52 protein-coding genes (2 of these 52 cut by a window edge) are annotated in these 56827 nt (G+C 68.9%); 28 read left to right on the top strand and 24 right to left on the bottom strand.

The annotated features are described in order from the left end of the window. Both B9N97_RS26805 and putA read left to right on the top strand, forming a co-directional pair. Positions 1-304, top strand: the final stretch of a protein-coding gene (locus B9N97_RS26805) for a metal-dependent hydrolase (protein ID WP_085090893.1). 314 nt of this gene lie to the left of the window's left edge; the window shows 304 of its 618 coding nt (coding positions 315-618); its start codon lies beyond the left edge, outside the window; it ends in the stop codon at positions 302-304. A 373-nt stretch (positions 305-677) separates the two neighbouring features. After that, on the top strand, positions 678-4388 hold the full coding sequence (putA, locus tag B9N97_RS26800; protein ID WP_143266887.1) for a trifunctional transcriptional regulator/proline dehydrogenase/L-glutamate gamma-semialdehyde dehydrogenase: 3711 nt from the start codon (positions 678-680) through the stop codon (positions 4386-4388). On the opposite strand, the gene B9N97_RS26795 is transcribed toward putA, so the two are convergent. Genes B9N97_RS26795 through B9N97_RS26785 form a run of 3 tightly spaced genes read right to left on the bottom strand, consistent with a single transcriptional unit; the run spans position 4333 to position 6663 of the window. Next, on the bottom strand, positions 4333-5388 hold the full coding sequence (locus tag B9N97_RS26795) for a helix-turn-helix domain-containing protein (protein WP_085090891.1): 1056 nt from the start codon (positions 5386-5388) through the stop codon (positions 4333-4335). The genes putA and B9N97_RS26795 overlap by 56 nt on opposite strands. 54 nt (positions 5389-5442) lie before the next feature. After that, complete coding sequence (locus B9N97_RS26790; RefSeq protein WP_085090890.1) at positions 5443-6258, bottom strand: alpha/beta fold hydrolase; 816 nt, start codon at positions 6256-6258, stop codon at positions 5443-5445. Positions 6259-6285: 27 nt separating this feature from the next. Then, complete coding sequence (locus B9N97_RS26785; RefSeq protein WP_085090889.1) at positions 6286-6663, bottom strand: nuclear transport factor 2 family protein; 378 nt, start codon at positions 6661-6663, stop codon at positions 6286-6288. Positions 6664-6894: 231 nt separating this feature from the next. Here B9N97_RS26785 and B9N97_RS26780 point away from each other — a divergent pair, with 231 nt between their 5' ends. The 3 genes from B9N97_RS26780 (at position 6895) to B9N97_RS26770 (ending at position 8866) form a co-directional block, all read left to right on the top strand. Then, positions 6895-8046: an MFS transporter gene (locus B9N97_RS26780; protein ID WP_085090888.1), complete on the top strand. Its 1152-nt coding sequence runs from the start codon at positions 6895-6897 to the stop codon at positions 8044-8046. Between the two features lie 150 nt (positions 8047-8196). Beyond that, a complete protein-coding gene (locus B9N97_RS26775; protein WP_143266886.1) occupies positions 8197-8601 on the top strand; it encodes a hypothetical protein in 405 nt (134 codons plus the stop codon). A gap of 85 nt (positions 8602-8686) precedes the next feature. Continuing rightward, the gene (locus tag B9N97_RS26770) at positions 8687-8866 is read left to right on the top strand and encodes a hypothetical protein (RefSeq protein ID WP_085090886.1); all 180 of its coding nucleotides are present in this window, start codon (positions 8687-8689) and stop codon (positions 8864-8866) included. Positions 8867-8949: 83 nt separating this feature from the next. Here the strand turns inward: B9N97_RS26770 and B9N97_RS26765 are convergent, their stop codons facing one another. Then, on the bottom strand, positions 8950-10248 hold the full coding sequence (locus B9N97_RS26765) for a family 4 glycosyl hydrolase (RefSeq protein WP_085090885.1): 1299 nt from the start codon (positions 10246-10248) through the stop codon (positions 8950-8952). Positions 10249-10455: 207 nt separating this feature from the next. Here B9N97_RS26765 and B9N97_RS26760 point away from each other — a divergent pair, with 207 nt between their 5' ends. From B9N97_RS26760 to B9N97_RS26750, 3 genes are all read left to right on the top strand, one after another. After that, complete coding sequence (locus tag B9N97_RS26760) at positions 10456-11820, top strand: GH1 family beta-glucosidase (RefSeq protein WP_085090884.1); 1365 nt, start codon at positions 10456-10458, stop codon at positions 11818-11820. A 101-nt stretch (positions 11821-11921) separates the two neighbouring features. After that, positions 11922-13745 (top strand): ABC transporter ATP-binding protein/permease, encoded by a 1824-nt coding sequence (locus B9N97_RS26755; RefSeq protein ID WP_244560946.1) that lies wholly within the window; start codon positions 11922-11924, stop codon positions 13743-13745. Between the two features lie 103 nt (positions 13746-13848). Continuing rightward, entirely contained in the window at positions 13849-14556 is a 708-nt protein-coding gene (locus tag B9N97_RS26750; RefSeq protein ID WP_244560945.1) for a Crp/Fnr family transcriptional regulator, read from the top strand. Positions 14557-14578: 22 nt separating this feature from the next. On the opposite strand, the gene B9N97_RS26745 is transcribed toward B9N97_RS26750, so the two are convergent. After that, positions 14579-17206, bottom strand: a complete 2628-nt coding sequence (locus B9N97_RS26745; protein ID WP_143266885.1) for a methyl-accepting chemotaxis protein — start codon at positions 17204-17206, stop codon at positions 14579-14581. A 496-nt stretch (positions 17207-17702) separates the two neighbouring features. Here B9N97_RS26745 and B9N97_RS26740 point away from each other — a divergent pair, with 496 nt between their 5' ends. From B9N97_RS26740 to B9N97_RS35235, 7 genes are all read left to right on the top strand, one after another. Continuing rightward, positions 17703-18059 (top strand): acyl carrier protein, encoded by a 357-nt coding sequence (locus B9N97_RS26740; protein ID WP_280174801.1) that lies wholly within the window; start codon positions 17703-17705, stop codon positions 18057-18059. Further along, positions 18056-19276: an acyl-CoA dehydrogenase family protein gene (locus B9N97_RS26735; protein ID WP_085090879.1), complete on the top strand. Its 1221-nt coding sequence runs from the start codon at positions 18056-18058 to the stop codon at positions 19274-19276. Before B9N97_RS26740 ends, B9N97_RS26735 begins: the two co-directional genes overlap by 4 nt. Continuing rightward, complete coding sequence (locus B9N97_RS26730; protein ID WP_085090878.1) at positions 19273-20199, top strand: amino acid--[acyl-carrier-protein] ligase; 927 nt, start codon at positions 19273-19275, stop codon at positions 20197-20199. The genes B9N97_RS26735 and B9N97_RS26730 overlap by 4 nt, the downstream gene beginning before the upstream one ends. 8 nt (positions 20200-20207) lie before the next feature. Further along, positions 20208-21164 (top strand): DUF1839 family protein, encoded by a 957-nt coding sequence (locus tag B9N97_RS26725; RefSeq protein WP_085090877.1) that lies wholly within the window; start codon positions 20208-20210, stop codon positions 21162-21164. Between the two features lie 246 nt (positions 21165-21410). Further along, the gene (locus B9N97_RS26720; protein WP_244560944.1) at positions 21411-23810 is read left to right on the top strand and encodes a glycoside hydrolase family 2 protein; all 2400 of its coding nucleotides are present in this window, start codon (positions 21411-21413) and stop codon (positions 23808-23810) included. Further along, complete coding sequence (locus tag B9N97_RS26715; protein ID WP_085090875.1) at positions 23807-25597, top strand: alpha/beta hydrolase; 1791 nt, start codon at positions 23807-23809, stop codon at positions 25595-25597. Before B9N97_RS26720 ends, B9N97_RS26715 begins: the two co-directional genes overlap by 4 nt. A gap of 231 nt (positions 25598-25828) precedes the next feature. Further along, positions 25829-26536 (top strand): hypothetical protein, encoded by a 708-nt coding sequence (locus B9N97_RS35235; protein ID WP_208621267.1) that lies wholly within the window; start codon positions 25829-25831, stop codon positions 26534-26536. A gap of 105 nt (positions 26537-26641) precedes the next feature. Here B9N97_RS35235 and B9N97_RS26710 read toward each other — a convergent pair whose 3' ends face one another. Both B9N97_RS26710 and B9N97_RS26705 read right to left on the bottom strand, forming a co-directional pair. Then, entirely contained in the window at positions 26642-27880 is a 1239-nt protein-coding gene (locus B9N97_RS26710; protein WP_085090874.1) for a M20/M25/M40 family metallo-hydrolase, read from the bottom strand. Further along, complete coding sequence (locus B9N97_RS26705; protein ID WP_085090873.1) at positions 27877-29136, bottom strand: allantoate amidohydrolase; 1260 nt, start codon at positions 29134-29136, stop codon at positions 27877-27879. Before B9N97_RS26705 ends, B9N97_RS26710 begins: the two co-directional genes overlap by 4 nt. A 308-nt stretch (positions 29137-29444) precedes the next feature. Between B9N97_RS26705 and B9N97_RS26700 the strand changes: the two genes are divergently transcribed. After that, positions 29445-29756: a hypothetical protein gene (locus B9N97_RS26700; protein ID WP_085090872.1), complete on the top strand. Its 312-nt coding sequence runs from the start codon at positions 29445-29447 to the stop codon at positions 29754-29756. A gap of 42 nt (positions 29757-29798) precedes the next feature. Here B9N97_RS26700 and B9N97_RS26695 read toward each other — a convergent pair whose 3' ends face one another. After that, positions 29799-30008: a hypothetical protein gene (locus B9N97_RS26695; protein WP_085090871.1), complete on the bottom strand. Its 210-nt coding sequence runs from the start codon at positions 30006-30008 to the stop codon at positions 29799-29801. 154 nt (positions 30009-30162) lie between these two features. Further along, the gene (locus B9N97_RS26690; protein WP_085090870.1) at positions 30163-30684 is read right to left on the bottom strand and encodes a BON domain-containing protein; all 522 of its coding nucleotides are present in this window, start codon (positions 30682-30684) and stop codon (positions 30163-30165) included. Positions 30685-30878: 194 nt separating this feature from the next. Between B9N97_RS26690 and B9N97_RS26685 the strand changes: the two genes are divergently transcribed. Next, positions 30879-33452 carry a glucose/quinate/shikimate family membrane-bound PQQ-dependent dehydrogenase gene (locus tag B9N97_RS26685; protein WP_085090869.1) on the top strand — a complete coding sequence of 858 codons (2574 nt, stop codon included), beginning with the start codon at positions 30879-30881 and terminating at the stop codon, positions 33450-33452. 214 nt (positions 33453-33666) lie between these two features. Here B9N97_RS26685 and B9N97_RS26675 read toward each other — a convergent pair whose 3' ends face one another. From B9N97_RS26675 to B9N97_RS26655, 5 genes are all read right to left on the bottom strand, one after another. Next, positions 33667-34545: a 3-hydroxybutyryl-CoA dehydrogenase gene (locus tag B9N97_RS26675; protein WP_085090867.1), complete on the bottom strand. Its 879-nt coding sequence runs from the start codon at positions 34543-34545 to the stop codon at positions 33667-33669. 95 nt (positions 34546-34640) lie between these two features. Continuing rightward, positions 34641-35579: an electron transfer flavoprotein subunit alpha/FixB family protein gene (locus B9N97_RS26670; RefSeq protein WP_085090866.1), complete on the bottom strand. Its 939-nt coding sequence runs from the start codon at positions 35577-35579 to the stop codon at positions 34641-34643. A 16-nt stretch (positions 35580-35595) separates the two neighbouring features. Next, positions 35596-36345: an electron transfer flavoprotein subunit beta/FixA family protein gene (locus B9N97_RS26665; protein ID WP_085090865.1), complete on the bottom strand. Its 750-nt coding sequence runs from the start codon at positions 36343-36345 to the stop codon at positions 35596-35598. A 173-nt stretch (positions 36346-36518) separates the two neighbouring features. Further along, positions 36519-37088 (bottom strand): cob(I)yrinic acid a,c-diamide adenosyltransferase, encoded by a 570-nt coding sequence (locus B9N97_RS26660; RefSeq protein WP_085090864.1) that lies wholly within the window; start codon positions 37086-37088, stop codon positions 36519-36521. 9 nt (positions 37089-37097) lie between these two features. Further along, complete coding sequence (locus B9N97_RS26655) at positions 37098-37292, bottom strand: twin transmembrane helix small protein (RefSeq protein WP_085090863.1); 195 nt, start codon at positions 37290-37292, stop codon at positions 37098-37100. Positions 37293-37437: 145 nt separating this feature from the next. Between B9N97_RS26655 and B9N97_RS26650 the strand changes: the two genes are divergently transcribed. Both B9N97_RS26650 and B9N97_RS26645 read left to right on the top strand, forming a co-directional pair. Next, on the top strand, positions 37438-38895 hold the full coding sequence (locus B9N97_RS26650) for a GH1 family beta-glucosidase (protein WP_085091176.1): 1458 nt from the start codon (positions 37438-37440) through the stop codon (positions 38893-38895). 21 nt (positions 38896-38916) lie between these two features. Further along, positions 38917-39357 carry a hypothetical protein gene (locus B9N97_RS26645; RefSeq protein WP_085090862.1) on the top strand — a complete coding sequence of 147 codons (441 nt, stop codon included), beginning with the start codon at positions 38917-38919 and terminating at the stop codon, positions 39355-39357. Positions 39358-39375: 18 nt separating this feature from the next. Here B9N97_RS26645 and B9N97_RS26640 read toward each other — a convergent pair whose 3' ends face one another. Next, positions 39376-39678 (bottom strand): hypothetical protein, encoded by a 303-nt coding sequence (locus tag B9N97_RS26640; protein WP_085090861.1) that lies wholly within the window; start codon positions 39676-39678, stop codon positions 39376-39378. Between the two features lie 248 nt (positions 39679-39926). Between B9N97_RS26640 and B9N97_RS26635 the strand changes: the two genes are divergently transcribed. Continuing rightward, complete coding sequence (locus tag B9N97_RS26635; RefSeq protein ID WP_085090860.1) at positions 39927-40895, top strand: peptidoglycan-binding domain-containing protein; 969 nt, start codon at positions 39927-39929, stop codon at positions 40893-40895. A 136-nt stretch (positions 40896-41031) separates the two neighbouring features. Here B9N97_RS26635 and B9N97_RS26630 read toward each other — a convergent pair whose 3' ends face one another. The 7 genes from B9N97_RS26630 to B9N97_RS26600 all read right to left on the bottom strand — a co-directional run bounded on the left by B9N97_RS26630 (position 41032) and on the right by B9N97_RS26600 (position 47374). Further along, entirely contained in the window at positions 41032-41262 is a 231-nt protein-coding gene (locus B9N97_RS26630) for a DUF1178 family protein (RefSeq protein ID WP_063635920.1), read from the bottom strand. 83 nt (positions 41263-41345) lie between these two features. Further along, positions 41346-42026, bottom strand: a complete 681-nt coding sequence (locus B9N97_RS26625) for an endonuclease III domain-containing protein (protein ID WP_244560943.1) — start codon at positions 42024-42026, stop codon at positions 41346-41348. An 87-nt stretch (positions 42027-42113) separates the two neighbouring features. Continuing rightward, positions 42114-42890, bottom strand: coding sequence for an ABC transporter ATP-binding protein (locus B9N97_RS26620; protein WP_085091174.1), 777 nt, complete (start codon positions 42888-42890; stop codon positions 42114-42116). Between the two features lie 25 nt (positions 42891-42915). Further along, positions 42916-43692 carry an MlaE family ABC transporter permease gene (locus B9N97_RS26615; protein WP_085090859.1) on the bottom strand — a complete coding sequence of 259 codons (777 nt, stop codon included), beginning with the start codon at positions 43690-43692 and terminating at the stop codon, positions 42916-42918. Positions 43693-44021: 329 nt separating this feature from the next. Beyond that, on the bottom strand, positions 44022-45143 hold the full coding sequence (gene alr / locus B9N97_RS26610) for an alanine racemase (RefSeq protein ID WP_085090858.1): 1122 nt from the start codon (positions 45141-45143) through the stop codon (positions 44022-44024). A gap of 5 nt (positions 45144-45148) precedes the next feature. Further along, a complete protein-coding gene (locus tag B9N97_RS26605; protein ID WP_085090857.1) occupies positions 45149-46654 on the bottom strand; it encodes a replicative DNA helicase in 1506 nt (501 codons plus the stop codon). Positions 46655-46789: 135 nt separating this feature from the next. Continuing rightward, positions 46790-47374: an LOG family protein gene (locus B9N97_RS26600; protein ID WP_085090856.1), complete on the bottom strand. Its 585-nt coding sequence runs from the start codon at positions 47372-47374 to the stop codon at positions 46790-46792. Between the two features lie 145 nt (positions 47375-47519). Between B9N97_RS26600 and B9N97_RS26595 the strand changes: the two genes are divergently transcribed. The 3 genes from B9N97_RS26595 (at position 47520) to B9N97_RS26585 (ending at position 50176) form a co-directional block, all read left to right on the top strand. Then, positions 47520-48005, top strand: coding sequence for a c-type cytochrome (locus tag B9N97_RS26595; RefSeq protein ID WP_085090855.1), 486 nt, complete (start codon positions 47520-47522; stop codon positions 48003-48005). A 3-nt stretch (positions 48006-48008) separates the two neighbouring features. Beyond that, entirely contained in the window at positions 48009-48902 is an 894-nt protein-coding gene (locus tag B9N97_RS26590; protein WP_085090854.1) for a c-type cytochrome, read from the top strand. 167 nt (positions 48903-49069) lie between these two features. Beyond that, the gene (locus B9N97_RS26585; RefSeq protein WP_244560942.1) at positions 49070-50176 is read left to right on the top strand and encodes a LysM peptidoglycan-binding domain-containing protein; all 1107 of its coding nucleotides are present in this window, start codon (positions 49070-49072) and stop codon (positions 50174-50176) included. A 199-nt stretch (positions 50177-50375) separates the two neighbouring features. Here B9N97_RS26585 and B9N97_RS26580 read toward each other — a convergent pair whose 3' ends face one another. After that, positions 50376-50792 (bottom strand): hypothetical protein, encoded by a 417-nt coding sequence (locus tag B9N97_RS26580; RefSeq protein ID WP_085091173.1) that lies wholly within the window; start codon positions 50790-50792, stop codon positions 50376-50378. Between the two features lie 49 nt (positions 50793-50841). Continuing rightward, a complete protein-coding gene (gene corA, locus B9N97_RS26575) occupies positions 50842-51855 on the bottom strand; it encodes a magnesium/cobalt transporter CorA (protein WP_085090852.1) in 1014 nt (337 codons plus the stop codon). Between the two features lie 150 nt (positions 51856-52005). Between corA and B9N97_RS26570 the strand changes: the two genes are divergently transcribed. The 5 genes from B9N97_RS26570 to B9N97_RS26550 all read left to right on the top strand — a co-directional run. Continuing rightward, positions 52006-52515, top strand: coding sequence for a hypothetical protein (locus tag B9N97_RS26570; RefSeq protein WP_085090851.1), 510 nt, complete (start codon positions 52006-52008; stop codon positions 52513-52515). 135 nt (positions 52516-52650) lie between these two features. Beyond that, positions 52651-53562 (top strand): ribose-phosphate diphosphokinase, encoded by a 912-nt coding sequence (gene prs / locus B9N97_RS26565; RefSeq protein ID WP_085090850.1) that lies wholly within the window; start codon positions 52651-52653, stop codon positions 53560-53562. A gap of 161 nt (positions 53563-53723) precedes the next feature. Next, positions 53724-55487 (top strand): methyl-accepting chemotaxis protein, encoded by a 1764-nt coding sequence (locus tag B9N97_RS26560; protein ID WP_244560941.1) that lies wholly within the window; start codon positions 53724-53726, stop codon positions 55485-55487. A 123-nt stretch (positions 55488-55610) separates the two neighbouring features. Further along, positions 55611-56117 (top strand): hypothetical protein, encoded by a 507-nt coding sequence (locus B9N97_RS26555; protein WP_085090848.1) that lies wholly within the window; start codon positions 55611-55613, stop codon positions 56115-56117. Beyond that, on the top strand, positions 56117-56827 hold the start of the coding sequence (locus B9N97_RS26550; RefSeq protein WP_085090847.1) for a bifunctional diguanylate cyclase/phosphodiesterase. The gene runs 2097 nt beyond the window's last position; only the first 711 of its 2808 coding nucleotides appear in the window; it begins with the start codon at positions 56117-56119; its stop codon lies beyond the right edge, outside the window. Before B9N97_RS26555 ends, B9N97_RS26550 begins: the two co-directional genes overlap by 1 nt.

Genomic DNA, 56827 nt, shown 5'->3' with positions numbered 1-56827 from the left:
CGACCTGCTGACCCCGGCCGGACTGCCGCTGCTGTGGCCGATCAAGCGGCGGCGCAATTTCGCGCTGCCGATCCTGAAGACGGGCGGCTTTTCCGAACAATTGGCGGTCACGCTGATGGCCGGCTGGATGATCTCCGGCCTGTTCGCCAACGGCTGGCCGGAGTTCCCGCTGCAGCGGCCCTGGCGCTCCGTCGTCGCCGCGGCCCAGACCTATCTGGGGGAGGGCGGCATGGAGAAGGCCGCACCCCCGATCCCCGTGCGCAAGCCGCCGGAAGCCAGCCGTCCGAAGCCGCTGAAGGGCTGACTCCCGGCTGTTCGGGCGTTCTGTCCATCATCCCATCGAATTTGCGGAATCGTGCCAGACATTTCCCCTGTGCCGTCGGCCAGAGGCCCGCGCTGCCGACTTTTATTCGGTAAAAACGGATGCGCCCGTCACGCGGCCCCGAAAACCGGCCGGATGTTCTGAGATTTTGCCGTAGTGCTCGTAATTGATTCTGCGTGAGTGCCTATAGCCAGAATTTAAATCGGCAAAGTGGCTTAAATACCAGTTGGAAAGGATCCCGGAAAATCGGTTAGCCTGACAGGCATCGGATCGGCCTCCGCAACCCGCCGGACACGGGCTTTCCAAAGCCGCCGCTCCACGCCCCCCGACCAGAGCCAGCCACGCGATGAACCAGATGACCGATCCGAGCGTTGTCCCCGCCACCGAGCCGTCCCTCTCCAGCGGGACCGGCCCCTTCGCCGCCTTCGCCCCCGTCGTTCGTCCGGCGGGGCCGCTGCGTCAGGCGATCACCGCCGCCTATCGCCGGCCGGAGCCGGAGTGCGTGGCATGGCTGGTGGATCAGGCGGCGCTGCCGGCCAAGGTGACCAATGCTGCGGCTGAGACCGCGCGCACGCTGATCGCGGCGCTGCGCGCCAAGCCGCAGGGGCGCGGGGTGGAGGGGCTGATCCATGAATACAGCCTGTCCAGCCAGGAGGGCGTGGCGCTGATGTGTCTGGCGGAGGCGCTGCTGCGCATTCCCGACCGCGCCACCCGCGACGCGCTGATCCGCGACAAGATCGCCGGCGGCGACTGGCGCGCCCATCTCGGCAACAGCCCGTCGCTGTTCGTCAACGCCGCGACCTGGGGGCTGCTGGTCACCGGCAAGGTCACCGGCGTGCTGGGCGGCGAGCAGGCTCTGTCCTCCGCCCTGACCAAGCTGATCCTGCGCGGCGGCGAGCCGCTGATCCGCCGCGGCGTCGATTTCGCCATGCGGATGATGGGCGAGCAGTTCGTCACCGGCCAGACCATCGACGAGGCGCTGTCCAACAGCCGCAAGATGGAGGCGGAGGGCTTCCGCTACTCCTACGACATGCTGGGGGAGGCGGCGACGACCGCCGCCGACGCCGACCGCTATTACGCTGATTACGAGACCGCGATCCACGCCATCGGCAAGGCCTCGGCCGGGCGCGGCATCTATGACGGCCCCGGCATCTCGATCAAGCTGTCGGCCCTGCACCCGCGCTATTCGCGTGCCCAGGCCGGCCGCGTCATGGCGGAACTGCTGCCGCGCGTCACCAAGCTGGCCCGGCTGGCCCGCAGCTACGACATCGGCCTGAACATCGACGCCGAGGAGGCCGACCGGCTGGAGCTGTCGCTCGACCTGCTGGAATCGCTGTGCTTCGATCCGGACCTGAAGGGCTGGAACGGAATCGGTTTCGTCGTCCAGGCCTATGGCAAGCGCTGCCCCTACGTCATCGACTTCATCGTCGATCTGGCCCGGCGCAGCGGCCACCGGCTGATGGTGCGGCTGGTGAAGGGCGCCTATTGGGACAGCGAGATCAAGCGCGCCCAGGTCGACGGGCTGGAGGATTTCCCGGTCTATACCCGCAAGCTGCACACCGACGTGTCCTATGCCGCCTGCGCCCGCCGGCTGCTGTCGGCGCCCGACGCGGTGTTCCCGCAGTTCGCCACCCACAACGCCCAGACGCTGGCCACCATCTATCAGATGGCCGCGCATCTGAACGGCGAGTTCAAGGTCGGCCAGTACGAGTTCCAGTGCCTGCACGGCATGGGCGAGCCGCTCTACAAGGAAGTGGTCGGCCCGCTGAAGCGGCCCTGCCGCATCTATGCCCCGGTCGGCACCCACGAGACGCTGCTGGCCTATCTGGTCCGCCGCCTGCTGGAAAACGGCGCCAACAGCTCCTTCGTCAACCGCATCGCCGACAAGAGCGTGTCGATCGACGATCTGGTCGCCGACCCGGTGGCGCTGGCCGCCGCCGCCCTGCCGGTGGGCGAGAAGAACCCGCTGATCGCCCTGCCCAAGGATCTCTACGGCGCCGAGCGGGCGAACTCGGCCGGTCTCGACCTGTCGAACGAGACGACGCTGGCCGAGCTTTCCGTCGCGATGCGCGACAGCGCCACCGTCGCCTGGACCGCCGCCCCGCTGCTGGCGGATGGCGAGCGCCGGGGTAAGGTGCAGCCGGTGCTGAACCCGGCCGACCACCGCGACGTCGTCGGCCACTGCATCGAGGCCGGCCCGGCCGACATCGCCGACGCCTTCCTGTTCGCCGAGGCCGCCGCCCCGGTCTGGGCCGCCACCCCGCCGGCCCTGCGCGCCGCCTGCCTGTTCCGCGCCGCCGACGAGATGCAAACCCGCATGCCGACCCTGCTAGGCCTGATCATCCGCGAGGCCGGCAAGTCCACCGCCAACGCCATCGCCGAGGTGCGGGAGGCCATCGACTTCCTGCGCTATTATGGCGCCCGGGTCCGCGACGGCTTTGCCAACGACACCCATCGGCCGCTGGGGCCGGTGGTCTGCATCAGCCCGTGGAACTTCCCGCTCGCCATCTTCTCCGGTCAGGTCGCCGCGGCGCTGGCTGCCGGCAATCCGGTGCTGGCCAAGCCGGCGGAGGAAACCCCGCTGATCGCGGCGGAGGCGGTTCGCATCCTCCGCGCCGCCGGCGTGCCCGCCGGTGCGGTGCAGCTTCTGCCCGGCGCGGGCGAGGTCGGCGCCGCCCTGGTCGGCCATGCCGGCACCCGCGCGGTGATGTTCACCGGCTCCACCGATGTGGCCCGCCTGATCCAGCGCCAGCTTGCCGGGCGGCTGTCGCCGGACGGCGCGCCGATCCCGCTGATCGCCGAGACCGGCGGCCAGAACGCCATGATCGTCGACAGCTCCGCCCTGGCGGAGCAGGTGGTCGGCGACGTGATCGCCTCGGCCTTCGACAGCGCCGGCCAGCGCTGCTCGGCCCTGCGCATCCTCTGCCTGCAGGAGGATGTGGCCGACCGCACCCTGACCATGCTGAAGGGCGCGATGCGCGAGCTGCGCCTCGGCAGCCCCGACCGGTTGGCCGTCGACGTCGGCCCGGTCATCACGGCGGAGGCGCGCGACGGCATCACCCGCCACATCGAGGCGATGCGGGCCAAGGGCCGCCGTGTCGAATCGCTGCCGCTGCCGGCGGAGACCGCCGACGGCACCTTCGTCGCGCCGACCATCATCGAGATCGACACCATCGCCGACCTGGAGCGCGAGGTGTTCGGCCCGGTCCTGCATGTGCTTCGCTTCCGCCGCGACGATCTGGACCGGCTGGTCGACGCCATCAACGGCACCGGCTATGGCCTGACCTTCGGCCTGCACACCCGCATCGACGCCACCATCGACCGGGTGACCGGCCGGATCGAGGCCGGCAACCTGTACGTCAACCGCAACACCATCGGCGCGGTGGTCGGCGTACAGCCCTTCGGCGGCCACGGCCTGTCCGGCACCGGCCCGAAGGCCGGCGGCCCGCTGTACCTGTCCCGCCTGCTGTCCGTACGTCCGTCCCTGGACATCGGTCTTAACGGCGACGACGCCGTACGTGCACCGGCCCAGGCATTCGCCGACTGGCTGGCGGGGCAGGGCAGGGCGGGCATCGCCACCGACGTACGGTCCCTGGCGAAGCGCTCCCCCGTCGGCGGCAGTGTCGAACTGGCCGGCCCGGTGGGTGAGCAGAACATCTACAGCCTGATCCCGCGCGGCCGCATCCTGCTGCTGCCGCAGACGGAGGAGGGTTTGTACCGGCTGATGGGCGCGGCGCTCGCCACCGGCAACGAGGTGGTGGTGGACGGCGACGCCCCGGTGACCGCCGGCCTGAAGACCCTGCCGGCCGGGCTTGCCGCCCTTGTCCGGGTGACGGCGAACTGGCTGTCCTCCGGTCCCCTGGCGGGCGCGCTGGTGGAGGGTGACTCCGCCCGCCTGCTGGCCGCCAACCGCCGTATCGCCGAACTGCCCGGCCCCCTTGTCCTGACCCAGGGCGTGCCCACGGGCGGCGAGGGGGTTGAGATCGCCTGGCTGATGAACGAGCGTTCCGTCAGCACCAACACCACCGCCGCCGGCGGCAACGCCAGTCTCGTCGCAATGAGCTGAGAGCGGGGCGAGGGGAAATCCCCCTCTCCCCCCGGGGAGAGGGTCGGGGTGAGGGGGAAGCATTGCGTGGCTCTGGTGGGGAACGGAGAGTACGCGATTCTTGAGAATCGTCGCCGCGCGACCCCCTCACCCTAACCCTCTCCCCGGGGGGAGAGGGGATTTCGGCGAGCCTCTGGCGCAACCTCTCCGCTGTTTCTGCATCGGCCGGAAAGAACGCCTCGATCGCCAGTTCCGACAGCGTGACGTCCACCGCCGTCCCGAAAACGGTCGTCGTGCTGAACAGGCTCAGCAAACCAACGGACGTGTGCAGCCGCAGCGGCACCACCACGTCGGGATGATGCCCAGTCTCGCCACCGCCATCATCCAAAGACGAGGCCGGCGCCGGATAGCCCTGCAACTCGCTGCGCAGAGCCACGAGCACCGGGTCCGCGCTCGCCTCGATCTGGCGGGTCAGGCGGGACAGCACATGCTCCCGCCATTGCGCCCAGTTACCGATGCGGCCGGCCAGCCCGTCGGGATGCAGGCTGAGGCGCAGGACATTGACCGGTCCCGCCAGCAGCTTCGCCGACACCCCCTCCAGCAGCGGCGCCACCGCCCGGTTCGCTGCCAGCAGATGCCAATGCCGGTCCACCGCCAGCGCCGGGAAGGGCTCGTGCCCGGTCAGCACCAGATCCACCGCCCTGCGCGCCGCCTCCATCGCCGGATTGTCCAGGCTGTGTTCGCTGTAGACCGGGGCGAAGCCGGCGGCGACCAGCAGGGCGTTGCGCTCCCGCAGCGGCACGTCCAGCCGTTCGGCCAGATGGATCAGCATGCCGCGGCTGGGCTGCGACCGGCCGGTCTCCAGGAAGCTGACATGGCGGGTGGAGATGTCGGCCTCGCAGGCGAGATCGAGTTGGCTGAGGCCACGCCGCTGCCGCCAGGACCGCAGCAGGGCGCCGACCGGCGGCCCGGCCGGTGCCCTGCCGTTGCGGCCGGTGGTCTGAGAGGTGCCATGGGGCATGGTGAGTGCTCCGAACCCATACGGACTCAATATTTTCGGCTGCCATCGTTGCCGTCATCCGCGGGCGAAGGCCAGCAGTTCCGCGTTGAACCGGTCGCGGTGGGTGATGAACAGGCCGTGCGGCGCCCCCTCATAGAAGGACAGCGTGGCGTTCGGCATCAGCGCCACCGTGCGCTCGGCGAGCGCCAGCGGCGTGGTCACGTCGCGGTCGCCATGGACGACCGGCGTCGGCACGGCGATGGCCGGCAGCTCCGCCCGGAAATCGGCCGAGGTGATGGCGCGGTTGCACGCCAGCAGGGCCAACAGCGAGGATTGCAGCGCCATGCCCACGATCCAGCCCTTCATCTCCGCTGATGTCTCCCCGGTCACGAAGGGGTCGATGTTGTCGCCCAGCCATTTCGGGAAGTCGCGCAGCAGCTGCTCCGTCCGGAACGCCTCGAACATCGCCGGATCGACGCCTTCGGGGTTGTCGTCGGTCCGCGCCATCAGCGGCGTGATGGTGCCCACCATCACCACCCCCTTTACCCGCGCGGCGCCATGCCGGGTCAGGTAGCGCACGATCTCCCCCGTCGCCATCGAATGGCCGACCAGAGTCACCTCCCGCAGATCCAGCCCGTCGATCAGCGTGGCGATGTCGTCCGCCAACCGGTCGAAGCCGTAGCCGGACGGGGACTCGTCGGACTTGCCGTGGCCGCGGCGGTCGAAGGCGATGCAACGGCAGCCCTGCTCGGACAGCGGCGCCATCTGATAGGCCCAGGCGTCGGAGGTCAGCGACCAGCTCGACACGAACAGGATCGGTCGGCTGCTCTCCTTCTTGCCCCAATCGCGGTAGAACAGGCGCACGCCGTCGTCGGTGTGGATGAAGCCCATGATCGATCTCCCGGCAATAGGTCTGGTTCAGGCCGTCGGCATCTGGTCGAGGAAGCCGGTGACGCTGCGCAGCCGTCCGTCCGCCGCCAGCAGGGCAAAATCGGTACCGCGGGCGAGTGGCTCGCCACCTTCCGGCCCCAGCGCCCAGGAGAAGCGCAGCCGGTCATTGTGCCCGTCCACGGCCCCCAGCAGGCTGAAGCGCAGGCCGGGGAACTGCCGCTGCACGGCATCGATCAGGGCGTCCAGCCCGTCATGGCCGCTCACCCCCGCCAGCGGGTCGAGATAGCTGGCATCCTCGCTCCAGCCCTGCGCGATCAGGGCGCGGCGGCGCTGCGGGTCGGTCTCGTTCCAGGCGGCGATGTAGAGGTCGGCGATTGCGGCGGGGGTGTGGGTCGCGTCGGTCATCGTCAGGTCCCTTTCTCGGTTCGTTGTCCTGGCCGCCGGATTGTCCCGGCGAACCCAGAATTGCCCGATGGCGGGAGCTGAATCGATTACGTGGCAGGTAATGCCGTACACGAATGATCCCGCGGCGCGCGCATGCCTGCCATCACCGTCGTACCGCGGTACGCGCGCCGGCGATCCGGCTAAGGTCCAAAACCATCACCTTTGCCGTCACCGTCGCCGTTCGGATCCTCCATGCGTCTCATCTTCCTGCTCGGCCTCGCCGGCTTCGCCAGCGCCTTTTCTCTGCGCACCACCGATCCGATGCTGACGCTGATCGCCGACGACCTCGGCGTCACGGTGCGGCAGGCGGCGCTGCTGGCGTCGGCCTACACGCTTCCCTATGCGTTGATGCAGATCGTGCTGGGACCGGTCGGCGACGCCATCGGCAAGTCGCGGCTGGTCCGGCTGGCCCTGTCGATTCTGACGGTCGGCCTCGTGCTGTCCACCATCGCGCCGAGCTACGGCACAGTGATGGCCGGGCGCGTGCTGGCCGGCGCCTTCGCCGGCGGCATCATCCCGGCCTCCATGGCGCTGATCGGCGACCGCGTGCCCTATGAGGAGCGCCAGATCGCCATCAGCCGCTTTTTGCTGGCTGTGATCCTCGGGCAGATGTCCGGTTCCGCCGTGTCGGGCGCCCTGGCCGAGGCGTTCGGCTGGCGCATGGTGTTCGGCCTGTCCTCCGGGCTGACCGCGCTGATCTGCGTCGCCGCCCTGATCGGGCTGGCGCGGGAGGTGGAGACGCGGTCGCCGCTGTCGGTGGCGGACGCGCAGCGGCGCTATGCCACGGTGCTGACCAACCCGGCGTCGCTGATCGTCTTCGCCACCGTGGCGGCGGAAGGGCTGCTGATCTTCGGCGTCTTCCCCTTCGTGGCGCCGGTGCTGATCGAACATGGCGCGGCCGGCGCCTTCCAGGCCGGGCTGACCATCGCCGCCTTTGCCATCGGCGGCGTCTTCTACAGCGCCGTGGTGCGGCGGCTGATCGCCTCGCTCGGCCAATGGGGCATGATGAAGGCCGGCGGTCTGGCCGCCGGTCTGGCCTATCTGGTCATCGCCTTCCCGGTGCCCTGGCCGGTGGTGAGCCTGTGTTTCCTGGTCGCCGGCTTCGGCTTCTACATGCTGCACAACACCATGCAGACCCAGGCGACGGAGCTGGCGCCGACCGCCCGCGGGTCGGCGCTGGCCCTGTTCGCGTCGAGCTTCTTCATCGGCCAGGGGATCGGCCCGGTTCTGTACGGCTACATCTCCACCCACACCGGCTTCGCGCCGCTGTTCCTCGGCGTCGGCGCGCTGACCGCCGGGCTGGGCTTCGCCTCTGCCCGGCTGATCCGGCGGGGACGGACTTAAAGAGGGGAGATCTGCGTCACACCCTTTCCCATTCCCGGGCAACGCGATTAAATTGCGGGCGTCCACAACCGGGGGCCACTGCCCGTGTTAGAAGCGTGCCTGCCGCCTTACGAGTTCCGGCTGCTTGAAGAGCCGCCCTATGTCATCTGCTTGACCGACATCACCATGGACTTCGAGCAGGAGCAGGTCATCTCGGCAGCGGCTGCTCTGAAGCATCAGGGCGGCGGCAGGTACGAGCTTCTACATGGCATCCACGTTTACGACGCGGTGCTCGACAGGGGATGGATGCATTACAGGCGCGATGAGGCCAGGGGGGTCTATCACCCGGATGTGAAGCACCATGTGCTCGACCTCCTGCACGAGTGCACCCGGATTCTCCTCGACCGATATCGCCCGGCCGTTGTCGTCTGCCGTACCGAAGAGCAACTCCCGCTCGGCGAGTTTCCCCTGCGCTTCCGGAAGACAGTCGATTTCCTGACCAAGCTTGGCTACAGGGCAGGGCCGATCCTACAGGATATTGATCGCCGCTGGAGTTGGGAGCACCGTACCGGGTGACCAACTATGAAATTTCATAGTTGTGCATGTTACATTGTGTATGATCGCCATCAGGCCGGTGCGAGGAGCGCGGGAGGATACGAGTATGGGCATTCCGAAGCGTAAGCCACAGGAGAACGGCAGCGGCGTCGATGGCGAAAGCCTGATGGCTCATCTGGATGCCAACGGTGGTCGCTTGCCCGAACCGATCGCCACTGCGGTGAACAAGTCCTGCCGTGACGCATTCCTTCGCGCCCGCGCTCTCCGTGCAGAGCCGAAGCCGTAACCGCTGGCCCATCTTCCCCGCCGAACGGCCGGTGAGCGACAGCGCTCCCGGCCGTTTTCGTATCGGATCGGCCGACAGGCTCCCTACAAACAAGCCCGGATGTAGGGCCGGTTCGCCTCCCACAGCTCGTCCAGGATGGCGACGGCGGCGGTGCTGGAATTGATGACGGGGTCGATCAGTAGGGCCTGCAGCGCCAGTTCCTTCGACCCGTGCAGCGCCGCCTCCACCGACAATTGCTGCACATTCGCCTGGACCGACAGCAGCTTGACGATGCCGTCGGGCAGGCGGCCGAGTGAGATCGGGTGGATGCCGGCGGCGTCGGCCACCAGCGGCACCTCCACCGCCAGCTCGTCGGGCAGGCCGGGGATGACGCCGCGGTTGATGACGATGCCGCTCTCGATGAAGCGCTTCTGGTTGTGCAACTGCCCGGCGATCACCGCCACCGCCCGCTCGCCCCAGGACGGCTTGGTCCAATCGTCGGGGATCGGCTTGCTGCCGTCGATGACGCCGTCCATCAGGTCGCGCAGGATGACGCGGCCCTCTTCGTCGTGGCGGAAGTCGAACCCATGCTCCCCGGCTTCCCAGCCATAGGGCAGGAACTCGCCGGTGTGGTCGTCGCTGGGGGTGACCCACAGGCCGAAGGCGTGGAACAGGCGGCGCGCCAGCGGGGTGAAGGACGGGTCGTGCGTCGCTTCCCGTTCGCGCAGCAGCGGGTAGAGGTCGCGCCCCGTCGCCTTCTCGCGGATCGCGGTCAGCCATTGGAAATGGTTCAGCCCGGCGCCCCAGACATCGACCTCCTTCTCGGCCATGCCCAGGATCTGGCAGATGAACCAGCGCGCCAGGAAGATGCCGTGGCAGAGCCCCAGCGTCCGTACACTGGTGCAGCGCGACAGGCCCAGGACGATGCGGCTTTCCGGATTCGACAGGTTGATGAACAGCGCGTCGGGGCAGATCGCCTCGACGTCGCGGACGATGTCGACGATCAGCGGCAGGGTGCGCAGTGTGAAGAACAGCCCGCCGGGGCCGCCGTTCTCGCCCAGCGTGTGGCGGATGCCGTGCTTCTTCGGCACCTCGAAATCCAGCTTCCACAGCCGGTTGCGGTCGATGGCGATGGCGCACAGCACGAAGCCGGCGCCCTGCAGGGCCGCCTTGCGGTCGGTGGTCTTCTCGATGACGATGCCGGCGTCGCCGTGGCGGTTCATCACCTCGGCCAGCGCCGCCATGCGGTCGAGCGCTTGCCTGTTGGTGTCGACCAGCGTCAGGGTGCTGCCGGCCAACTCGCGGGTGGAGAACAGGTCCTGGAACAGGCTGAGCCCGAAGGCGGCGCTGCCGGCGCCGATGAAGACGATTTTCGTGGTGTTTGGCCCAATGCAATTCGACATGGGTTTTTCCTCCGTGAGCGGAGCGGCTGACCGCCGTCTTATCGCAACAGGCTACGCCTTTCGGACGGGTCCGCACAGTCCCTGCGTGCAGCCACGCCCTGATGCGCCACCGCGTCGCGCCCATGCCGGCCGCATGCTTGTCCCATGGCGAAGACGGTCCGGCTGCGGCATGCTGGGAAAAACGAACGTCCCCGTGGGAGGATAGCAATGGACAGCTTCAGCCAGCCCGTGTCCCAGGCCGCCGATGCCAGACCGCTGAGTTTCCCGCCCGATTTCCACTGGGGCGCGTCCACCGCCTCCTACCAGATCGAAGGCGCGGTGAATGCCGACGGGCGCGGGACTTGCGTGTGGGACACCTTCACCGCTGATGGACGCATCATGGACGGCAGCAGCGCCGCCGTCGCATGCGACCATTACCACCGCTTTCCGGAGGACATCGCGCTGATGAAGGCGGCGGGCTTCGACAGCTACCGCTTCTCCATCGCCTGGCCGCGCATCCTGCCGACGGGAACCGGGGCGGTGGAGCCTCGCGGCCTCGACTTCTACGACCGGCTGGTCGACGGGCTGCTGGAGGCCGGGATCACGCCGATGGCCTGCCTCTATCATTGGGACCTGCCGCAGCCGCTGGAGGATGCCGGCGGCTGGCAGGGGCGGGAGATCGTCGGTCCCTTCACCGACTATGCCCGCATCGTCACCGCCCGGCTGGCCGACCGGGTCAAGACCTGGATGATGCTGAACGAGCCGAACGTCGTCGCCATCTTCGGCTATGGCGTGGGCGAGCACGCCCCCGGCCACAAGCTGGGCGAACAGGGCATCCTGCGCGCCCTGCACCACCAGAACCTCGCGCAGGGTGCCGCGTTGCGTGCCATCGCGGCGGAGCATTCCGGCCTGACGCTGGGCACCGTCCTGAACCTGCAGCCGAGCGTCCCCGACAGCGACCGGCCGGAGGATGTGGCCGCCGCCGCCCGCTGGGACGCGGTGTGGAACCGGGTGACGCTGGATGGTCTGATGCGCGGGCAGATCCCGGCGCTGCTGGCCGACAAGATGGCGGATTTCGTGCTGCCCGGCGACGAGGAGGCGATCCGCTATCCCATCGACCTGCTGGGCATCAATTACTACTCCCGCATGACGATGAAGCATGAGGAGGGGCGGCCCTTCGACGTCGGCTGGGGCGAGGCGCAGTGCCGGCGCTGGACCGGCATGGCATGGCCGGTGCAGCCGGAGGGGCTGTACGACCTGCTGACCGAACTCCGCACCGGCTACGGCAACCCCGCCGTCTACATCGCGGAGAACGGCTGCGCCTATGACGACGTGGTGACGCCGGACGGCCAGATCCACGATGCCGAGCGGGTGCTGTTCTACCGCGAGCATCTGGAATCGGTGGCGAAGGCGCTGGCCGACGGCTGCAACGTCAAAGGCTATCTGTGCTGGAGCCTGCTGGACAATTTCGAATGGGCCTTCGGCCTGTCGAAGCGGTTCGGCATCGTGCGCGTCGATTACGACACGCTGGAGCGCACGCCGAAGGACAGCTATCGCTTCCTCGCCGAGGTTGTGAGAACGGGGAGGCTTTAACCCTTCTTTCGCCGCTGCCCCTGTACTTTTAGCAATATACGTCCTATTCGTTAGTCATACGGACGGTGAAGGATCGAGGGCGGAAGCCCGGGATGGGCGGCATGACCGACGACACTGACAGCAAGGCGGGCGGCGCCGATACCGGTGCCGGCACGCCCGCCGACGAGGCACCCGGCTTCACCCGCCGTTTCCTGCGGCTTGCGGGCGGCTATTGGTTCGGACGGACCCGCGTGACCGTCTGGGCGCTGACCGTGGCGCTGGTCGTGCTGACCATCGGGCAGGTGTCGATCCCGGTGCTGATCAATCTTTGGAGCGAGCGGCTGTTCGACGCGCTCGAACAGCGCTCCATGGACCGGCTGACGACCATGATCGGCCTCGTCGGGCTGATCATCGTCTACAACATCGTCATCGTCGTGCTGCATCTGCGGGTGAAGCGCCGCCTGCAGATGGGCTGGCGCGACTGGCTGACGCGCAAGCTGCTGGAGGACTGGCTGCGTCGCGGCCGCCACCACCAGATCGCCTATATGCCGGGCGAGCACGACAACCCCGACGGCCGCATCGCCGAGGACATCCGCATCACCGCGGAGGTCGCCATCGACCTGGGCCATTCGCTGACCTACTGCGCGCTGCTGCTGGTCAGCTTCACCAACATCCTGTGGATGCTGTCCGGCACCATCACGGTCACGCTCTTCGGGTCCGAGCTGTCGGTGCCGGGCCATCTGCTGTTTGTGGCGCTGATCTATGCCGTGGTGGGCACCAGCATCGCCATGCTGATCGGCCAGCCGCTGGTCAACGCCGTCAACCGGCGCCAGGGCTACGAGGCCGATTTCCGCTTCGCGCTGGCCCGCATCCGCGAGAACGGCCAGACCATCGCGCTGCTGCACGGGGAATCGGCCGAGCGCGGGCATCTCACCGGCCTGTTCGCCGGGGTGACGCGGGGCTGGGACGGCCAGACCAGGGCGCTCAGCCACATGATGGTGTTCAGCGCCAGCTATTCCGTGCTGTCCGCCGCCTTCCCGATCCTGGTCGCCGCCCCCCGCTACATCACCGGCGCCATCACGCTGGGCGTGCTGATGCAGACGGCGCAGGCCTTCCAGCAGACGGTGGGCGCCCTGTCCTGGCCCATCGACAATCTGCCGCGCGCCGCCGAATGGCGCGCCTCGGTGGAGCGCGTGCTGAACCTGCACGACGCGCTGGTGCGGCTCGACCGCGAGGTCTGCGACGTGCCGGACGGCCATATCCAGGTGGTGCGGGCGGACGAGCACAAGACCCTGACCTTCACCGGTGTCGCCATCGACGAGCCGAACGGCACGCCGGTCGTCCATCCCTTCGACCTGGAGGTGCGGCCGGGCGACCGCGTGCTGATCGGCGGCGACGCCACGGCGACCATCCGCCTGTTCCGCGCCGTGGCCGGCGTCTGGCCCTGGGGCCGCGGGCTGATCACCCTGCCGGCCCACACCCGCGTCTTCTTCATGCCCGAACGCCCCTATCTGCCGCATGCCAGCCTGCGCGCGGTGCTGGCCTATCCCGGCACGGCCTCGTCGGTGGCCGACGACAAGGCGGCGGCGGCGCTGGTCAGCGTCGGGCTGCCCGACCTCGTCGACCGGCTGGACAGCCTCGACCGCTGGGACGAGGTGCTGTCGGTGCCCGAACGCCAGCGCCTGGGCTTCGCCCGGCTGCTGATCCGCCGACCCGACTGGATCTTCCTGGAGGACGCCACCGACAGCCTCGACCCCCCGGCGGAGGAGGAACTGCTGACGCTGATGGAACGCGAACTGCCGAACGCCACCCTGCTGACCATCGGGCACCATGCCGGGCTGGACGCCCACCACGGCCGCAAGCTGGTGCTGGAGCGCACCAACGGCGCCGTCACCCTGCGCGAGGAGGTGCGGGAGGTCCTGCCGGCGACGGAAAGCGCGGCCTGACCCTTTCTTTTCCCGGAACCTTGGAACCCATCCAAAAAGCTGCCACACTGCGCGGCGGACACCGTTCGTACCCACAGCATCGCCGCCCCGTACAACCATGGACATGAGCGTGAAGAAGACCAGCATCAACGCGGCATGGCGGGGGCTGGCGAACTGCCGGGGGTGCGGCATCCGGGAATCGGCGCTGTTCGCCGATCTGACCGAATCCGATTTCAACCTGATCCACCTGCCGATCGACGAGATGACGGTGGCGCCGGGGGCGGCGCTCTACCATGTCGGCGACGAGCCGACGGCGCTCTTCACCGTGCGCGGCGGGCTGGTGAAGCTGGTGCAGTATCTGCCGAACGGCGGCCAGCGCATCGTCCGGCTGCTGCGCACCGGCGACACCGCCGGGCTTGAGGCGGCGCTGGGCGAGCCCTACCGCCACACCGCCATCGCCATCCACCCGGTCCTGACCTGCCGCATCCCCCGGGCCGTGATCCAGCGCCTGTCGGAGGAAACCCAGCACCTGCACCAGCAGCTGATGCGCCGCTGGCATCAGGCGGTGGAGCGGGCCGACGCCTTCCTGGTCGAACTCGGCACCGGCAGCGCCAAGGCGCGGGTCGCCCGGCTGTTCCTGACGCTGGTCGACGACCAGGGCGAATGCGATTTCTTCGGGCGGGAGGATGTCGGCGCCGTGCTGGGCATCACCACCGAGACCGCCAGCCGCGTCGTCGCCGAACTGAAGCGGCAGGGCCTGCTGGACGAGCTGCGGCCCAACCGCTTCCGCTGCGACGTCGAGTCCTTGCGCGAACTGGCGGACGGGCCGTAGCCCGTCCTCGGTAAAACCATCCTCAGGCCGCCCGCATCTCCTCCACCAGCCCGTCGACCTGACCGGCCAGCGTCCGCAGCTGCTCCTGCACGGTGGAGGAGGCCGACAGCACGCGGTTGGCCGACTCCCCGGACTCCCGCGCCGCGTCGGCGACGGAGTCGATGTTGCCGCGCACATGCCGGGTGCCGTCGGCGGCCTCGCCGACATTGCGGGCGATCTCGCGGGTGGCGGCGCTCTGCTGCTCCACCGCGGCGGCGATGGTGGCGGCGATCTCGTTGACCTCGCGGATGGTGCCGGCGATGGAGCGGATGGCGTCCACCGCCTCCTGCGTCACCGACTGCATGGCGGCGATCTGGGCGGAGATGTCCTCCGTCGCCTTGGCGGTCTGGGTGGCGAGGCCCTTCACCTCGCTGGCCACCACGGCGAAGCCCTTGCCGGCCTCGCCCGCCCGCGCGGCCTCGATCGTCGCGTTCAGCGCCAGCAGGTTGGTCTGGCCGGCGATGGACTGGATCAGCCCGACCACCTCGCCGATGCGGCCGGCGGTCTGGGCCAGCCCCTCCACCGTGCGGTCGGTGCGCTCGGCCTCCTCCGCCGCCTTGCGGGCGATCTGGCTGGAGGCATGGACCTGGGTGCCGATCTCCTGGATCGAGGCGGACAGTTCCTCCGTCGCCGCGGCCACCGCCTTGACGTTGCCTTCCGCCTGCTGGGAGCTGCCGGCGGCGGTCGTCGCCTCCCCGGCGGTCAGGTCGGCGCTGCGGGTCATGCGTTCGGCCATGTCCTGCATCTCGCCGGCCGCCTGGGCGACGCGGTCGAGCACGCCGCGCACGCTGCTCTCGAAATTCTCCGCCATCTCGACCATGGCGCGGCGGCGTTCGCCGGCGGCCCGGCTGCGCTCCGCCTCCGCCCGCGCATTGGCGGCGTTCGCCTCGTTGGCGGTGTCGCGGAAGACCATCAGGGCGCGGGTCATGTCGCCGATCTCGTCGGCCCCGGCGGCCGGGATCGGCGCATCCAGCCGGCCCTCGGCGATCTCCCGCATGGATTCCGACAGCGCGCTCAGCCGGGCGACGATGTGGCGGCCCACCACCAGCCAGGCCAGCGCCGCGGCGCCGATCAGGCTGCCGATGGCGAACAGGATCAGCATGTGGCGTCCGGCGGCGATGGTGCCCTCGGTGCCGGCGACCGCCGCCTTCGCCTCGTCGCGCATGGCGGCGATCTCGCGGTCGACGGTGGCGGCGAAGCGCTGGGCCAGTTCCCGGTTCTCGGCCAGCATCCGCTCGGTGTCGGCCGTCGCCGCCAGTTCGGCCCGGCGCAGGGCGATCACCCCTTCCTCGCCGCGGCCGAAGCCGATCAGCGCCTTCACCAGCGCCGCCAGCACCTCGGTGCCGGCGGCATTGTCGCCGGACTGGCCGCGCAGGGTGCCGACGCGCTCATAAAGCGACGAGGACGCGGCGGTGAAGCGCTTCTCCAGAAGGTCCAGGCGGGCGGTGTCGGGGGCCTGCGCCGCCTCGTTCAGCGCGCCGGTCAGGGCGGTGCCGTAGGTCGACAGCTCCAAATTCGTGCGGAAGCGCTCCAGCCCGCTGCCGAGCAGGTCCTGGATGGCGCCCTGCACCTGCGAGCGGATGTCGAAGTTGGCGCGCTTGATGTCGCTCTGCACCTTGCGCAGCGGCGCATTCAGCCCGGCGAGCAGCTGGGCGGCCTGCGTCCTGGCGGCGGTCAGCCGCTCGGCCAGCCGGCGGTCGACCGCCCCGCTGCTGTTTTCCGTGCCGTCCAGGGCGGCGCGGCGCAGGTCGAAGACGTTGTCCTTGCCATAGCCGAACAGGAACAGCGCATCGATCTTGCCGGCGCTGTCGGGGGGCAGGCGATCGCCCAGCGTGCCGAGCGTAGCCGTCACCTGCGACGACGCCTCCAGATAGGATTGCTGAAGCTCGCTGATGGTCTTGGCGTCCTGCGCCGTGCCGGAGCGGTTCATGGCGTCCAGCGCGCCGGCGATGCTGCCGCGCAGGTCGTAGAGCGCGATCATCGACCGCACGGCGTCCGACAGCGTCCCCATGTCGCGGTCGGTGCCGCCGTCCAGCGCCATGCCCTTCTGCTGCAGGGCCTCGCCGGCCCCGTCGACCAGCGGCGCCAGCGTCTTGAGGAAGCCGTCATAGGTCTGGGCCAGCCGGGTGGACGCGGCCTCGCGCCGGTCATGCACGGACAGGCGGCGCGCCACGCCGTCGTTGATGCCGTCCAGCGTGGCGATCAGCGCGTTGCCGGTCTCGCGTACCTCGGTCAGCAGCGGGTCCTGCGGGCGGCGTCCGGCCAGTTCGTCGACCAGCGACAGGAAGCCGCGGGCGCGTTCCTGCGCTTCCTCCCGGATGCGCTCCCGCTCCTCCTGGCTGGCGGCGCCGTCCAGCATGGGGGCGGCCGAGGCGATGGCGCCGCTTTCGCCGGCCAGCCGGGTCGCCAGCTCCATCTCCGGCAGGCTGGTGTCGGCGATCTGCGCCATCGGCCGTTCGACCGCGGAGAAGGACATCAGGCCGACGGCGCTGGCCGCCACCGTCATCGCCGCCATGCCGGCGAAGGACAGCATCAGCTTGGCCCGAACGCCGAGACGGCGCCCGGTTCGGGCTGCGCCGGACTGTGGGATTGCGGGGACGGCAGTGGTCATGGCGTCGGGTTCCCTGAGGACAGGTAAGGGCGGGCAGGAAAGAACGGATATGGTCGCTGCCGGCCGCAAGCCCGCAGTGTGCGCAATCATGGAACTGCAAGTCTTAAGACATGCTTGCGACCATCGGCCACACCGGCCCTTGTATGATTTTCGAGGTGGCGAGCAGCCGTCAATCTCTTTTCCGCTAACCCGAAAAGATAGTCATAGACCTTCCGATATGTGGAAAAGTATCCCTTCGCAGGTGCAGAAATTTCTCCGAAGGGAAAGTCCGTAACCCGTTTCCGAACTGCCAAGCCCAGGCCTATGCGCGTGGATCATGGCCATAGCGGGCAGCACGAAAGGCATCCCGGCCATCGACCGACCCTATCCGTGTGCTTACCCCCACCGGTGAAAATCCGATCACTTGGATAGCGGGACGGCCATACCGATGCCGAGTGGAAGCACCGGGGTGGCGTGGCTAGCTTGGGATCAGCACGTTACCCAAGGGATTTCGAGAATGCCGCAGGATGCCAGCCAGCCTTTCGCCAATCCGTCCTTTGAGGGCTCCCAGACCGTTGGGGCCGCCGGGTTTTCCCCATCCGCAACCGGTGGAACGGACGACGACATGGTCGCCGGCATCCGCTCCGTCCTCGCGGAGTGCGGCGGGCTGGCGGTGGATGCCGGCACCCTCGCCATCGACGACGATCTCTATTCCGCCGGCCTCACCTCGCATGGCTGTGTCGGCCTGATGCTGGGGCTGGAGGAGCAGTTCGACGTCGAGTTTCCGGAAAAGCTCCTGAACCGCCGCACCTTCGAGAGCATCGCCGCGATCCGCGACGCGGTGCGTGGCCTGGTCGACGGGGGCGAGGCGTGAACGCCGCCCCGGCCGCCCTGGCCGAGCGGGCCCAAGCACCGGCTTCGGTCGCCCCCGCTCCGGCCAATGCCGCGGCCCGTGCGCGCGCCGTCGGTGCCGAGATCGCCGCGCGCCATGCCGATGCCGTCGACCGCGACGGCCGCTTCCCCACCGAGGCCTTCGACGCCCTGCGCGAGCAGGGGCTGCTGGGCGTCATGGTCCCGGCGGACCTCGGTGGCAGCGGCGCCTCGCTGTTCGACGTGGCGGCGGCCTGCCATGCGCTGGCCCGTGGCTGCGCCGCCACCGGCATGATCTATGCCATGCACCAGATCCAGGTCGCCTGTCTGGTCAATCACGGCACCAACGACTGGCACCGCGCGCTGATGGCGCGCATCGCCGCCGAACAGCTCCTGCTCGGCTCCGCCACGACGGAGAAGGAGACCGGCGGCGACATCCGCAACAGCGTCTGCGCCGTTCAGGCAGACGGCGACCGCTTCACCCTGGCGAAGAACGCGTCGGTCATCTCCTACGGCGACCAGTCCGACGTGATCCTGGTCACCGCCCGGCGCAACCCCGACGCCCCGTCGTCGGATCAGGCGCTGGTGGTCGTCACCAAGGATGACTACCGGCTGGAGAAGACCTCGGTCTGGGATGCCATGGGCATGCGCGGCACCTGCTCCGACGGCTACCGGCTGGAGGCGGCGGGCGTCATCGACCAGATCCTGCCCTTGCCCTATGCCGACCTGTCGGCCCAGACCATGCTGCCGGTCACCCACATCCTGTGGAGCAGCACCTGGCTCGGCATCGCCGCCGACGCTGTCAGCCGCGCTCGCGCCTTCGTCCGTTCGGAAGCCAAGCGCAAGCCCGGCACCACCCCGGCCTCGGCCGTGCGGCTGGCCGAGGCGACGGCCAAGCTGCAGCAGATGAAGGCCGTCATCCTCGCCGCCATCCGCCAGTACGAGCTGGCCTGCGGCTCGCCGGAGCAACTGACCAGCCTGTCCTTCGCCACGGCGATGAGCACGCTGAAGGTCACCACCTCCGAACTGGTGCGCGAGGTGGTGGAGGCGGCGATCCGCACCTGCGGTCTGGCCGGCTACCGCAACGACACCCCCTACAGCCTGGGTCGCCACCTGCGCGACGCCCATTCCGCCGCGCTCATGATCGGCAACGACCGCATCATGTCGCATGTCGCCACTCAGCTTCTCGTCCAGCGGGACGGGTTGGGGCCCTTCGAATGAACATGGTCGACATCACCGCGGCCCAGGCCGCCTATCGCGACGAGTTGGTGGAATCCGGGCTGCTGATCCCCACGGGCGTGGACGGCCTCTATGGCCGCAGCGGTGTCTTCGAGGATGTGGTGGAGCGTTTCGACGCCCTGGTCACCCGCTGGGGCGGGCAGGACGGGGCGGAGGTCATGCGCTTCCCGCCGGCCCTGAACCGCCAGTATTTCGAGGAAAGCGAGTATCTGAAGAGCTTTCCCCATCTGGCCGGCACCATCCACAGCTTCGGCGGCGACGAGAAGGCGCACCGCACCCTGCTGCGCCGGCTGGAGGAAGGGCAGGACTGGACCGAGGATCAGGTCGCGACCGACGTGGTGATGACGCCGGCCGCCTGCTATCCGGTCTACCCGACCATCGCCCAACGCGGCCCGTTGCCCGGTGACGGCAAGCTGATCGACGTCTTCTCCTACTGCTTCCGGCACGAGCCGTCGATCGATCCCGCCCGCATGCAGCTGTTCCGGATGCGCGAATACATCCGCATCGGCACCCCCGATCAGGTCGTGGAGTTCCGCGAGCTGTGGCTGGAGCGCGGGCGCGAGATGATGGGGTCGCTGGAGGTGCCGCTGGACGTCGATGTCGCCAACGACCCCTTCTTCGGCCGGGCCGGCGCCATGCTGTCGAACAGCCAGCGCGAGCAGAAGCTGAAGTTCGAGCTGCTGATCCCGATCACCAGCCGGGAGAAGCCGACCGCCTGCCTCAGCTTCAACTATCACCAGGACCATTTCGGCCATCTGTGGGACATCCACACCGCCGACGGCGGCGTCGCCCACACCGCCTGCGTCGGTTTCGGCATGGAGCGCGTGGCGCTGGCGCTGTTCCGCCATCACGGCTTCGACACCGCGCAGTGGCCGGCCTCGGTCCGCAAGGTCCTGTGGGGGTAACGGGCAGCATGTGGACTCCGCACCGGCCCGACGGCTACGACCGCCATCCCCTGCACCAGGGTGGCCAGGAAGAACGAATCTGGCCGGAAACCAACTGCTACGTCGATCTGTGGATCGAGGCGCTGCACGCCCGCGGCCTGGAACCGCGGGCGATGCTGGGCTTCACCGTCACCCAGGATTTCGAAGGCGACCAGTTCACCTTCTTCAAGGTGCCGCTGGAGGATCTGGAGACGCTGTACGGCCTGCGCGTGCAGGAGCTGGCGATCTACGACAGCGTCGAAGCCCATGTGGCGGAGCAGTTGAAGCGCAGTCGTGATGGCGGTCTGGTGCTGGTGGAGGTCGACGGCTTCCATTTGCCGGACACCCGCGGCACCTCCTACGGCACCACCCATGTGAAGACGACGGTCGGCATCGTCCGCATCGATCCGGGCGCCCGGACGATGGATTACTTCCACAATGCCGGCTTCTACCGGCTGGAGGGCGCCGATTACGAGGGCGTCGCCGCCGCCGCGGCCGGCCCGCTGTTCCCCTATGTGGAGTTCGTCAAGCCCGGCACGCCGCCGTTGGAGGGCGGGGTGCTGGTCACCGCCTCGCTGGAGCTGCTGCGCCGCCACCTCGCCCGCCGGCCGGCCGGCAATCCGGTGACGGCCTACCGCGCCGCCTTCCCCGAGCATCTCGACCGGCTGCTGAGCCGGCCGATGGAGTATTTCCACCTCTACGCCTTCAACCTGCTGCGCCAGCTCGGCGCCAATTTCGAGCTGCTGGGCGCCCATGTCCGCTGGCTCGACGGCCCGGCCGACGCGGTGGAGGCCTGCCGGTCCATCGCCGAGGGCGCCAAGGCGATGCAGTTCCAGCTCGCCCGCACCGTGGCCCGGCGCAAGGCGCCCGACCTGACCGACAGCTTCGGCCGGCTGGAACGGGGCTACGACACCGTCATGGGCAGTCTGGCCCGCCGATACGAGTGAGCGGCGATGGCCCGTATCCGATCCGTCACCGGACGCCGGCAGACCCTTCTGGATCGGGGATGGACGCTGACCGTCTCGGCGCCCGGCGATAACCTCCCTCTCCCGCCCCGGGAGAGGGAAGGGGCCCATGCGAAGCATGGGAAGGGTGAGGGGTTAGGCACGAAGCCATGCGGTCCGGGACTCTTGAGTCACCCCTCACCCTCCCCACTTCGTGGGTCCCCTCCCTCTCCCGGGACGGGAGAGGGCATGGGAGGGGGCATCCCCGCCCCGGTTCCGGGCACCGCCGCCGAGGCGCTCCAGGCCGCCGGCCTGTGGTCGGCCGACGATCCGGCACCGCTGCATGACAAGGATGTCGTCTACCGCACCCGCATCGATGGCCACGGCCCCCATACCCTGCGCTTCCGCGGCCTCGCCACCATCGCCGAGGTGCGGCTGGACGGCGAACGCATCCTGACCTCCGACAGCATGTATCTGGCCCATGAGGTGCCGGTGACGCTGAACGGCGAGGCGGAGCTGTCGATCCGCTTCCACGCCCTGCATCCGGTGCTGGCGGCCAAGAAGGGCCGCGCCCGCTGGCGCCCGAAACTCGCCGAGCCGGCGGGCTTGCGCTTCGTCCGCACCACGCTCTTGGGCCATATGCCCGGCTGGTGCCCGCCGATCCACGCCGTCGGTCCCTTCCGCCCGGTGGAGCTGGTGGAGGAGACCGGCCCTTGCCGTGTGCTCTCCGCCGACCTGCGCAGCGGCTATGACGGGCGGGACGGCCATCTGTCGCTGCGCCTGACGGTGGAGGGGGCGGCGCCCGGCGCCACCGGATCGGTGCAGGTCGCCGGCCGGACGGCGCCGCTGGTCTTCGACGGCGTCGATGGGTTCAGCGCCGACCTGACCCTGCCGGGCGTCGAGCCCTGGTGGCCGCACACCCATGGCGAGCCGGCCCTGCACGGCGTCACCGCCCGCATCGGATCGGCCGAAGTCGATCTCGGCCGCGTCGGCTTCCGCTCGCTGGAGGTCGACCGTGGGCCGGACGGCACCGGTTTTGCCCTGCTGGTGAACGGCGTCCGCGTGTTCTGCCGCGGCTGCTGCTGGGTGCCGGTCGATCTGGTCGGTCTGTCGTCCGACCGAGCAATCTACGAACCCGAACTGCGTCGGATGCGGGAGGCTGGCGCCAACATGGTCCGCGTCGGCGGCACCATGCTGTATGAGGGCGACGCCTTCTTCGAGCTGTGCGACGAGCTGGGCATCCTGGTCTGGCAGGACGCCATGTTCGCCAATTTCGATTATCCCACCGACCCCGCCTTCCTCGACAGCGTGCGGACGGAGATCGCGCAACTGCTCGACCGCACCCAGGCGTCGCCCTCGCTGGCGGTGCTGTGCGGCGGCAGCGAGATGGAGCAGCAGGCGGCCATGCTCGGCCTGCCCCGCGCTTCCTGGACCCAACCTGCGCTCACCGCCGTGATCGCGGAGGAAGCGGCTGCCCGCCGCCCCGACCTGATCCGCCTCGCCAACTCCCCCAGCGGCGGGGCGCTGCCCTTCATCGCCAATGCCGGGGTGACCCATTATTACGGCGTCGGCGCCTATCTGAAGCCGCTGGAGGATGTCCGGCGGGCCGGTGTGCGCTTCGCCAGCGAATGCCTCGCCTTCGCCAATCTGCCGGAGGACGATCCGCTGGGCGTACCGGCGCTCCACCATCCCCGCTGGAAGGAGCGGGTGCCGCGCGACCCCGGCGCCTCCTGGGACTTCGAGGATGTGCGGGAGCATTACCTTGAGGCGCTCTATGCCGTCGACCCGCGCCGTCTGCGCTACGAGGACCCCGACCGCTACCGCCGCCTGTCGCGCGCGGTGACCGGAGAGGTGATGCAGGCGGTGTTCGACGAGTGGCGGCGCCCCGGATCTAGCTGCGCCGGCGGGCTGGTCTGGCAGTGGCGTGATCCCCAGCCTGGTGGTGGTTGGGGCGCCGGCTGGGGCGTGGTCGCCGCCGACGGCACGCCGAAGCCGGTCTGGCACGCGCTGAAGCGCGCCTTCCGGCCGCTGCGGGTCATCCTGACCGACGAGGGGGTCAACGGTCTGGCGGTGCATCTGGTCAACGACACCGCCCGACCGGTGGAGGCGCTGCTGCGGCTGACCGCGTGGCGAAATGGGGCGGTTCCGGTGCTGAAGGCGGAGCGGCCGGTGACGCTGCCGGCGAGGGAGGCGGTGACGCTGGCCGCCGCCGAGCTGTCCGACCGCTTTTTTGACACGACCTACACCTACAGGTTTGGGCCTATCCCACATGATGTGGTGACGGCGCAATTGCTGTCGGCCGAAAGGGACGTGGAACCGATTGACGAGTCTCATTATTTCCCCAAGGGACGCTCGCTGCCGCGGTCCGACCTCGGCCTGACGGCGGTGGTGGAGGACCGGGGGGGAGATTGGGTGTTGCGGTTGGCCACGGCACGGTTCGCCTGTTCGGTGCATGTGGAGGACGAGCGGTTCCAGGCGGACGACGCCTGGTTCCACCTTCCGCCCGGCGTCGAGCGGGTCGTCCGCCTGCGGCTGCGGGCAGGTTCGGGGGTTGAGGACGGGATGGCATCGGCCGGGCGACCGGTGCCGAACGGCGAGGTCCATGCGCTGAACGCGCTGGCGCCCGTCCGTTACAGGGGGAACGCATGAAGCCGACACCGGTGGTGTTCGATGGTTGTTTCGGATGGCTGCATCCGGCGCAGGGCCTGCGCGGAGTGGTCCTGTGCGGCCCCTACGGCTATGAGGAGCTGTGCGCGCACCGCGCCTGGAAGCGCTTCGCCGAAGGGCTGGCCGCGGCCGGGTTGCCGACATTGCGTTTCGATTATCCCGGATCGGGCGATTCCGCCGGGGACGACAGCGATCCCGACCGGGTGCGCGCCTGGGTGGACGGCGTCAAGGCGGCGGTCCGCCGCCTGCGCGAGGACACCGGCGTCACCGAACTGACCCTGGTCGGCTACCGCATGGGCTCGCTGCTCGCCACGGCGGCGGCGCACGAACTGGATGAGGAGGGGCAGGGCGTCGACACGCTGGCCCTGCTGTCGCCGATCACCTCGGGCCGCAAGGCGCTTCGTGAACTCCAGACCCTGGCGGCCATCGTTCTGCGTCCGGTCTGCAATCCGGAACCGCCGGAACGCGCCTCCTGGCTGAATGTGATCGGCATGCCGGTGACGCCGGAGACGGCGCTGGCGCTGGGCGCCCTCAACCCGTTCGACCGGCCGACGCCGCCGGCGCCGCGCATCCTGATCGCCGACCGCCCGGAGGGCAAGACGCCGGTGAAGCTTGCCGGCCGCTGGCGCGCCATGGGTGCGGTGGCGGAGCCGATGGGCGTCAGCGGCGTGATGGAACTGGTCCAGCAGCCCCAGGGCGCTCAAGCCGCGGCGGTGCTGGAGCCGGTCCTGCGCTGGATCGCCGCCGGCCCGGTCGCGACCGGCGCCACCCCGCCGCCGGACCGGCCGGCCGGCCTGATGATGCCGACCGCGGTCGAACGTCCGGTCTTCTTCGGTTCGGCGCCGGAGCTGTTCGGCGTCTACTGCACCCCGGTCCTGGCCGATCCCGCCGGCAACCGGCCCGCCATCCTGTTCCTGAACAGCGGCGCCACCCACCATGTCGGCTCCGGCCGCGCCACCGTGGTCCAGGCGCGGCGGCTGGCGGCGCGCGGCTATGCCTCGCTCAGGATCGACGCGGCCGGCATCGGCGACAGCCCCGACCGGCCCGGTTTCCAGGACAATCTGCTCTACAACAAGGAGGTGATCGCCGACGTCCGCGCCGCGCTGAACTGGCTTGAGGAGCAGGGGCACGAGCGCGTCGTCGTCATCGGCCTGTGCGCCGGCGGCACGCCCGCCCTGCATGCCGGCCTGGGCGACGACCGCGTGGTCGGGCAGATCGTGCTCAATCCCGGCCGGTTCGAACTGGGCGGCGGCATCGCCGTCATGGACCTGATGCGGACGGTGGCCTTCCGCTCCACCAAGGAATATCTGCTGGAGGCGCTGAAGCCGGCCCGCCTGCGCGCCAGCCTGCGCAAGCCGGCCCGGACGATCGGGCTGGCCAAGCGCCTGACCGGCCGTTTCGTCCGCAAGCTGCTTCTCCGCACCGGCCTGACCCGGCATGCCCTGCGCATGTTCCGCCGCCTGTCGGCGGAAGGCCGGCGGGTGCTGGTGGTCTACAGCAGCGACGACATGACGCTGGCCGAATTCTACCTGCATCTGGGCGAAGGCGGCCGTGCCCTGGACGGCCTGCCCGGCATCGAGGTGGTCTATCTCGACCGCTCCGACCACAGCCTGACGGTGTGGGAGGCGCGCGATCGGCTGGACCGGCTGATCGACCGCCATCTGACCTGCCTGGAAACCGCCGCCCATTCAGATCCCGCCGCCTGCGGCCTGACCAGCTGGAGTCTGGGACTTCCCGGGGGCCTGCCGTCCGGCGAGCGGGTGGGGTAGGGACGGAGGGTATGCTGCGATAAATCGGATTTGTGGCGAGCCAATGCATCTCAGGGGTTGATTGCTTGCCGCCACTGGCTGCCGCCGCGATTGTAGGATATTCTGACCAAGCCGAAAAAGCGAAACCCCAGGAGAGGCGCGGCACGCCTGTCCTGGGGCTCTATCTGTGTCGTGGGCGCGTACCTTCCGGCAGAGGGGCTTCACGACTTACAGGAAAAGAATGGTGTTCAGGTGGAAGAAAGTCAACTCATTTTTGATTACAAAGATAATGTGGTTGATGCATTGGAAGCGACGATATCCAGCGATCGGTTTGCGACTTATCTAAAACCTGCCGGCTTCGACAAACGGTATGCCATACAGCTATATGTCTGGAATTCAAGATTATCTGAGGCGCTACATCTGCCACTTCAAACGGCGGAAGTAACATTGCGCAACTCTGTGAATGAACGTCTTTGTTATTTATACGGTGCAGAGTGGCCGACTAGCGAACGATTCCGTTCGGTGCTGGGCGAAGAGAGCGGCGCGAACTTAGATCGTGTGAGGGGACGTATTGTCAAGGCGAAATATGCCCCAGTGACGGGACGCATCGTGGCCGGTTTGTCGTTCGACTTTTGGGCGTCACTGTTCAAGGGGAAATATGATCGCCCGATCTGGCAAACCGGACTACATGCAACCTTCCCTCTGCTTCCAGCCGGTACGCGGCGTGGCGATGTCGCTGATTTGGTGAACAGGATCCGGTGGCTGCGGAACCGCGTGGCTCACTATGAGCCAATCTTCAAGGAAGACTTGTCATATCTGCATACAATAATCATTCGTCTCATTTCCTTTCGATGCAGCCATACGGCTGACTGGGTACGGCATCACAGCATCTTGCCTGTAGTGATGCGCTCTCGCCCAACCCCTTTACAGCGGGAGTCTGCCTTGGTGTCGGGGAAGTAAAGCTGCCGAGAAGCGGGTTGCTTCCGACAGCAATGCTGATACCCGCGAAATCCCATGGCTTCCGCCCCCGGCTGTTTGGCTCCGATCCCGCCGCAAACCTTCCATTCACCCCAGCAATTCCGCCAGCGACCGCGCCACCACCTGGGTCGCCCGGCGCAGGTCTTCCAGCACCAGCTTCTCGTCGGCGCGGTGGCCGTTGGCCTCCAGCAGGTCGCGCGGGCCGGCGCCGTAGAGAATGGTGGGGATGCCGGCTTCCGAATAGTGGCGGGCGTCGGTGTAGAGCGGGATGCCGTTCTGGCCGACCGGCACGCCCAGCACCTCCTGCGCCTGGGCCACGAACAGCGCCGCCAGACGCGGCGCGTCGCCGACCGAGCGGAAGGGGCGGGCCAGCAGGATGCGGCGGATGGTGACGCGGATGCACTCGCGGCCCGTCGCGGCGCGCTCGATCAGGCTGCGCAGTTCGGCCTCCACCTCCGCCGGGTTCTCCTCCGGGATCATGCGGCGGTCGAGACGGAAGGTGACGCGGTCGGGCACCACGTTGGTGTTGATGCCGCCCTGGATCAGCCCGACGGTCAGCGACGGGTGGGTGATGCCGGCGACATTGGACCGGCGCGTCGCCAGTTCCGGCCGGTGGGCGTAGAGCGCCGCCAGGATGCCGGTCGCCGCCTCCAGCGCGTCATGGCCGGTGTCGGGGCGGGCGGCGTGGGCGGACTTGCCGTCGACCTGCACCTCCAGATGCAGGCAGCCATTGTGCCCGGTCACCACCGAATAGGCGAAGCTGGCCGAGACCGCATAGTCCGGCTTGGAAATCCCCTGGTCGAGCAGCCATTTCGGCCCGATCTCGCCGCCGGCCTCCTCGTCATAGGTCAAATGCAGCTCGACGGTGCCCTGCAGCGGGGCTCCGCTCGCCATCAGCGCCTGCAGGGCGAAGGCGTAGGTGGCGAAGTCCGACTTCGACACCGCCACGCCGCGGCCATACATCACGCCGTCGCGGATCTCCGCGCCATAAGGATCGCTCGACCAGCCCTCGCCGGGCGGCACCACGTCGCCGTGGGCGTTCAGCGCCACGGTGGGGCCATCGCCGAAGCGGTGGCGGATCACCAGATTGATGGCGCTGATCATGCCGTTGGCCCGCACCAGCTCGGCCGGCACCGGGTGGCGCTCCACCGTGAAGCCCATCGCCTCCAGCAGCTCCGCGGCGCGGATGGCGTGGGGGGCACAGTCGCCGGGCGGATTGTCGGACGGCACCTTCACCAGCTCCGCCAGGAAACGGACCTCCTCGTCGAAGCGGGCGTTCACCGCCTCATCCAGCTTGGCGGCGAGGGAGGGGGACAGGTCGGTCATGGCAGGTGGTCCGTCAGGAGTTTTGCGGGCTGGAAATGGTCGACGAAGCGGGCGAGCACGCGGGCGCCGGCCTCGGCGTCGGCGGCGGTGATGCGTTCGGCCGGGTTGTGCGAGATGCCGCGTTCGCAGCGCACGAACAGCATGGCGATGTCGGTCAGCGCCGCAACCGCCATGGCGTCGTGGCCGGCGCCGCTCGGCAGTTCCGGCGCATCCAGCCCTTCGGCGGCTGCCGCGGCGGCGAACTGCGCCATCAGCGCCGGGTGACAGGCGACGGCCGGGCTTTCATGCAGCGTCTCGAAGCCGATGGCGACGCCGCGGGCGTCGGCGATGGCCTCCAGCCGGGCGCGGACGGCGCCGACCCGCTCCAGCCGCAGGGGATCGCGGTCGGCGCGCAGGTCGATGGTGAAGCGGACCTTGCCGGGGATGACGTTGGTGGCGCCGGGCGACGCCTCGATCCGGCCGACGGTGCCGACCAGCCGCTCCTGTCCGGAGCACAGCTGCTCCACCGCCAGGATCATCTCGGCGGCTGCGGCCAACGCGTCGCGGCGCAGGGTCATCGGCACGGTGCCGGCATGGCCGGCCATCCCCTCCACCGTCACCGCCAGCCGGGTGGCGCCGGCGATGGCGGTGACCACGCCGACCGGCCGGCCCAACGCCTCCAGCACCGGCCCCTGCTCGATGTGCAGCTCCACATAGGCCAGCACGGCATGCGGCTCATAGGCGGCGCTCGCCCAGGCTGCGGGTTGAAGCCCGAAGGCGGTCATCGCGTCGGCCAGCCGCGTGCCGGCGGCATCGCGCGTCTCCAGCACCGCCGGGTCGAAGGTGCCGGCGATGGCGCGGCTGCCGATCAGGGTCGATTGGAACCGCGTCCCCTCTTCGTCCCCGAAGCCGATCACCTCGACGGCGAAGGGCAGGCGCCGGCGGCGGGCGTTCAGGCCGGCGACCACGGCGATGCCGCTCAGCACACCCAGCATGCCGTCATAGCGCCCGGCATCGCGTACGGTGTCGAGGTGGGAGCCGATCAGCAGGGCCGGCAGACCCGGCTGTTCGCCTTCGTAGCGGCCGATGATGTTGCCGACCGCATCCTCGCGCACGCTCATCCCCGCCTCGCGCATCCAGCCGGCGACGAGGTCGTTGGCGCGGCGGTGTTCCGGCGTCAGGTAGAGGCGCGACAGCCGGCCATCCTCCGCGCTGATCGCCGCCAGCGCGTCGATGCGGTCGAGAAGGGCCGGTCCAGAGAGCGGGGATTCGGGCATCGGCGGGTCCGGACTGCGCGGGGGGAAACAGGACGATGCCCCCGGTTATACGCCGAAGCCACCGCTCCGCCCTAGCCCCCGGCCGGTGAAGACAGTTTCAAAGAATCCCGGAAAGGGGACCGTCCGGCGCCTTCCGATCATGCCGCAGCGCAAAAAGATAGGGGAAAGATCGTTGGGGGTGCCGAATATTACCTACCACCCTCTGGAAGACCGATTGCAGACTTCATAAATGAAGCGGGACAAAAACGCCGGAAAAGACTGCATTCTTGCTGCGAGTGCGAAAGAAACCGCTGAGGGGAGGTGCGTCCATGACGTCGTTCGATCCCGACATGCCTTTCGAAAACGCAACGCCGATTGGCCGCCCGATTGGTCGACAAGGTGGTGGCCTGTGGTTCAACGACCGCACCGAACTGGCCCAGGCCCGCACGCTGGCGGGATGGATCATGATCCTGGCCGAAGACCGCGGCCTGGACGACCGCCAGCTGGCCGTCGCCACCGGGCTCGACCTGGAGGATGTGCGGGCGGTGCGGGAGGGCACCGTGGCGATGCTGCCGCCCCGTCTGCTGAACCGCGCGCTGGCAAGGCTGGAGGGCCGGAACGACGAAGGGCGGCTGCAATAGCTGCAAGCCGCCCTTTCCGACCATGAAAGCCGTGGCGTCGCCTCAGGCGACTGACAGCACGTCCACATACATGTTGGCCGGGGCCGACAGGTGGATGCGGTACAGCATGCCGGACTGGTCGACGATGATGTCGGCGACCGGGTTCTTGGTCGACAGGTCGGTCACCGCGGCGCGGACATTGCGCGGCAGTTGGTCCAGTTCGACGTCGCGGTAACCGGTCTTGTCGGAAAGCTTGATGGTCTTGGTGCCCATGATGGCAGCTGCTCTGTTCCAGAAGGCTTGAGAGGGGATACTCTATTCGGCCGCGGGACAATGGTCCCCGCCGGTTAACCAACGGTTAAGCACCCCCTCCGGTCCCACGGCCCTCCGCGCAGGGCAGCAGCGCTTCCGGTGCAGGAGCCCCGGATCAGCGCCGGTTGCGCCCCTCGTTGCCGGCCATGGCGTCGCCGCGCCGCATCGTGTCGTCCTCCGGCAGCGGTTGCTTGCCCAGCACCATGGAATTGTTGTCGAGCGCCGCCACCATCGCGTCCCGCGCCGGGGCGCCGGGGCCGGTCACGCTGCCCTCGCCCTGCGGGGCCGCCGGTTCCACCCGCTCGCCCATCCCGACCGTGGTGGCCTGGCCCGGCGCATTGCGGCCGGCGACGCGCAGGTCGTTCTGCACATGGCCGACGCCCGACACGCTTTCGGCGATGTCCTCCGCCCGGCGGCGGGCGGCGCGGTCCTCCACGGTGCCGGACAGCGTCACTTCGCCGCCCTCCACCTTCACGCCGATGTCCGATGCGTCGATGTGGTGATCGTCGGTCAGCCGTTCGTTGATGTCCTCCAGGATGCGCTCGTCGGAGCGGCGGTAGTTGCGCGGGCCGACTCCGCGATAGCGCGCCTCCGGCCTCATCTTCGCAAATTCCTCGCTCCAGGGGTGGCGGTGCATGGCGGCCTCCGTCTCGTGGTTTAGGGATCGTTGGCCGTTCAACAATCGGCGTGCCCGGCCCGTTCCCTGCCCGTTCCGAAGCGTTGCCGGAAGACAGGGTCGCATGGTGCATGGCGGCTACTTCCGCAGTAATGCCGCAACCAAGTCCCCGTCCGTCAGTTGGGTTGGAAACGGGCTTTGGCTGAGGACGTGCCATGACACATTCCAAACGAAGCGTCGCCCTCTGGGCGATGGTCATTCTTCTGGCAATACTGGGGCTCGGCTCGCTGGGCGGCGGACTGTGGCTGATCCTGCTGGGCGGCTCCTGGTACTATGCCATCGCAGGCGTGCTGTTCCTGGCCACCGCCGTGCTTCTGGTGAAGCGGTCGCCGGCGGCGCTGTCGATCTACGCGCTGCTGGTGATCGGCACGCTGATCTGGGCGCTATGGGAATCCAGGCTGGACTGGTGGCGGCTGTCGGCGCGCGGCGACGTGATCGCGGTGGTCGGCTTCCTGCTGATTCTGCCCTGGATCACCCGCCGCCTTGGCGAGCGCGAACCGGTGGCAGGCGAACGGGCGCCGGGCGCCTATCCCGTCGGCGCCTTCCGCGGCACCGGCCTCGCCCTGACCGCCTCGCTGGTGATCGTGCTGCTGGTCGCCGTCGTCTCCTGGTTCACCGACCCGCACAGCATCGACGGTACGTTTCCGCCGCGGCAGCAGACGGCAGCGGCGGACAATGGGGCGGGCACTCCGGGCACCGGCTCCGGCCCGGACATCCCGGACGGGGAGTGGCAGGCTTATGGCCGCACCGGCTACGGCCAGCGCTATTCGCCGCTGACCGGCATCACGCCTGAGAACGCCGACAGGCTCGATGTCGCCTGGACCTATCACACCGGCGACCTGCGCGGCCGGCCCGGCGATCCCAAGGAGACCACCTTCGAGGTGACACCGCTGAAGATCGGCAACCGCCTGTTCCTGTGCTCCCCGCACCAGCTCGTCATCGCGCTGGACGCGACCACGGGCAAGGAGATCTGGCGGCGCGATCTGGAGATCAACCCGCGCAATCTCGCCCTGCAGCACCTGACCTGCCGCGGCCTGTCCTACCATGCGGCCTCGCGGTCGGTCGCAGCCTCGCCCGGTCCGGCGACGCCGCAGACGGCGCCGGCCACCACCGATGCGCCCAGCACCGACGTTCCCGGCATCGCCCCTACGGTCCCGACGCCGCCGAACCCGGCCGCCCCCGCCACCGGCACCACGCCGGCCGGCGCCGGCACCTGCGCGTCGAAGCTGTTCATGCCGACCGCCGATGGCCGTCTGGTCGCGCTGAACCCGGAGGACGGCTCGATCTGCTCCGGTTTCGGCCAGGACGGGCAGATCAACCTGTGGGCCAACATGCCGAATGTCCGGCCCGGCGCCTATTATTCGACCTCCCCGCCGGTCGTGACCGCCAACCTCGTCATCGTCGGCGGCACGGTGCTGGACAATGTGTCGACCAAGGAGCAGTCGGGCGTCATCCGCGCCTTCGACGTCAACGATGGCCATCTGGTGTGGAACTGGGATTCGGCCAAGCCGGACCAGACCGCGCCGATCCCCGACGGCCAGACCTACACCGTCAACTCGCCCAACAGCTGGTCGATCTCCAGCGTGGACGAGGCGCTGGGCATGGTCTATGTGCCGCTGGGCAACCAGCCGCCCGACCAGTTCGGCGGCAACCGCAGCCCGGAGGTGGAGCGCTTCTCCTCCTCCGTCGTGGCGCTCGATCTGGCGACGGGGCAGGTCCGCTGGGTCTTCCAGACCGTGCATCACGATCTGTGGGACTATGACGTGCCGTCGCAGCCAAGCCTGATCGACCTGACCGTCAATGGCCAGACCGTTCCGGCCCTGGTGCAGCCGACCAAGCAGGGCGAGCTGTTCGTGCTGGACCGCCGCACCGGCCAGCCGATCCTGCCGGTGACCGAGAAGCCGGCGCCGCAGGGTGCCGCCGAGGGCGACCACACCGCCCCGACCCAGCCGGTCTCGGCCCTGTCCTACGACCCGCCGCCGCTGACCGGGGCGGACATGTGGGGGGCGACGATGTTCGACCAGCTGGCCTGCCGCATCGCGCTGAAGCGCCTGCGCTATGACGGCCGCTTCACCCCGCCTTCCTTGCAGGGCTCGCTGGTCTATCCCGGCAATTTCGGCGTCTTCAACTGGGGCAGCGTCGCGGTCGATCCCAAGCGCCAGATCGCCTTCACCACGCCGGCCTATCTCGCCTTCGTCTCGCAGCTGGTGCCGCGCCAGAACGACAAGGATTTGTATGTCCAGGGTGGCGAGCGGCCGCAATTCAGCCTGCCGGCGCTGAACGAGAATTTCGGCGCGCCCTATGCGGTGAAGCTCGCCCCCTTCGTCTCGGTCCTGGGCCTGCCCTGTCAGGCGCCGCCCTGGGGCTATGTCGCCGGAGCCGACCTGACGACCGGCAAGATCGTCTGGAAGCACAAGAACGGCACCACCCGCGACGCCTCGCCGATCCCGCTGCCCTTCCGCATGGGCGTGCCCAACCTGGGCGGCCCGATCATGACCGCGGGCGGCGTGGCCTTCCTGTCCGGCACCATCGACTACTACGTGCGGGCCTACGACGTCTCCAACGGCAAGCAGCTGTGGGAAAGCCGCCTTCCGGCCGGCGGTCAGGCCACGCCGATGACCTACCAGGGCGAGGACGGCCGGCAATATGTGCTGGTGGTGGCCGGCGGCCACGGTTCGCTCGGCACCAAGGGCGGCGATTCGGTGATCGCCTATGCGCTGCCGAAGTGAGGGGGCATCGGCTTCGAATGCCCCCACCTAACCTCCCCCGCTGGGCGGGGGAGGGACTGCCGCCGCCCTCCCGCATCAGCACTTGCTCCCTCCCCCGCCCAGCGGGGGAGGGTTGGGGTGGGGGCAAGTGCTGTTGGGGCGATCGAAGCCAACCCATCCCCAACAAAAAAGCCCGCCCCGGTTCCCCGGGGCGGGCCTTCCAAGCGAACGATCCTCAGCGCGTCGGCACCGGCGGCGTCTGCGAATAGTCGTAGAAGCCGCGGCCGTACTTCTTGCCGATCCAGCCGGCCTCGACATACTTCACCAGCAGCGGGCAGGGGCGGTACTTGCTGTCGGCCAACCCTTCGTACAGCACCTGCATCACCGCCAGACAGGTGTCCAGGCCGATGAAGTCGGCCAGTTCCAGCGGACCCATCGGGTGGTTGGCGCCCAGCTTCAGCGCGGTGTCGATGGCCTCGACGCCGCCGACGCCCTCATACAGGGTGTAGACCGCTTCGTTGATCATCGGCAGCAGGATGCGGTTGACGATGAAGGCCGGGAAATCCTCGGCCACCGCGGCGGTCTTGCCGATGGCGAGCGTCAGTTCCTTGATGGCGTTGAAGGTCGGCTCGTCGGTGGCGATGCCGCGGATCAGCTCGACCAGCTGCATCACCGGCACCGGGTTCATGAAGTGCATGCCCATGAACTTGGCCGGACGGTCGGTCGCCGCCGCCAGACGGGTGATCGAGATCGACGAGGTGTTCGTCGCGATCAGCGCCTCCGGCTTCAGGTGCGGGACCAGCTTCTTCAGCAGGTCGCGCTTCAGCGCCTCGTTCTCGGTCGCGGCTTCGATCACCAGATCGGACTCGCCGAACACCGACAGGTCGGTGCCGGTGGTGATCCGGCCCAGCGCGGCGGTCTTCGCCTGCTCCTCCAGCTTGCCCTTCTGGATCTGCCGGTCGTAGTTGCGGCCAATGTTGGCGAGCGCCTTTTCCAGGACCGCGTCGCTGATGTCGGACAGGACGACATCATAGCCGGCCTGGGCGCAGACCTGGGCAATACCGCTGCCCATCTGGCCGGCGCCGATGATGCCAATCTTCTTGATCGTGGTCATGGGGGCTGTCCCGCGCAGGATGTGGGTAAAGTGGCCCGCCGCGTCAGGCGCCGGTTTCGGCCGGCGCCCGTTGCGGCGGTCCGGATCAGCGCGCCTTATCCAAGCTTTTCCGTCAGCTCCGGCACGGCCTTGAACAGGTCCGCGACGAGGCCGTAATCGGCGACCTGGAAGATGGGCGCTTCCTCATCCTTGTTGATCGCGACGATGACCTTGCTGTCCTTCATGCCGGCCAAGTGCTGGATCGCACCCGAGATGCCGACGGCGATGTACAGCTCCGGCGCCACGATCTTGCCGGTTTGCCCGACCTGATAATCGTTCGGCACGAAACCCGCGTCCACGGCGGCGCGCGAGGCACCCACCGCGGCGCCCAGCTTGTCGGCCAGGGCCTCCAGCATCGGGAAATTGTCGCCCGACTGCATGCCGCGGCCACCCGACACCACCACGCGGGCGGCGGTCAGCTCCGGACGCTCCGACTTGGTCAGCTCGGCCGAGACGAAGCTCGACAGGCCGGCCGCACCGGCGCCCGACACCGCCTCGACCGAGGCCGAACCGCCTTCGGATGCTGCGGTCTCGAAGGCGGTGGTGCGGACGGTGACGACCTTCACCGGGTCGGCCGACTGCACGGTGGCGATTGCGTTGCCGGCGTAGATCGGCCGCTCGAAGGTGTCGGCCGACACCACGGCGGTGATGTCGGAGATGGCGGCGACGTCCAGCAAGGCGGCGACGCGCGGCAGAAGGTTCTTGCCGACCGAGGTGGCGCCGGCCAGGACATGGCCGTAGCCGTTCTTGGCGATGGATACCACCAGCGGGGCGACGTCTTCCGGCAGCTGGTGCTCGTAGGCGGCATCGTCGGCCAGCAGCACCTTGGCGACGCCGGCGACCTTGGAGGCGGCCTCGGCGGCGGCCTGCGCCCCCTTGCCGGCGACCAGGACATGGATGTCGCCACCGACCTTGGAAGCGGCGGTGACGGCGTTCAGCGTGGCGGGCTTCAGCGAGGCGCCGTCGTGTTCCGCGATGACGAGAATGTTGGCCATGGTCAGTTCATCCCCCTCAGATCACGCGCGCATCGTTCTTGAGCTTGTCGACCAGCGTGGCGACGTCCGGCACCTTGATGCCGGCCTGACGCTTCGGCGGCTCGGTGACCTTCAGCGTCTTCAGGCGCGGGGCGACATCGACGCCCAGCGCATCCGGGGCGACGGTCTCCAGCGGCTTCTTCTTCGCCTTCATGATGTTGGGCAGCGAGGCATAGCGCGGCTCGTTCAGGCGCAAATCAGCCGTCACCACCGCCGGCAGCTTCAGCTCGACCGTCTCCAGACCGCCGTCGATCTCGCGCGTCACCGCGACCTTGCCGTCAGCAGCGACGACCTTGGAGGCGAAGGTGCCCTGGCCCCAGCCCAGCAGCGCGGCCAGCATCTGGCCGGTCTGGTTGCAGTCGTCGTCGATGGCCTGCTTGCCGAGGATGACGAGGCCGGGGGCCTCCTTCTCCACCAGAGCCTTCAGCACCTTGGCGACGGCCAGCGGTTCGGTCGTCACGTCGGTCTGCACCAGGATGGCGCGGTCGGCACCCATGGCGAGAGCGGTGCGCAGGGTCTCCTGGGCCTGGGTCGGGCCGACGGAGACCACGACGATCTCAGTCGCCGTGCCGGCCTCCTTCAGACGCACCGCCTCTTCGACGGCGATCTCGTCGAAGGGGTTCATGCTCATCTTCACGTTGGCGGTCTCGACGCCGCTGCCATCCGCCTTGACGCGGATCTTCACGTTGTAGTCGACCACTCGCTTAACGGGGACGAGGACTTTCATAACTCACCCTGGCTGCTGAGCGCGCGCCTGTTACGGCGAACACCGCGAAAATTGCTGTGGTTGCGAACGGACCATAGGATCTGGCATTACCACTGTCAATGACGCGCCCGATGCGCGGACGGCGTTGTGTGCTGGCCCGATTGTCGCGGCCCGGAGGTGGGCGCCGGAACGGCTCAGCGGTTGGCGCCGGGCACCCACAGCACGTCGTCCGCCCCGTTGCGGTTCACCACCCGGCTCAGCACGAACAGATGGTCGGACAGCCGGTTGACGTATTTCAACGCCGCCGGCGTCACCGGCTCGTGCCGCGCCAGATCGGTCATCAGCCGTTCGGCGCGGCGCACGACGGTACGCGCCAGATGCAGATGCGCCGCCGCCGGAGAGCCGCCGGGCAGGATGAAGGAGGTCAGCGGCGCCAGTTCGGCGTTCATCGCGTCGATCTCCGCCTCCAGCCGGTCGACCTGCGCCTGGACGATGCGCAACGGCGGGTATTTCGGCTCCTCCTCCTCCGGCGTGCAGAGGTCGGCGCCCAGGTCGAACAGGTCGTTCTGGATGCGGCCCAGCATGGCGTCGGCGTCGGTCAGGCCGGTGGTGTGCAGGCGCGCCATGCCGATGACGGCGTTCGCCTCGTCCACCGTGCCATAGGCGGCGACGCGGCGGTCATGCTTCGGCACCCGGCTGCCGTCGCCCAGCGAGGTTTCGCCGGCGTCGCCGCCGCGCGTGTAGATCTTGGTCAGCTTCACCATGGGGAACCGTCAGCCTTGGGTCAGGATGGCGAGGACGAACAGCACCAACGCCGCACCCTGCAGCATCACGCGCAGCCGCATCGCCCTGTTGGAGCGGCGTGGGTCGCCCCGGCCGCCGCGGGCCATGAAGAAGAGGCCGACGAACAGCGAGCCGACCACCGCCAGCATCGCCATGACCATCAGGATGGGGAAAAGAGTCTGCATGGGCTCACTATATCCCAGCATCCGGCCCGCGCCTATGGCGACGCGTCCAGTGGAATCGGCGTTCCGGGTAATCCCCCGGTTGCCAACTCCGCCGGACCGCATAGAGTGCGGCGTCGAAATCTGCGGAAGAGTGGAGATGCAGGCGATGCGGCGGCGGACTTTCCTGAAGACGGCCCTGAAGGCGACCGCGGTCGCCGCGGCCGGCACCGGCGCCTTCGCGGCGCTGAGCCGCAAGTCCGTGCAGGCGGCTCCCGGAACCGCCGCGCCCTCGATGTCCTTCCCCAACGATTTCCTCTGGGGCGTCTCCACCTCCAGCTACCAGATCGAAGGCGCCGTCGCCGAGGATGGGCGCGGCCCCAGCGTCTGGGACACCTACAGCCATTCCTACGGGCGGATCGCCAACGGCGACACCGGCGACGTGGCCTGCGACCATTACCACCGCTATGCCGAGGATGTGGACCTGATGGCGCGGGCCGGGATGAAGGCCTACCGCTTCTCCATCGCCTGGCCGCGGGTGATGCCGCAGGGCACCGGCGCGGTGAATGCCAAGGGGCTGGACTTCTACGACCGGCTGACCGACACGCTGCTGGCGAAGGGCATCCAGCCCTGGCCTTGCCTGTTCCACTGGGACCTGCCGCAGGCCCTGCAGGACCGCGGCGGCTGGACCAACCGCGACATCGCCGGCTGGTTCACCGACTATGCGCTGGCGGTGACCGCCCGCCTCGGCGACCGCGCCAAGCACTGGGTGATGCTGAACGAGCCGTCGGTGGTCGCCATCTTCGGCCACGGCACCGGCGGCCATGCGCCCGGCCTGACCGGCCGCGAGAATTGCCTGAAGGCGATCCACCACCAGAATCTCGCCCAGGGCACCGCGCTGGCGGCCCTGCGCAAGGCGGGCGGCAGGAATTGGCAGCTCGGCACCGTGCTGTCGCTGCAGCCGTCCTGGCCGGTCGGCGGGCTCGACTCGAACTACCCGGCGTCGCTGATGTGGGATGCCGTGTGGAACCGCTCCTGCCTCGACCCGCTGTTCAAGGGCCGCTTCCCCGACCTGCTGGAGGCGGAGTTCGCCCGCATCGCCCGGCCCGACGATCTGGCGCGCATCAACCAGCCGGTCGAATTCCTCGGCGTCAACTACTACAGCCGCATGCACCAGCAGCCCGATCCGCAGGGGCTGTTCGGCACCGGCTACGGCTCGGCGCCGGAGGGCACGCGCAAGACCGGCATGGACTGGCCGGTGGAGCCGGACGGGCTGAGCGAGATCCTGGCCGAACTGCAGGAAAACTACGGCAACCCGCCGGTCTATGTGACGGAGAACGGCGCCGACTACCCCGACAGCATCGGCCCGAGCGGCCGTGTCGAGGATCGCGACCGCATCGTCTATCTGCGCGACCATCTGCTGGCCGCCGGCAAGTCGATCGACGAGGGCTGCAACCTCAAGGGCTATATGGCCTGGACGCTGCTGGACAATTTCGAATGGTCGGAGGGCTACCGCCGCCATTTCGGTCTGGTCCAGGTCGACCGCAAGACGATGGCCCGCACCCCCAAGGCCAGCTACGACTGGTATGCGTCGGTCATCCGCAACAACGCCGTTCCGTTGGCCTGAGGGCGGCGGTAGACTGCGGCCATGCCGTCCCCCCGCCCGCCCCAGCCGACCCGATTCGCCATCCAGAAGGCGCGTGGCAAGGGGTGGAAGACGCTGGAGGTCGGGGAGGAACTGGCCCACGCCAAGGCGCGCTTCGACCAGATGGTCGGCATCAACCCGCGGGCCTATTTCCGGCTGATCCAGCTCGATTACAACGCCGACTCCGCCTATGAGGGGATGGAGTTCAACTGGACGCTGATCGAGCTGTACGACCCTTCCAAGGGTCCGACCAAGTGCGGCCCCACCAAGGGTGGCCGCATCCGCCCGGCGCCGAAGCCTGCCCCCTCGACGGCGGGCAAGCCGAAGGGCAAGCGCAAGTCCGCCGAGCCGGTCGCCTTGCCGCTGCGCATCTATGTGACGGTGATCCTGATCGGCACGCTGGCCGGCGCCCTGGCCTACCTGCATTTCGCCGGCGGCAAGTAGCGGCCGGGCGGCAGGGCGTCACTCCGCCATGTAGCCCTTCCGGCGCATGCACAGCGCGAACATCTCCTTGCGATAGCCGTACTGCGGCGTTTCCGGCAGCGGGCGCTGGGGATAGCCGCGCAGGCGCATGGTGGTGTCCACCTGCTCGGTGCATTCGTCATAGGCGACGGTCGGCACGTCCGGGCTGGCGGTCCACTCACGGTAGGCAGGCGGGCTGCTGCAGCCGGACAGCAGGGCCATGGCGGACAGGGCCGCGAACAGGCAGGCCAGCCCCGGCAAGGCCGGCAGGAGCCGCGGGCGTGCGGTGTCGGTCCCGGTCATGGCGTGCGTCTCGCTCCTTTTTCGTCCCCGATTTGACGCTACCACGGCCGGGGCTTTCCGATCCATTTTCGCACACCATTTCCGGGAACGCGCCTTTTCGGCAACGCTGCGCGGCGGACAACGCAGACGCACCAAAATCGCCGCCGGAAAAGCGACGCAATCTGGTAACACGATCCTGACTCCCCGATTCGCGGGGGGAGTGTCGTGGCTCTGAAGTCGGTCTGGCGTCACGGACGGAGGGAGAGGCAATGTCTGGGATTTCGCGGCGGGTCCATGGTGGCGCCGCGCTGGCGGCTGTCGCGGTGGTGGTGTCGGCTCTGACCGTGGGAACGCCCGCTCCGGCAAGGGCGGAGGCGTCGGTCGCCGACATCCAGTGGGCGCAGACCATCCTGAAGGAAAAGGGCTTCAACATCGGCGGCCGGGCCAAGGGCCAGATGACCCCGGAAACCCGCTCCGCCCTCAGCGCCTATCAGAAGTCGGTCGGCCTGCCCGCCACCGGCAACCTCGACAAGGCCACCATCGACAGGATGATGAGCGAGCGCGAGAAGAAGGCCTCGCCGACCATGGGCAGCCTGTCCAAGAGCCAGGTCGGCCAGACCCGCCACGAGAAGGAGGTGACGCCGCGCGCCGCCCCGACCGGCCGGGTCGAGTCGGGCAACGAGAGCATCGGCGGCATGGCCCAGTTCGGCGGCGCCCCGGTGTCGTCCTCCTCTTCGTCTTCTTCGGCCAGCCACAGCGTGCCCGCCGCCGCTCCGGCCGCCCGCCCGTCGGCGAGCGCCCCCGCGTCCGCTGCCGCGCCTTCCGTCCCGACTCCCCAAAGCGCGCCGCGCCCATCGGCCAACCCATCGGCCAGCGCGTCCGAGGGGCCGGTCCCACAGGCGGCACCGCGCGGTGCGGTCTCGGCGACCACCCCCGACGGCAAGCCGGCCCCGGTGGAGGAACCGGTCGCGGTCGGCGCGGCCCCCTCCGTCTGGCAGTCCAACGCCGCGCGTGCCGGTGTCGCCGGGCTGCTCGCCGCGACCTTGGGCGGCCTCGGCTTCGCATGGTGGCGCAGCGGCCGGGGCGTCGATCCCCTCAGCCGCGCGCCGGCCGGCGGTTCAGGAGGTGGAGGTGACCGCCCACGCGACACCCGCATCGAGCCGAGCTTCGGCGGCCCGCGCCGCCGGGAGGAGCTGACGCCCGGTCCGCGGCTGACGGCGGAAGCAAGGCGGCGCTGAGCTTCGCCCCCTCCCCAACCCTCCCTCGGCCGGCCGAAGGCCGGTCCGATCGCGGGAGAGGGGACTGCCGCCGCATCGCAAATTCACCCTCTCCCGCAAAGCGGGGGAGGGAGGGGGCAATGTACGCCCCGACCCCTCACATCATCATCGGACAGCCGCCCCCGCCGCAGCCGCCCGGCGCGCAGGCGGGAGCGGGCGCCGGCTGCGACTTGCCGACGCGCGGGGCCATGATGGCCTTGGCGACTTCGGTGCCGCCGCAGGACGGGCAGGGGATGCCGGCGGCCTTCTTGGCGTCGTAATCGGCCATATTGTCGAACCACTGGTCGAAATCATGGCCACAGGCGCAGTGCAGGGCGTAAACGATCATCGCAAGAGCCTCGGAAAGCGGAAACCCGGCCGTCTTCTAGCCAAGCCTCCGGCGCCCCGCCAGGATCTGCATCAATCGGACCGTCAGCGTGAGTCGGTCACCCCCACCCGCGCGCACATCGACAGCAGCGGGCAGGTGGAGCAGCGCGGCCGTTCGCCGGTGCAGACCCATTTGCCGAAGGGCACCAGCCGCTCGTTGATCTCCACCCAATAGCGCTTCGGCAGCACCGCCAGCAGCGCCGTCATCGTCTTCTCCGGCGTCCGCGCCTGCACATAGCCCCAGCGGTTGGTGACGCGGTGGACATGGATGTCGACCGCCAGCGCCGGGATGTCGAAGCCGACCGCCAGCGTCAGCGCCGCGATCTTCGGCCCTACCCCGCGGAAGCGCATCAGCCCGTCCGGCGTGTCGGGCACTTCGCCGCCATGCTCATCGGCGATGCGGCGGGACAGCTCGTGGATGTCGCGCGCCTTCGGCTCGGGGAAGGTGGCGCCGTGCAGCAGTTCGACCAGCCGCTCCTCCGGCAGGGCGGCCATGGCGGCGGGGGTGTCGGCCACCGCGAACAGCCGCTCGGCGACCGCCAGCGTCGTCTCGTCCCGCGTCCGGGCGGAGATCAGGCTGGCGACCAACTGCTCGAAGGGGGAGGCATGGCCGCGGTCGCGCAGTTCGAACATCGCCGCCTTGGGGTAGGGGGCGACGGCGATCCGCAGGCGGCGGAACGCCTCGTCGATGTCGAAGGTCTGGGACGCCGCGGACTGCAAACTCACTGGAGCCGTCTCCGGGAACGGGCTGAACGGACCGGGCGTCACGCAGGACCCCCATCCGACAACTCGCGACTCCCGGCGATGTTCCGGTCAGAGCGCCTTGATCTGCATCTTGATCGGCCCGTCCGCCCGGCCATGGACGAACTGGTCGACATAGGCGTTGCCCGAATTGTCGATGTCGCGGGCGTGGCCGGTCCAGATGATGCGGCCCTGATAGATCATGGCGACGCGGTCGGCGATCTTGCGGGCGGACGCCATGTCGTGGGTGATGGTGACCGCGGTGGCGCCCAGATCCTTCACGCACTGCACGATCAGCTCGTTGATGACGTCGGCCATGATCGGGTCGAGGCCGGTCGTCGGCTCGTCGAAGAAGATGATCTCCGGCTCGTCGGCGATGGCGCGGGCAAGGCCGACGCGCTTCTGCATGCCGCCCGACAGCTCCGCCGGCGACAGTTCCGCCACGTCGGGGGTGAGGCCGACGGCGCCCAGCTTGGCGATGGCGATCTCCTTGGCCTGGGCACGCGGCATATGCTCGCCCTGGATCAGGCCGAAGGCGACGTTTTCCCAGACCGGCAGGCTGTCGAACAGGGCGGCGCCCTGGAACAGCATGCCGAACTTGTGCAGCAGCTTTTCCCGCTCGCGCGAGCGCAGCCGGGTTGTCTCTTCGCCATCGACCTTGATCGAGCCGGAATCCGGCGTCAGCAGGCCGAGAATGCTCTTCAGCATCACCGACTTGCCGGTGCCCGACCCGCCGATGACGACCAGCGACTCGCCCTTCGCCACCTCCAGATCGATGCCGTTCAGCACCTTCTTCGGGCCGAAATGCTTATAAACGCCCTTGAGCGCGATCTTGGGGACGGTGGTCATGGGCGAAGCGGTCATAGGGTGGCGCTCACTTGGTCGAGAAGAAGAGGCCGGTGATCAGGTAGTTCCACACCAGGATCATGATGGAGGCCGACACCACCGCATTGGTGGTCGCCGCACCCACGCCCTGGGCGCCGCCCTTGGAGTGGTAACCGTGGTAGCAGCCCATCAGCGCGATCAGGAAGCCGAAGATCGCCGCCTTCACCAGACCGGAGATCACGTCCAAAGGTTCCAGGAACTCCCAGGTGCGGTTGATGTAGCTGGCGGCGTTGAAGTCCAGCCGGTAGACGCCGACCAGGAAGCCGCCGAACACGCCGATAATGTCGGCGACGATCACCAGCAGCGGCACCATGGTCAGGCCGGCGATCAGCCGCGGCGCCACCAGATACTTGTGCGGGTTGGTCGAGAGGGTGGACAGCGCGTCGATCTGCTCGGTCACCCGCATGGTGCCGATCTCCGCCGCCATGGCGGCGCCGATGCGCCCCGCGACCATCAGGCCGGCCAGCACGGGGCCAAGCTCCCGGGTGATCGACAGCACCACCACGGTGGCGATGGCGCCCTCCGCCTGGAAGCGGGAGAAGCCGCTGTAGCTCTGCAGGGCCAGCACCATGCCGGTGAACAGCGCCGTCAGCCCTACCACCGGCAGCGAGTAATAGCCGATGTCGATCATCTGCCGCAGGATCTGCCGCGGATAGAGCGGCGGACGCACGCAGTGCGACAGAGCGGATCCGGTGAACAGGGCAAGGCGTCCGGTCGCTTCCAGGAAGATCAGGAAGGCCCGGCCGGTAGCGGCGAGGAAACCCATCAGTCGGCCCGCATCCTTGGTTAGAGACTCGTTTGGGCGATGCGGTCATAGCACCGATGAGCGCCTAGGTCATCCTTGGACTTTGCAGGGGAGGGGCGATGGGCTGTTGCTGCCGGGAGAGCGTTCGGCTGTGTCGGGCAACGATGACACGGATGTCGCGGATTAGAACACGGATTTCACGGATATCCCTTGGTGCAGTCATGCCCTGTCGTGCGGAGCATTCCCATCGCCAAGCAAAATAAAAATCCGTGTAATCCGTGTTCTAATCCGTGACATCCGTGTAAATCTTGCCAGACAAAGCTGCGCTCCGCCAAGAATCCACCGCTCGTCTACTCCCCGCCCACATAAACCCGGTGATAGCGCCGGCCGAGAGAGGTCAGGATCTCGTAGCCGATGGTCCCGCCCTCCGCCGCCACCGTGTCGACCGGCCGGTTCGGCCCGATCAGTTCGACCAGCCGGCCGGCATGGACCACCGACTCCGGCAGGCCGGTGACGTCGATGGTGATCAGGTCCATGGAAATACGGCCGACGATGGGGGCGGCGACGCCGTCGACGAAGACATGCCCCTTGCCGCCGAGCGAGCGCATGTAGCCGTCGGCATAGCCGACGCCGATGGTGGCGATCCGCGCCGGGCCGGTGACCTTGTGGGCGGCGCCATAGCCGACGGTCATCGGCACCGTGCAGTTGCGCACCTGCAGCAGCTTGGCATCCAGCCGCACCGTGCCCAGCATCGGATTCGGCAGATGTGGCGTCGGGTTGACGCCGTAGAGCGCGCAGCCCGGCCGGGCGAGGTCGAAATGATGGTCCTTGCCGTGGAAGATGCCGGACGAGTTGGCGAAGCTGGCCTTCGCCTTCGGCAGCCGGGCCAGCGCCGCGCGGAAGCGGTCGCGCTGCTCCCCGGTCATCGGGCTGTCGAACTCGTCGGCGCAGGCGAGGTGGGTCATCCAATAGCGGACCTCGATCCCCTCCAGCCACTCCGGATGGCCGGCAAGCGCGTCCAGCTCGTCGGGGCCGAGCCCCAGCCGGTTCATGCCGGTGTCGATGTGGATCACCGCCGGCAGAACCTCCCCGCGCGACTGGGCGAAGGCCCGCCACGCCGCGATCTCGCCCAGATGGTTCAGCACCGGCAGGATGCGGTTGGCGATGAACTCCCCCTCGCACCCCGCCGGCAGCCCACCCAGGGAGAAGACTTGAGCCTCCGGCGCCACCGGTTCCAGCGCGCGGCGGACGGCCAGCGCCTCCTCGAACTGGGCGACGACGAAGGTCCGGCAGCCGGCGGCGGCCAGCGCCGGGACGACGCGCGCCACCCCCAGCCCATAGGCGTCGGCCTTGACCACGGCGGCGCAGTCCGCCGGCGCCACGCGGTCGCGCAGCTGGGTCCAGTTGGCGACGACGGTGCCGAGATCCACGGTCAGGATGGCGCCGGCGCGCGGGTTCAGGTCGCTCGTCACTCTGGTCACTCGTCGCTCTGGTGGTGCTGGTCGAGATCGCCGAACTTGGTGAACTGGCCGTCGAAGTAGAGGCGGACGGTGCCGATCGGACCATGACGCTGCTTGGCGATGATCACCTCGGCGGTGTTGTGCACCTCGCCCAGGCGCTGCTGCCAGCGCTGGTAACGGTCGTTGAACTTGTCGTCGCTCTCGTCGGGCCGGCGCGAGGGCTCGGCGCGCTCAAGATAATACTGTTCGCGGAAGACGAACATCACGACGTCGGCGTCCTGCTCGATCGAGCCCGACTCGCGAAGGTCGGCCAGCTGCGGACGCTTGTCCTCGCGCAGCTCCACCGCGCGGCTCAGCTGCGACAGCGCCACCACCGGCACGTCCAGCTCCTTGGCGATGGCCTTCAGGCCGCGGGTGATCTCCGAGATTTCCTGCACCCGGTTCTCCGACCCGCGCGACGACGAGCCGCGCAGCAGCTGGAGATAGTCGACCACCACCATGCTGAGGCCCGAGGTCCGCTTCAGCCGGCGGCAGCGCGTGCGCACCGCGGCGACCGACAGGGCCGGCGTGTCGTCGACATAGAAGGGGCAGCGGGCGAGGTCCTGGCTGGCCTGGACGAACTTGGGGAAGTCGGTGTCGCGGATCTCGCCGCGGCGGATCTTGTCGCCGGGCACCTGCACCTCGTCGGCGAGGATACGGGTGGCGAGCTGTTCCGCCGACATTTCGAGAGAGAAGAAGCCGACCACGCCGCCTTCCTGCCCGCTGGAGCGCATGTGCGCCTTGGCGGCGTTGAAGGCGATGTTGGTGGCCAGCGCCGTCTTGCCCATCGACGGGCGCCCGGCGAGGATGATCAGGTCCGACGGGTGCAGGCCGCCCAGCTTGCGGTCGATGTCGATCAGGCCGGTGGTGACGCCGGTGACGTGGCTGGAGCGGCGGAAGGCCACCTCGGCGGTGGCGATGGCATGCTTGACCGACTCGCCGAACGCCACGAAGCCGCCCTGCACGTCGCCGGTGGAGGCGAGGTCGAACAGCTGCTTTTCCGCCTCGCCGATCTGGTCCAGCGCGGTGATGTCGAGGTCGTGGCGGTACGCCTCGTTCACCATGTCGGTGCCGACCTCGATCAGCTGCCGGCGGATGAACAGGTCGTGGATGGTCTTGCCGTAATCGCCGGCATTGACCACCGTCACCACGTTCGCGGCCAGCTCGGCCAGATAGGCGCTGCCGCCTTCCACCGCCAGTTCGGGGTCGTTGTCGAACAGGGCCTTCAGCGTGACCGGGTTCGCGATCTGGCCGCGGTCGATCATCTTGGTGATGGCGGCGAAGATGCGCTGGTGGGCCGGGTCGTAGAAATGCTCCGGCCGCAGGAACTCGCCGACCTTCTCATAGGCCTTGTTGTTGACCAGGATCGCGCCCAGCAGCGCCTGCTCCGCCTCCTCGTTGTTGGGGGGCGTGCGGTATTCCGCCGTCGGCTTGACCGCGGAGGACGGGCGGGGATCGAACAGCGATGAGGTCTGGTTGCTCATGGAGGACACAATAGCAGAAACAGAACGCGAACGCTCGGCGAAGGGCGGGGGACCCTCCACAAAAGCTGTGCACAGAAGTTATCCACAGGCTGGGAAGTCTGGGGATAACGGCGGCTGGGCTTTGAAGCTTAAGCCCTACATCTTCCTGGGCTGGTCCGGATGCGCCGCGTCGGGCATGGCGCCCAGCGCCTGGAACACGCCGTCGATCTGGTCGGCGACGCGGTAGAGGGCGGAGCGGTCGATGCGGGCGAAGCCCTGGGCGACCATGTGGTCGATCAGCCCGAGCAGCGGGCGCCAGTAGCCGTCGACGTCGGCGATGACGATCGGCTTGTCGTGCAGCTGCAGCTGCTTCCAGGTCAGGATCTCGAAGGCCTCGTCCAGCGTGCCCAGCCCGCCCGGCAGGATGACGAAGGCGTCCGACCGCTCCACCATCATGCGCTTGCGGGTGTGCATGCTGTCGACGACATGCAGTTCGGTCAGGCCGGTGTGCTCTACCTCGGCCGACTGGATGTGTTCCGGAATGATGCCGACCACCTCGCCGCCGGCGGCGATGGCGGCGTCGGCGGCGATGCCCATCAGCCCGACCCGGCCGCCGCCATAGACCATGCGGATGCCGCGGCGGGCCAGCCCGTCGCCCAGCGCATGGGCGGCTTCCTTGTGAACATCGGCGACGCGGCTGGACGCACCGCAATAGACGCAGACGGACGACAGGCTCTTCATCGCGGGTCAACCTTTCTCGCCACCGTCACCCATCGGGGTCGGGGCCGTAAAAAATCTGGCGAATGCCATGGAATATCGGGCGAGGGCGGCGCGTCAACAGCGGCACAGGCACCGTTAGAACCACGGCATCATCGGGAGGGACCACATGAGCAACCGGGTCGTCAATGTCCTTGCGGCGGCATCCGTCGCCGGTCTGATGTTCGCGCTGTTCGGCATGTCGGCACAGAGCGCCGGCGCCGCCGATCCGGCGGAGCAGGTGAAGGACCGGCAGCAGACCATGAAGAAGATGGGCGGCGGCATGGGCGCGGTCGCCAAGTTCGTGAAGAACGAGGGCGCCACCGCCGAGGACGCGGCCAAGGGGGCGGAAGCCGTGCTGGCGGTGTCCAAGATGGACCCGAAGAAGATCTTCCCCGAAGGCACCGCCGTCGGCGTGGCCGACAGCGCCGCCAAGCCGGAGCTGTGGAAGAACTGGGACGAGGCGCAGCGCGATTGGAGCGCGGTGCAGCCGGCGGCCGAGAAGCTGAACGCTGCGCTGAAGAGCGGCGACCGCGCGCAGATCGCCCAGGCGCTCGGCGCCACCTCCAAGACCTGCGGGAGCTGCCACGAGGACTTCCGCGTCAAGAAGAACTGACCGGTGCGGCGCCTCCTGACCGCCGCGTCCGTGCTGCTGCCGCTCGCCGTCGCGGGCGGCGTTGCGCGTGCCGCCGGCGAAGCCCCGGCGGATGACGCCGTAAGCGATGCCGTCCGGAGGGGCGCCTACATCTTCAACGCCGCCGGCTGCCTCGGCTGCCACACCGACGAGAAAGGTGGTGGCCAGCCGCTGGCCGGCGGCCGGGCGCTGGCGACGCCCTTCGGCACCTTCCACACCCCCAACATCACGCCGGATCCCGTGCACGGCATCGGCCGCTGGAGCGACGCCGACTTCATCCGCGCGCTGCGCGAGGGCGTGGGGCCGGACGGCGCCCATCTGTTTCCGGCCTTCCCCTATGCCAGCTACACGCGGATGACCGACCGCGACCTGCTGGACCTGAAGGCCTATCTGTTCAGCCGCCCGGCGGTGGCGGCCCCGAACAAGCCGCACGACCTGACGCCGCCCTTCTCCTGGCGCTTCCTGCTGCCGGTCTGGCAGTGGCTGTACCTGACCCCCGGCCCGGTGCCCGACGATCCGGCCAAGCCGGCGGCCTGGAACCGCGGGCGCTATCTGGTCGATGCGCTGGGCCACTGCGCCGAATGCCACAGCCCGCGCACCCTGCTGGGCGGGCTCGACTCCGACCGCTATCTGGCCGGCAATCCGGACGGGCCGGACGGCGACAAGGTGCCGGGCATCACCGGAGCCAAGGGCAAGGGCGGGATCGGCGGCTGGTCGGACGGCGACCTGACGCTGTTCCTCGAGACCGGCCTGACCCCCGATGGCGACGTCGCCGGCGGCGCCATGGGCGAGGTCGTGCGCAACACCACCTCCAAGCTGACGGCCGACGACCGCGCCGCCATCGCCGCCTATCTGAAGACCGTTCCGCTCAAGGAGTGAGTCTTCGCGGCAACAGGCGCCGATTCGCTGCGGATTCGTGATCCTATGGGGCAATCGGGCCCGTTTGGCGGATGGCTCCGCTCCAACGGCGCCATTCTTTTGCGACCTGTCCTTCTGCTATAGTCAGTCATCCTGCCATTGTGGCGGGCCGCCGGATGGGTGCTCAGGTGAAACGAAACGCGTTGTTCGCAGCTTTGGGCGTGGCTCTGATGGGGGGAGCGGCGGCGGTCGCCCTTTGGCCGGGGGCCAAGCCGGCGGAGGAGACGGCGAAACCGGCGTCGGCCCCGGCGCCCACGGCAGCGGCCTCCATGGCACCGGCGCAGACTGCCGCCCCGGCCAAGACCGACTCGACCCAGACCGCCCCGACCAAAACGGCCCAGGCGCCGGAACCGGCGAAGCCGGCGGCTCCCAGCTTCGACGTGGTGCGGGTGGCGCCCGACGGCGCGACGGTGATTGCCGGCCGCGCCGCACCCGGCTCGGAGGTGACGGTCACCGACGGCGGCACTCCGGTCGCATCGGCGAAGGCCGACCAGCGCGGCGAGTGGGTGATGCTGCCCGACAAGCCGCTGGCGCCGGGAACCCGCGAACTCAACCTGACCGAGACCCGCCCCGGCGCCGAAGCCCCGGTCCCCGCCGACAAGGTGGTGGTGGTGATGGTGCCCGACCCTGCGCCGAAGCCCGCCGCCGGATCGCCGGCCACAACTCCGACTGCTCCGGTCGCCGTGGCGGTGCCGCGCGACGGGCTGGCCGGCGCGCCGCCGACCATGGGCGGCAGTTCGGTGCTGCAGGCCCCGCCGGTGCCGGACAACGGCGCGCCGGCCCCGCCGGGCGGCGTGTCGGTGGGGACGATGGACTACGATCCCGCCGGCCGGGTGGCGCTGGGCGGACGGGCGGCGCCCAACAGCGCGGTTCAGCTCTATCTCGACAACATCCTCGTCGGCAGCGCCCACACCGACCCGAAGGGCAACTGGCGCCTGACCCCGGAAAAGCTGATCGATCCCGGCGTCTACACCCTGCGCGCCGATCAGGTCACCCAGGGCGGCAAGGTGGTGGCGCGGGCCGAGTTGCCGGTGCAGGTCTCCGCCATGCCGGCTGCGGCCACCGACGGCCGCAACGTCGTCGTCCAGCCCGGCAACAGCCTGTGGCGGCTTGCCCGCCGCACCTATGGCGATGGCATGCTCTACACCACCATCTACACCGCCAACCGCGAGCAGATCCGCAATCCGGACCTGATCTATCCCGGCCAGATCTTTGCGCTGCCGCAGGTGAATTGAGATCTTGTGAGTTTCCAGGGCTTTTCTCAGCCGTCATCCCCGCGAAGGCGGGGATCCAGGAAACTCCGCGGCTGAGTGGCTGAAACGTCTGGATTCCCGCCTTCGGGAATGACGGTCGAGAGACGCTCGTGATGAGACCTGATGCGAAGCGGCCTGAACGTCAGGCGTCTCTCAGCAGAACCCACCCCAGCCCTTCCCCTCAGTCCTCCGGCATCCGCCCGATGGCGGCCCAGCCGAGCGGGGTGAGGCGCAGCACCTCCGGCCCCTCGCCGGCCGGGTTCGGGTCCAGCGCCACCAGTTCGCGGTTCTCGAACCAGGCCCAGCGCGCCACGTCGGCGGTGGTGCCGGGCCAGCCGTCGGCCAGCCGCTTCAGAACCTCCAGATCGGCCGACGCGATGGGGAAGCGCGGCTTCGGCACGATCGCCTTTTTGACGGGCGCCGGGGCCTCCTCTGCCTTCGCCTTCGCCTGCGGCGGGGCGTCGGCCCCGGCGCGGGCGCGGATCCAGTCGGTCTGATAGCTGCGGAGCGCCTGTTCCAGCTCCGTGCGCACCGAGTCCACCGGGCAGCGCAGATAGGCGTCCAACAGGGCGTGCAGCGTGTTCGTCGCGTCGGTCATGTCCGTCACCAAATCCCCACCCGAAAACCCCGACCCAAAATCTCGTCCGTCACAGCCATCCCATCCGCCGGAAGCGGACATAGAGCACGGCGCAGACCGCGATGATCACCGCCAGCACCGCCGGGTAGCCGTAGCGCCAGTGAAGCTCCGGCATATGCTCGAAGTTCATGCCGTACAGGCCGGCGACGGCCGTCGGCACGGCGAGGATGGCGGCCCAGGCGGCCAGCTTGCGCGTCACGTCGTTCTGCCGCGCGGACGCCAGGATCATACTGGTTTCGAAGGCGAAGGACAGCACCTCGCGCAGCGAGCCGATCTGCTCGTTGACGCGGATCACATGGTCCTGCACGTCGCGGTAATAGGGGCGGATCGCCGGATCGATCATCGGCAAATCGAAGCGCTCCAGCCGCGAACAGACCTCCAGCAGCGGCGAGGCATTGCGGCGCAGCCGCTCCAGGTCGCGGCGCAACTGGTGGATGCGCTCGATCTCCGCCATGCTGGGCGGGCGGGCGATCAGCAGGGCATCCAGCTCGTCCACCGTGGCGGCCATCTGGTCCAGCACGGGGAAGTAACAGTCCACCACATAGTCCATGATGGTGTAGACGATGAAGTCCTCGCCATGCTTCAGCAGATGCGGCGCGCTTTCCGCCCGCGCCCGCACCGGCGAATAGCTGGTCGAGGCGCCGTGCCGCACGGTGACGACATAGCCGCGGCCGGCGAAGACATGGGTCTCACCCAGCACCAGCCCGCCCTTTTCCAGCCGGGCGGTGCGCAGGACCATGAACAGGCTGTCGCCATAGACGTCCACCTTCGGCCGCTGGTGGGCGTGCAGCGCGTCCTCCACCGCCAGTTCATGCAGGCCGAACTGCTGCTTCACCTCCATCAGCAGCGCCTCGTCCGGCTCCCACAATCCGATCCAGACAAAGTGGCCTTCTTTCGCGGCCCAGGCGCCCGCCTCGGCGATGGGCACGTCGGCGATGCGCCGGCCCTCGCAATAGGCGGCGCTCGCCACCACCCCGGTGTGGGCGGCGGTCTGTGAATTGGTGGGGTCCGGCGGCAGCGTCATGAAGGTGAAAACCGGTTGGGAGGCGGCAGGTCGGCGCCACTCTAAAGAGGTTCCCCGGCAGCGTCGATGGATCCGGCGGTGCCGTCCGGGCGGACCGGCCGCCTCATGCGTTGTTGCTGCCAAGGACCAGCTTCGGAGGAGGGTAGGGCAATGTTCCAGTCGGCGGCGCGCGGGATGTATCTGCTGGCGGCGGTGACGCTCAGCCTGTTCTCCCTGCTGTTCATCGGCCTGTCCGCCCTGACGGTGTTCGAAGGGATGGTTGCGCTGGACAGTGCCGCCCTGACCTCGGCCATGCTGGAGGGGGTGGGAATGATCGTGCTGGCCATCGCCGTCTTCGAGATCGCCAAATACCTTTACGAGGAGGAGATCGTCCGCGAACGCGAGCTGCGCCGCGCCGACGAGGCCCGCCGCACCCTGACCAAATTCCTGACCACCATCATCATCGCCGCCAGCCTGGAGGGGCTGGTCCTGGTGTTCGAGGCGCGCACCACCGAGATTTCCGGCATCGTCTATCCGGTGATGCTGCTGGGCGTGGTCACGCTGTTGGTGGTCGGGCTGGGCGCCTTCCAATGGCTGGCACGCAAGGCCGAGAGCATCCACGTCGATCCGCAGGCCTCCGAAGCCGACGAGGCGGAGGAGGACAAGCGCCCGGAGGCATAGGCGGGAGAGGGGATCTTCAACAGCCCTGGGTTTTGGCCTGTCCGCCTATTGCCATGCCGCCTTTTGCCATGATTGACCCACGCATACCGCCTGCGCCAAGCTTGCCGCCGTCCAAGGTGGTGAGGGAGATGGGGCATGGCCCGCGATACGGGCAACTACACGGCCGTCTACGGCTTTCCGGAATCGGCCGATGCCGCGCGCCGTCTCGCCGGGGTGCTCGACATTCCCTGCCACATTGCCGAGCTGCACCGCTTCCCCGACGGCGAAAGCCTCGTCCGCCTGCCGGAGCCGGTGGAGCGCGCCATCGTCTACCGCTCGCTCGACCGGCCGAACGACAAGCTGGTGGAGCTGACGCTCGCCGCCTCGGTCCTGCGGCGCCAGGGGGCGACCGACCTCTGCCTGGTGGCGCCCTACATGGCCTACATGCGCCAGGACGCTGTCTTCAAGCCGGGCGAGCCGGTCAGCCAGACGGTGGTCGGCGAGTGGCTCGGCCGCTGTTTCGACCGCTTCGTCTGCGTCGAGCCGCACCTGCACCGCACCCACACGCTGGACGAGGTGTTCGTCGGCCGCCCTTCCGTCGCGCTGAGCGGCGCCGCGCCCATCGCCGCGCATCTGCGGGCCGCCGGCGTGGCCCCCGGCACCGTCGTCATCGGTCCCGACGAGGAATCCGCCCCGCTGGTGGAGGCGGTGGCCGGGCCGCTCGGCCTCACCGGCATCGTCGGCCGCAAGGAGCGGCGCGGCGACCGCGACGTGACGGTGGCGCTTCCTCCCGACGCGCCGATCCATGGCCGGCCGGTGGTGATCGTCGACGACGTCATCAGCTCCGGCGAAACGATCTTCTCCTGCGCCCGCGCGGCGCGGGTGCTGGGGGCGGAGCGGGTGCAGGTCTACGGCGTCCATGCCCTGTTCAGCGACATCGTCGCCGAGCGCTTCGTCGCGGAAGATCTCGGCCGCCCGCTGTCCTGCGACGGCGTGCCGCATCCGTCCAACGCGCTGTCGCTGAGCGGCCTGATCGCAGACGCCATCAAGTCATTTGTGGACGAATAAAAGAAGAGAGGGTGCGACCATTAGGCCCGTGCTTTTGCCGTCCTTCGGCGGATTCTTGGCCGAGGGCGGGTTGCGTTTTATGACAATTTTTATATAACTGTCGCAAATTCAATGCGGCGTCATACTGATTGTGCGCTGCATCATCGGTATGGATGGGCGACATGGCGGGCGATGGGCGGACGGGCGGCCTGACGGACAGGCGGGTGGGGGCCGATGCGGGCTTCTTCGGGCTGGAGGCGGAGGAGCGCGGGCTTCTCGCCAGCATGGGGCGGCTGATCGACCGCAGCCTGCCGGACCTGTCGGAGCGTTTCTATGCCCACCTGTCCCGCTGGCCGGAGACCCGCGCCCTGCTGGACGCCCATGGCGACCTGTCCGGGCTGAAGCGCCGGCAGGCCGATCACTGGCGCCTGATGTTCCAGGATGCCGGCTCGCCCGAGCATGAGGCGCGCTGCCGTGCCGCCGGGGAGGCGCACAGCCGCATCGGGCTGGAGTCCTCCTGGTACATCGGCGCCTATGGCGTGGTGCTCAGCGACCTGCTGGTGCTGGTGCAGGGGGCGCTGCGCTGGCGCCCTGCCATGGCGCGGCGCGCGGTGGCGGCGGTGGCCCGCGCCGTGTCGTTCGACATGGACCGGACGCTTGCGGGTTATGGCCTGCCGGCGGCGGGTGCGGGCGGGCAGGGCTGCGACCGCGCGCTGGGCGACTTCGCCTCGTCGCTGATGGACCGGACCATCGAGGTGGCGATGGCGATCAACGACGCCGCGGTGGCCAACGCCCAGATGGTCGGCCAGCTGCGCGCGGTCGATCACGAGTCCCAGGGCATCGCCGCCGCCACCGAGGAAACGGTGACCGGCATCCAGGAGATCTGGGCGCGCAGCCGCGACGTCGCCGCCCTGGCGGGGGAGGCGCAGGCGGTGACCGCCGACGGCGGCCGCACGGTGCAGGAGGCGGTCGCCCGCATGGAACAGATCGCCGGCGCGGTGGAAGGCGCGGCGATGCGGGTCGGCGAATTGTCGGTCGCCTCCGAACGCATCGCGGAGATCGTCTCCACCATCGAGGCGATCGCCAAGCAGACCAACCTCCTGGCGCTGAACGCCACCATCGAGGCGGCCCGTGCCGGGGAGGCCGGCAAGGGCTTCGCCGTCGTGGCGAGCGAGGTGAAGAGCCTGTCCAACCAGACCGCCCGCGCGACCGAGGACATCCGCCTGCGCATCGATTCCCTGAAGGCGGAGATGGGCGCCATCGTCGCCTCGATGGAGGACGGCACCCGCGCCGTGGCCGCCGGGCAGGCGGCGATCCGCGCGGTCAGCGACCGGATGACCGACATCGGCGACCATATCGGCCGCACCGAACAGCGCATGTCCGACATCGCCAGCATCCTGACCCAGCAGTCGGCCGCCGCCAACCAGGTGGCCGCCGGCACCGCCCGCATCGCCGAGAGCAGCGCGTCCAACAGCGCCGCCATCCTGCGCAGCGTGCAGGCGACGCGCGGGGTGGAGACGCTGCTGGGTAACCAGCTGAAACAGCTGATGGAGCAGGACATCCCCGGCAAGATCGTCAAGATCGCCAAGGTCGACCACGTCATCTGGAAGAAGCGGCTGGCCGACATGCTGGTCGGGCTGGAGACCCTGCGCCCCGACGAGCTGGCGAGCCACGAGGCCTGCCGGCTGGGCAAGTGGTATTACGGCCCCTCGTCGATGGCCTACCGCGCCCATTCCGCCTTCGTCCGGCTGGAGGCCCCGCACCGCCGGGTCCACGACCACGGCAAGGCCGCCGCCCGCGCCTTCGCCGACGGTGACATGGACCGCGCGCTGGCCGGCGTGGCGGAGGTGGAGCGCGCCTCCCAGGAGGTGATCGCCCTGCTCGACGACCTCGACAAGGCCGGGCTGGCCGGCGGTGCCACGCCGGCTGCGGCGGTGGGCTTCTGACCGGGACCGGCCGGTAACACTAACGATCGGGGAGGAAACTGGTGTAGTCTGGCGGGGCAGCCGCCACGGGGGCGGATCGGTGATGACAATGCGCGGGAGCGGTCCGTTGAGCGGAGGCGTGTGATGTCGAAGGTGACGGACGTCGTGCTTCGGATGGCGCGCAAGCTGACCGAGGACATCGCCGCCCTGGGCCGCCTGCGCGCCGCCGGAAAGCCCAAGACCTTTCCGCGCTTCCGCGAGATCCGGGCGGCCTATCTGGACATCCAGGGGCTGATCTTCTCGATCCAGGAAAGGCTGGAGGCCGCCGGGAAGGAGCTGCCGCCGAACTTCCCGCAATGGGTGATCCGGCAGAAGCTGAGCGCCATCGCCATCTTCACCGACATCAGCCATTCCTTCGTCAGCGACCCGCCGCTGGCGCTGACCGCCTCGCTGGGCGCCTTCGACGTGCTGGTGGCGGAGCAGAAGGCCTTCAACGAGACGCTGCACACCTTCGACACCATGCTGATGGAAGCCGGCATCGACGACAGGATGGCCGACGAACTGGACGCCACCCGCACCAAGATCGAGCAGATCCTGGGCATGATCGAAAAGCTGCTGCTGACCAGTCCGAAGATCCTAGAGGAGTTCTGATGCCGGAGCCGGCAGCCGATCCCAAGGCCGATCCAACTGCGGACAGCCTGCCGGCCGCCGGTCCGGAAACTCCCTTTCGCCGCTTCATCCGCAATCTCAACGTGCCGGTGACCGTTCCCGTTCTGGTTTTGATTGCCGGTGCGGGGCTGTCCGTGCTGGCCATGCTCCACTCCGGCCGCCTGCTGCGCAGTGAAGAGGAGCATCGCTTCGCAGCAGGGGTCGAGGAAATCCACGGCCAGCTTGCCGACCGGCTGCGGGTGTACGAACAGGTTGCGCGCAGCGCCGCCTCGCTGGCGATGACCTTCCCCGACCTGCACTGGACGCAGTGGAACCGCTTCGTCGAGGCGCTGGACATGCCGCAGCGCTATCCCGGCATCATCTCCGTCGCCTATGCCCGCGCGGTCAGGGCCGACCGGGCCGGCGATCTGGTGGCGTCGATGCGGGCGGCCGGCCTCTCGGATTTCCGCATCTGGCCGGAACATGCCGGGGCGGAGCGCGTGGTCAACATCTTCACCGCCCCGGTCAACGAAGGCAACGCGCGGGCCATCGGCTTCGACATGATGTCGGAGGCGATGCGCCGTTCCACCATCGAGCGGGCGCGCGACAGCGGCGAGCCCACGGCCACCCGCGCCATCACCCTGAAGATCGACGAGGCGGCCGGGGCCGGCCCCGCCTTCATCCTCTATCAGCCGACCTACCGCGGCGACCCG

The sequence above is a fragment of the Azospirillum oryzae genome (assembly GCF_900177515.1).
GTDB classification, from domain to species: domain Bacteria; phylum Pseudomonadota; class Alphaproteobacteria; order Azospirillales; family Azospirillaceae; genus Azospirillum; species Azospirillum oryzae_A.
Note: the sequence above shows the minus strand (reverse complement) of the source record. Positions and strands in the feature narration are given on the sequence as shown.

Coding starts and splice junctions, on each gene's coding strand:
- putA (WP_143266887.1), top strand. CDS start 678: ATGACCGATCCGAGCGTTGTCCCCGCCACCGAGCCGTCCCTCTCCAGC.
- B9N97_RS26795 (WP_085090891.1), bottom strand. CDS start 5,388: ATGCCCCATGGCACCTCTCAGACCACCGGCCGCAACGGCAGGGCACCG.
- B9N97_RS26790 (WP_085090890.1), bottom strand. CDS start 6,258: ATGGGCTTCATCCACACCGACGACGGCGTGCGCCTGTTCTACCGCGAT.
- B9N97_RS26785 (WP_085090889.1), bottom strand. CDS start 6,663: ATGACCGACGCGACCCACACCCCCGCCGCAATCGCCGACCTCTACATC.
- B9N97_RS26780 (WP_085090888.1), top strand. CDS start 6,895: ATGCGTCTCATCTTCCTGCTCGGCCTCGCCGGCTTCGCCAGCGCCTTT.
- B9N97_RS26770 (WP_085090886.1), top strand. CDS start 8,687: ATGGGCATTCCGAAGCGTAAGCCACAGGAGAACGGCAGCGGCGTCGAT.
- B9N97_RS26765 (WP_085090885.1), bottom strand. CDS start 10,248: ATGTCGAATTGCATTGGGCCAAACACCACGAAAATCGTCTTCATCGGC.
- B9N97_RS26760 (WP_085090884.1), top strand. CDS start 10,456: ATGGACAGCTTCAGCCAGCCCGTGTCCCAGGCCGCCGATGCCAGACCG.
- B9N97_RS26755 (WP_244560946.1), top strand. CDS start 11,922: ATGACCGACGACACTGACAGCAAGGCGGGCGGCGCCGATACCGGTGCC.
- B9N97_RS26750 (WP_244560945.1), top strand. CDS start 13,849: ATGAGCGTGAAGAAGACCAGCATCAACGCGGCATGGCGGGGGCTGGCG.
- B9N97_RS26745 (WP_143266885.1), bottom strand. CDS start 17,206: ATGACCACTGCCGTCCCCGCAATCCCACAGTCCGGCGCAGCCCGAACC.
- B9N97_RS26740 (WP_280174801.1), top strand. CDS start 17,703: ATGCCGCAGGATGCCAGCCAGCCTTTCGCCAATCCGTCCTTTGAGGGC.
- B9N97_RS26730 (WP_085090878.1), top strand. CDS start 19,273: ATGAACATGGTCGACATCACCGCGGCCCAGGCCGCCTATCGCGACGAG.
- B9N97_RS26725 (WP_085090877.1), top strand. CDS start 20,208: ATGTGGACTCCGCACCGGCCCGACGGCTACGACCGCCATCCCCTGCAC.
- B9N97_RS26720 (WP_244560944.1), top strand. CDS start 21,411: ATGGGAGGGGGCATCCCCGCCCCGGTTCCGGGCACCGCCGCCGAGGCG.
- B9N97_RS26715 (WP_085090875.1), top strand. CDS start 23,807: ATGAAGCCGACACCGGTGGTGTTCGATGGTTGTTTCGGATGGCTGCAT.
- B9N97_RS26710 (WP_085090874.1), bottom strand. CDS start 27,880: ATGACCGACCTGTCCCCCTCCCTCGCCGCCAAGCTGGATGAGGCGGTG.
- B9N97_RS26705 (WP_085090873.1), bottom strand. CDS start 29,136: ATGCCCGAATCCCCGCTCTCTGGACCGGCCCTTCTCGACCGCATCGAC.
- B9N97_RS26700 (WP_085090872.1), top strand. CDS start 29,445: ATGACGTCGTTCGATCCCGACATGCCTTTCGAAAACGCAACGCCGATT.
- B9N97_RS26695 (WP_085090871.1), bottom strand. CDS start 30,008: ATGGGCACCAAGACCATCAAGCTTTCCGACAAGACCGGTTACCGCGAC.
- B9N97_RS26690 (WP_085090870.1), bottom strand. CDS start 30,684: ATGCACCGCCACCCCTGGAGCGAGGAATTTGCGAAGATGAGGCCGGAG.
- B9N97_RS26685 (WP_085090869.1), top strand. CDS start 30,879: ATGACACATTCCAAACGAAGCGTCGCCCTCTGGGCGATGGTCATTCTT.
- B9N97_RS26675 (WP_085090867.1), bottom strand. CDS start 34,545: ATGACCACGATCAAGAAGATTGGCATCATCGGCGCCGGCCAGATGGGC.
- B9N97_RS26670 (WP_085090866.1), bottom strand. CDS start 35,579: ATGGCCAACATTCTCGTCATCGCGGAACACGACGGCGCCTCGCTGAAG.
- B9N97_RS26665 (WP_085090865.1), bottom strand. CDS start 36,345: ATGAAAGTCCTCGTCCCCGTTAAGCGAGTGGTCGACTACAACGTGAAG.
- B9N97_RS26660 (WP_085090864.1), bottom strand. CDS start 37,088: ATGGTGAAGCTGACCAAGATCTACACGCGCGGCGGCGACGCCGGCGAA.
- B9N97_RS26655 (WP_085090863.1), bottom strand. CDS start 37,292: ATGCAGACTCTTTTCCCCATCCTGATGGTCATGGCGATGCTGGCGGTG.
- B9N97_RS26650 (WP_085091176.1), top strand. CDS start 37,438: ATGCGGCGGCGGACTTTCCTGAAGACGGCCCTGAAGGCGACCGCGGTC.
- B9N97_RS26645 (WP_085090862.1), top strand. CDS start 38,917: ATGCCGTCCCCCCGCCCGCCCCAGCCGACCCGATTCGCCATCCAGAAG.
- B9N97_RS26640 (WP_085090861.1), bottom strand. CDS start 39,678: ATGACCGGGACCGACACCGCACGCCCGCGGCTCCTGCCGGCCTTGCCG.
- B9N97_RS26635 (WP_085090860.1), top strand. CDS start 39,927: ATGTCTGGGATTTCGCGGCGGGTCCATGGTGGCGCCGCGCTGGCGGCT.
- B9N97_RS26630 (WP_063635920.1), bottom strand. CDS start 41,262: ATGATCGTTTACGCCCTGCACTGCGCCTGTGGCCATGATTTCGACCAG.
- B9N97_RS26620 (WP_085091174.1), bottom strand. CDS start 42,890: ATGACCACCGTCCCCAAGATCGCGCTCAAGGGCGTTTATAAGCATTTC.
- B9N97_RS26615 (WP_085090859.1), bottom strand. CDS start 43,692: ATGGGTTTCCTCGCCGCTACCGGCCGGGCCTTCCTGATCTTCCTGGAA.
- B9N97_RS26605 (WP_085090857.1), bottom strand. CDS start 46,654: ATGAGCAACCAGACCTCATCGCTGTTCGATCCCCGCCCGTCCTCCGCG.
- B9N97_RS26600 (WP_085090856.1), bottom strand. CDS start 47,374: ATGAAGAGCCTGTCGTCCGTCTGCGTCTATTGCGGTGCGTCCAGCCGC.
- B9N97_RS26595 (WP_085090855.1), top strand. CDS start 47,520: ATGAGCAACCGGGTCGTCAATGTCCTTGCGGCGGCATCCGTCGCCGGT.
- B9N97_RS26580 (WP_085091173.1), bottom strand. CDS start 50,792: ATGACCGACGCGACGAACACGCTGCACGCCCTGTTGGACGCCTATCTG.
- corA (WP_085090852.1), bottom strand. CDS start 51,855: ATGACGCTGCCGCCGGACCCCACCAATTCACAGACCGCCGCCCACACC.
- B9N97_RS26570 (WP_085090851.1), top strand. CDS start 52,006: ATGTTCCAGTCGGCGGCGCGCGGGATGTATCTGCTGGCGGCGGTGACG.
- prs (WP_085090850.1), top strand. CDS start 52,651: ATGGCCCGCGATACGGGCAACTACACGGCCGTCTACGGCTTTCCGGAA.
- B9N97_RS26560 (WP_244560941.1), top strand. CDS start 53,724: ATGGCGGGCGATGGGCGGACGGGCGGCCTGACGGACAGGCGGGTGGGG.
- B9N97_RS26555 (WP_085090848.1), top strand. CDS start 55,611: ATGTCGAAGGTGACGGACGTCGTGCTTCGGATGGCGCGCAAGCTGACC.